The organism is Marinomonas transparens (assembly GCF_016463975.1).
GTDB lineage: Bacteria > Pseudomonadota > Gammaproteobacteria > Pseudomonadales > Marinomonadaceae > Marinomonas > Marinomonas transparens.
In genome coordinates this window covers 228245-284529 of record NZ_JAEMNX010000002.1, presented here as the reverse complement: position 1 = coordinate 284529, position 56285 = coordinate 228245, and the positions used below count along the sequence as shown (strand labels likewise).

At 44.0% G+C, this 56285-nt stretch carries 64 protein-coding genes (2 of these 64 running past the window's edge); 53 read left to right on the top strand and 11 right to left on the bottom strand.

Annotated elements, in window-relative coordinates; all coding sequences use genetic code 11:
- From fliO to I8J31_RS03695, 18 genes are all read left to right on the top strand, one after another.
- Window positions 1-274, top strand: the 3' portion of a protein-coding gene (gene fliO / locus I8J31_RS03780; protein WP_199466958.1) for a flagellar biosynthetic protein FliO. 98 nt of this gene lie to the left of the window's left edge; the window shows 274 of its 372 coding nt (coding positions 99-372); its start codon lies off the left edge, out of view; its stop codon occupies window positions 272-274.
- Window positions 271-1008 carry a flagellar type III secretion system pore protein FliP gene (gene fliP, locus I8J31_RS03775; protein WP_325101165.1) on the top strand — a complete coding sequence of 246 codons (738 nt, stop codon included), beginning with the start codon at window positions 271-273 and terminating at the stop codon, window positions 1006-1008. The genes fliO and fliP overlap by 4 nt, the downstream gene beginning before the upstream one ends.
- Before the next feature lie 2 nt (window positions 1009-1010).
- Window positions 1011-1280: a flagellar biosynthesis protein FliQ gene (gene fliQ / locus I8J31_RS03770; protein WP_199466957.1), complete on the top strand. Its 270-nt coding sequence runs from the start codon at window positions 1011-1013 to the stop codon at window positions 1278-1280.
- A complete protein-coding gene (fliR, locus tag I8J31_RS03765) occupies window positions 1280-2062 on the top strand; it encodes a flagellar biosynthetic protein FliR (protein ID WP_199466956.1) in 783 nt (260 codons plus the stop codon). Before fliQ ends, fliR begins: the two co-directional genes overlap by 1 nt.
- The gene (gene flhB, locus I8J31_RS03760; protein WP_199466955.1) at window positions 2055-3191 is read left to right on the top strand and encodes a flagellar biosynthesis protein FlhB; all 1137 of its coding nucleotides are present in this window, start codon (window positions 2055-2057) and stop codon (window positions 3189-3191) included. The genes fliR and flhB overlap by 8 nt, the downstream gene beginning before the upstream one ends.
- A 39-nt stretch (window positions 3192-3230) precedes the next feature.
- Window positions 3231-5348: a flagellar biosynthesis protein FlhA gene (gene flhA, locus I8J31_RS03755; protein ID WP_199466954.1), complete on the top strand. Its 2118-nt coding sequence runs from the start codon at window positions 3231-3233 to the stop codon at window positions 5346-5348.
- Between the two features lie 129 nt (window positions 5349-5477).
- A complete protein-coding gene (gene flhF / locus I8J31_RS03750) occupies window positions 5478-6758 on the top strand; it encodes a flagellar biosynthesis GTPase FlhF (protein WP_233402568.1) in 1281 nt (426 codons plus the stop codon).
- Window positions 6759-6865: 107 nt separating this feature from the next.
- The gene (locus I8J31_RS03745; protein WP_199466952.1) at window positions 6866-7603 is read left to right on the top strand and encodes an RNA polymerase sigma factor FliA; all 738 of its coding nucleotides are present in this window, start codon (window positions 6866-6868) and stop codon (window positions 7601-7603) included.
- 55 nt (window positions 7604-7658) lie between these two features.
- A complete protein-coding gene (locus tag I8J31_RS03740; protein ID WP_438941485.1) occupies window positions 7659-8039 on the top strand; it encodes a chemotaxis response regulator CheY in 381 nt (126 codons plus the stop codon).
- 9 nt (window positions 8040-8048) lie between these two features.
- Window positions 8049-8837: a protein phosphatase CheZ gene (locus I8J31_RS03735; protein ID WP_199466950.1), complete on the top strand. Its 789-nt coding sequence runs from the start codon at window positions 8049-8051 to the stop codon at window positions 8835-8837.
- A gap of 12 nt (window positions 8838-8849) precedes the next feature.
- On the top strand, window positions 8850-11126 hold the full coding sequence (locus I8J31_RS03730) for a chemotaxis protein CheA (RefSeq protein WP_199466949.1): 2277 nt from the start codon (window positions 8850-8852) through the stop codon (window positions 11124-11126).
- Between the two features lie 26 nt (window positions 11127-11152).
- Window positions 11153-12217 (top strand): protein-glutamate methylesterase/protein-glutamine glutaminase, encoded by a 1065-nt coding sequence (locus tag I8J31_RS03725; protein ID WP_199466948.1) that lies wholly within the window; start codon window positions 11153-11155, stop codon window positions 12215-12217.
- Window positions 12218-12225: 8 nt separating this feature from the next.
- Window positions 12226-12954: a motility protein A gene (locus I8J31_RS03720; RefSeq protein WP_233402567.1), complete on the top strand. Its 729-nt coding sequence runs from the start codon at window positions 12226-12228 to the stop codon at window positions 12952-12954.
- The gene (locus I8J31_RS03715; protein WP_199466946.1) at window positions 12947-13786 is read left to right on the top strand and encodes an OmpA family protein; all 840 of its coding nucleotides are present in this window, start codon (window positions 12947-12949) and stop codon (window positions 13784-13786) included. The genes I8J31_RS03720 and I8J31_RS03715 overlap by 8 nt, the downstream gene beginning before the upstream one ends.
- A gap of 69 nt (window positions 13787-13855) precedes the next feature.
- On the top strand, window positions 13856-14632 hold the full coding sequence (locus I8J31_RS03710) for a ParA family protein (RefSeq protein ID WP_199466945.1): 777 nt from the start codon (window positions 13856-13858) through the stop codon (window positions 14630-14632).
- A 9-nt stretch (window positions 14633-14641) separates the two neighbouring features.
- Entirely contained in the window at window positions 14642-15478 is an 837-nt protein-coding gene (locus I8J31_RS03705; RefSeq protein WP_199466944.1) for a chemotaxis protein CheW, read from the top strand.
- Between the two features lie 35 nt (window positions 15479-15513).
- Window positions 15514-16005 (top strand): chemotaxis protein CheW, encoded by a 492-nt coding sequence (locus I8J31_RS03700; protein ID WP_199466943.1) that lies wholly within the window; start codon window positions 15514-15516, stop codon window positions 16003-16005.
- A gap of 21 nt (window positions 16006-16026) precedes the next feature.
- Window positions 16027-16431 (top strand): DUF2802 domain-containing protein, encoded by a 405-nt coding sequence (locus tag I8J31_RS03695; RefSeq protein ID WP_199467111.1) that lies wholly within the window; start codon window positions 16027-16029, stop codon window positions 16429-16431.
- Here the strand turns inward: I8J31_RS03695 and I8J31_RS03690 are convergent.
- Both I8J31_RS03690 and fliK read right to left on the bottom strand, forming a co-directional pair.
- Entirely contained in the window at window positions 16422-16670 is a 249-nt protein-coding gene (locus I8J31_RS03690) for an EscU/YscU/HrcU family type III secretion system export apparatus switch protein (protein WP_199466942.1), read from the bottom strand. The genes I8J31_RS03695 and I8J31_RS03690 overlap by 10 nt on opposite strands.
- Entirely contained in the window at window positions 16670-18058 is a 1389-nt protein-coding gene (fliK, locus tag I8J31_RS03685) for a flagellar hook-length control protein FliK (protein ID WP_199466941.1), read from the bottom strand. The genes I8J31_RS03690 and fliK overlap by 1 nt, the downstream gene beginning before the upstream one ends.
- 109 nt (window positions 18059-18167) lie before the next feature.
- On the opposite strand from fliK, the gene ccmA reads away from it, so the two are divergent.
- From ccmA to I8J31_RS03625, 12 genes are all read left to right on the top strand, one after another.
- A complete protein-coding gene (gene ccmA / locus I8J31_RS03680; protein ID WP_199466940.1) occupies window positions 18168-18782 on the top strand; it encodes a cytochrome c biogenesis heme-transporting ATPase CcmA in 615 nt (204 codons plus the stop codon).
- Window positions 18779-19441 (top strand): heme exporter protein CcmB, encoded by a 663-nt coding sequence (gene ccmB / locus I8J31_RS03675; protein ID WP_199466939.1) that lies wholly within the window; start codon window positions 18779-18781, stop codon window positions 19439-19441. Before ccmA ends, ccmB begins: the two co-directional genes overlap by 4 nt.
- A complete protein-coding gene (locus I8J31_RS03670) occupies window positions 19441-20187 on the top strand; it encodes a heme ABC transporter permease (protein WP_199466938.1) in 747 nt (248 codons plus the stop codon). The genes ccmB and I8J31_RS03670 overlap by 1 nt, the downstream gene beginning before the upstream one ends.
- A complete protein-coding gene (gene ccmD, locus I8J31_RS03665; protein WP_199466937.1) occupies window positions 20177-20353 on the top strand; it encodes a heme exporter protein CcmD in 177 nt (58 codons plus the stop codon). The genes I8J31_RS03670 and ccmD overlap by 11 nt, the downstream gene beginning before the upstream one ends.
- Window positions 20353-20820 carry a cytochrome c maturation protein CcmE gene (ccmE, locus tag I8J31_RS03660; RefSeq protein WP_199466936.1) on the top strand — a complete coding sequence of 156 codons (468 nt, stop codon included), beginning with the start codon at window positions 20353-20355 and terminating at the stop codon, window positions 20818-20820. Before ccmD ends, ccmE begins: the two co-directional genes overlap by 1 nt.
- Window positions 20821-20834: 14 nt before the next feature.
- The gene (locus I8J31_RS03655) at window positions 20835-22772 is read left to right on the top strand and encodes a heme lyase CcmF/NrfE family subunit (protein WP_199466935.1); all 1938 of its coding nucleotides are present in this window, start codon (window positions 20835-20837) and stop codon (window positions 22770-22772) included.
- A gap of 2 nt (window positions 22773-22774) precedes the next feature.
- Entirely contained in the window at window positions 22775-23284 is a 510-nt protein-coding gene (locus I8J31_RS03650; protein ID WP_199466934.1) for a DsbE family thiol:disulfide interchange protein, read from the top strand.
- Window positions 23281-23694 (top strand): cytochrome c-type biogenesis protein, encoded by a 414-nt coding sequence (locus tag I8J31_RS03645; protein WP_199466933.1) that lies wholly within the window; start codon window positions 23281-23283, stop codon window positions 23692-23694. The genes I8J31_RS03650 and I8J31_RS03645 overlap by 4 nt, the downstream gene beginning before the upstream one ends.
- Complete coding sequence (locus I8J31_RS03640; RefSeq protein ID WP_233402566.1) at window positions 23691-24866, top strand: tetratricopeptide repeat protein; 1176 nt, start codon at window positions 23691-23693, stop codon at window positions 24864-24866. The genes I8J31_RS03645 and I8J31_RS03640 overlap by 4 nt, the downstream gene beginning before the upstream one ends.
- 65 nt (window positions 24867-24931) lie before the next feature.
- Window positions 24932-25990, top strand: coding sequence for a cell division protein ZipA (gene zipA / locus I8J31_RS03635; protein ID WP_199466932.1), 1059 nt, complete (start codon window positions 24932-24934; stop codon window positions 25988-25990).
- Window positions 25991-26065: 75 nt separating this feature from the next.
- Window positions 26066-28102 (top strand): NAD-dependent DNA ligase LigA, encoded by a 2037-nt coding sequence (gene ligA, locus I8J31_RS03630; protein ID WP_233402565.1) that lies wholly within the window; start codon window positions 26066-26068, stop codon window positions 28100-28102.
- Window positions 28103-28339, top strand: a complete 237-nt coding sequence (locus I8J31_RS03625) for a YheU family protein (protein WP_199466931.1) — start codon at window positions 28103-28105, stop codon at window positions 28337-28339.
- 20 nt (window positions 28340-28359) lie between these two features.
- Here the strand turns inward: I8J31_RS03625 and cysE are convergent, their stop codons facing one another.
- Window positions 28360-29184: a serine O-acetyltransferase gene (cysE, locus tag I8J31_RS03620; RefSeq protein WP_233402587.1), complete on the bottom strand. Its 825-nt coding sequence runs from the start codon at window positions 29182-29184 to the stop codon at window positions 28360-28362.
- A gap of 117 nt (window positions 29185-29301) precedes the next feature.
- Here cysE and I8J31_RS03615 point away from each other — a divergent pair, with 117 nt between their 5' ends.
- On the top strand, window positions 29302-29631 hold the full coding sequence (locus tag I8J31_RS03615; protein WP_199466930.1) for a hypothetical protein: 330 nt from the start codon (window positions 29302-29304) through the stop codon (window positions 29629-29631).
- Between the two features lie 47 nt (window positions 29632-29678).
- Here I8J31_RS03615 and mnmC read toward each other — a convergent pair whose 3' ends face one another.
- On the bottom strand, window positions 29679-31688 hold the full coding sequence (gene mnmC, locus I8J31_RS03610) for a bifunctional tRNA (5-methylaminomethyl-2-thiouridine)(34)-methyltransferase MnmC2/FAD-dependent 5-carboxymethylaminomethyl-2-thiouridine(34) oxidoreductase MnmC1 (protein WP_199466929.1): 2010 nt from the start codon (window positions 31686-31688) through the stop codon (window positions 29679-29681).
- A complete protein-coding gene (locus I8J31_RS03605) occupies window positions 31678-32229 on the bottom strand; it encodes a peptidylprolyl isomerase (RefSeq protein ID WP_199466928.1) in 552 nt (183 codons plus the stop codon). The genes mnmC and I8J31_RS03605 overlap by 11 nt, the downstream gene beginning before the upstream one ends.
- Before the next feature lie 93 nt (window positions 32230-32322).
- Between I8J31_RS03605 and I8J31_RS03600 the strand changes: the two genes are divergently transcribed.
- Window positions 32323-32604 carry an Rdx family protein gene (locus I8J31_RS03600; RefSeq protein WP_199466927.1) on the top strand — a complete coding sequence of 94 codons (282 nt, stop codon included), beginning with the start codon at window positions 32323-32325 and terminating at the stop codon, window positions 32602-32604.
- A 61-nt stretch (window positions 32605-32665) separates the two neighbouring features.
- On the opposite strand, the gene I8J31_RS03595 is transcribed toward I8J31_RS03600, so the two are convergent.
- Window positions 32666-32968, bottom strand: coding sequence for a YciI family protein (locus I8J31_RS03595; protein WP_199466926.1), 303 nt, complete (start codon window positions 32966-32968; stop codon window positions 32666-32668).
- A gap of 3 nt (window positions 32969-32971) precedes the next feature.
- Entirely contained in the window at window positions 32972-33508 is a 537-nt protein-coding gene (locus tag I8J31_RS03590) for a septation protein A (RefSeq protein WP_199466925.1), read from the bottom strand.
- Window positions 33509-33591: 83 nt separating this feature from the next.
- Between I8J31_RS03590 and I8J31_RS03585 the strand changes: the two genes are divergently transcribed.
- The 6 genes from I8J31_RS03585 to I8J31_RS03560 all read left to right on the top strand — a co-directional run bounded on the left by I8J31_RS03585 (window position 33592) and on the right by I8J31_RS03560 (window position 38901).
- A complete protein-coding gene (locus I8J31_RS03585; protein WP_199466924.1) occupies window positions 33592-34443 on the top strand; it encodes a PHP domain-containing protein in 852 nt (283 codons plus the stop codon).
- Window positions 34444-34481: 38 nt separating this feature from the next.
- Complete coding sequence (locus I8J31_RS03580; RefSeq protein WP_199466923.1) at window positions 34482-35102, top strand: L-threonylcarbamoyladenylate synthase; 621 nt, start codon at window positions 34482-34484, stop codon at window positions 35100-35102.
- Between the two features lie 107 nt (window positions 35103-35209).
- Window positions 35210-36112, top strand: coding sequence for a 23S rRNA pseudouridine(2605) synthase RluB (gene rluB / locus I8J31_RS03575; protein WP_199466922.1), 903 nt, complete (start codon window positions 35210-35212; stop codon window positions 36110-36112).
- Between the two features lie 29 nt (window positions 36113-36141).
- On the top strand, window positions 36142-36597 hold the full coding sequence (locus I8J31_RS03570) for a DUF1499 domain-containing protein (RefSeq protein WP_199466921.1): 456 nt from the start codon (window positions 36142-36144) through the stop codon (window positions 36595-36597).
- 61 nt (window positions 36598-36658) lie between these two features.
- Entirely contained in the window at window positions 36659-37381 is a 723-nt protein-coding gene (locus I8J31_RS03565; protein ID WP_199466920.1) for a response regulator, read from the top strand.
- Between the two features lie 8 nt (window positions 37382-37389).
- Complete coding sequence (locus tag I8J31_RS03560) at window positions 37390-38901, top strand: ATP-binding protein (RefSeq protein WP_199466919.1); 1512 nt, start codon at window positions 37390-37392, stop codon at window positions 38899-38901.
- Window positions 38902-38936: 35 nt separating this feature from the next.
- On the opposite strand, the gene I8J31_RS03555 is transcribed toward I8J31_RS03560, so the two are convergent.
- Window positions 38937-39863, bottom strand: a complete 927-nt coding sequence (locus tag I8J31_RS03555; RefSeq protein WP_233402564.1) for a LysR family transcriptional regulator — start codon at window positions 39861-39863, stop codon at window positions 38937-38939.
- A gap of 92 nt (window positions 39864-39955) precedes the next feature.
- A complete protein-coding gene (argF, locus tag I8J31_RS03550) occupies window positions 39956-40861 on the bottom strand; it encodes an ornithine carbamoyltransferase (protein ID WP_199466918.1) in 906 nt (301 codons plus the stop codon).
- Between the two features lie 246 nt (window positions 40862-41107).
- Here argF and grxD point away from each other — a divergent pair, with 246 nt between their 5' ends.
- Together grxD and I8J31_RS03540 are read left to right on the top strand one after the other, a co-directional pair.
- On the top strand, window positions 41108-41437 hold the full coding sequence (gene grxD / locus I8J31_RS03545) for a Grx4 family monothiol glutaredoxin (RefSeq protein WP_199466917.1): 330 nt from the start codon (window positions 41108-41110) through the stop codon (window positions 41435-41437).
- A gap of 93 nt (window positions 41438-41530) precedes the next feature.
- Window positions 41531-42154, top strand: a complete 624-nt coding sequence (locus I8J31_RS03540) for a peroxiredoxin (protein ID WP_199466916.1) — start codon at window positions 41531-41533, stop codon at window positions 42152-42154.
- Window positions 42155-42269: 115 nt separating this feature from the next.
- Here the strand turns inward: I8J31_RS03540 and I8J31_RS03535 are convergent, their stop codons facing one another.
- Window positions 42270-43220 (bottom strand): LysR family transcriptional regulator, encoded by a 951-nt coding sequence (locus I8J31_RS03535; RefSeq protein ID WP_199466915.1) that lies wholly within the window; start codon window positions 43218-43220, stop codon window positions 42270-42272.
- Between the two features lie 60 nt (window positions 43221-43280).
- On the bottom strand, window positions 43281-44162 hold the full coding sequence (locus I8J31_RS03530) for a LysR substrate-binding domain-containing protein (protein WP_199466914.1): 882 nt from the start codon (window positions 44160-44162) through the stop codon (window positions 43281-43283).
- Window positions 44163-44401: 239 nt separating this feature from the next.
- Between I8J31_RS03530 and I8J31_RS03525 the strand changes: the two genes are divergently transcribed.
- From I8J31_RS03525 to I8J31_RS03470, 13 genes are all read left to right on the top strand, one after another.
- On the top strand, window positions 44402-45004 hold the full coding sequence (locus tag I8J31_RS03525; RefSeq protein ID WP_199466913.1) for a YitT family protein: 603 nt from the start codon (window positions 44402-44404) through the stop codon (window positions 45002-45004).
- A 142-nt stretch (window positions 45005-45146) separates the two neighbouring features.
- Window positions 45147-46886: an ATP-binding protein gene (locus tag I8J31_RS03520; protein ID WP_199466912.1), complete on the top strand. Its 1740-nt coding sequence runs from the start codon at window positions 45147-45149 to the stop codon at window positions 46884-46886.
- A complete protein-coding gene (locus tag I8J31_RS03515) occupies window positions 46883-48235 on the top strand; it encodes a cobyrinic acid a,c-diamide synthase CobB (protein ID WP_199466911.1) in 1353 nt (450 codons plus the stop codon). Before I8J31_RS03520 ends, I8J31_RS03515 begins: the two co-directional genes overlap by 4 nt.
- 4 nt (window positions 48236-48239) lie before the next feature.
- On the top strand, window positions 48240-49367 hold the full coding sequence (locus I8J31_RS03510; protein WP_199466910.1) for a cobalt-precorrin-5B (C(1))-methyltransferase: 1128 nt from the start codon (window positions 48240-48242) through the stop codon (window positions 49365-49367).
- Window positions 49364-50146: a precorrin-6A/cobalt-precorrin-6A reductase gene (locus I8J31_RS03505; protein ID WP_199466909.1), complete on the top strand. Its 783-nt coding sequence runs from the start codon at window positions 49364-49366 to the stop codon at window positions 50144-50146. The genes I8J31_RS03510 and I8J31_RS03505 overlap by 4 nt, the downstream gene beginning before the upstream one ends.
- Window positions 50146-50796 carry a precorrin-8X methylmutase gene (locus tag I8J31_RS03500; protein WP_199467106.1) on the top strand — a complete coding sequence of 217 codons (651 nt, stop codon included), beginning with the start codon at window positions 50146-50148 and terminating at the stop codon, window positions 50794-50796. The genes I8J31_RS03505 and I8J31_RS03500 overlap by 1 nt, the downstream gene beginning before the upstream one ends.
- Window positions 50796-52127: a precorrin-6y C5,15-methyltransferase (decarboxylating) subunit CbiE gene (gene cbiE / locus I8J31_RS03495; RefSeq protein ID WP_233402563.1), complete on the top strand. Its 1332-nt coding sequence runs from the start codon at window positions 50796-50798 to the stop codon at window positions 52125-52127. The genes I8J31_RS03500 and cbiE overlap by 1 nt, the downstream gene beginning before the upstream one ends.
- A complete protein-coding gene (gene cobI / locus I8J31_RS03490; RefSeq protein ID WP_199466908.1) occupies window positions 52124-52864 on the top strand; it encodes a precorrin-2 C(20)-methyltransferase in 741 nt (246 codons plus the stop codon). The genes cbiE and cobI overlap by 4 nt, the downstream gene beginning before the upstream one ends.
- Window positions 52861-53637, top strand: a complete 777-nt coding sequence (locus tag I8J31_RS03485) for a cobalt-precorrin 5A hydrolase (RefSeq protein ID WP_199466907.1) — start codon at window positions 52861-52863, stop codon at window positions 53635-53637. Before cobI ends, I8J31_RS03485 begins: the two co-directional genes overlap by 4 nt.
- Window positions 53638-53718: 81 nt before the next feature.
- The gene (locus tag I8J31_RS03480) at window positions 53719-54210 is read left to right on the top strand and encodes a GNAT family N-acetyltransferase (RefSeq protein WP_325101164.1); all 492 of its coding nucleotides are present in this window, start codon (window positions 53719-53721) and stop codon (window positions 54208-54210) included.
- A 176-nt stretch (window positions 54211-54386) separates the two neighbouring features.
- Window positions 54387-55334 (top strand): IS30 family transposase, encoded by a 948-nt coding sequence (locus I8J31_RS03475; RefSeq protein WP_199467103.1) that lies wholly within the window; start codon window positions 54387-54389, stop codon window positions 55332-55334.
- A gap of 8 nt (window positions 55335-55342) precedes the next feature.
- Complete coding sequence (locus I8J31_RS21255) at window positions 55343-55717, top strand: hypothetical protein (protein ID WP_438941484.1); 375 nt, start codon at window positions 55343-55345, stop codon at window positions 55715-55717.
- Window positions 55707-56285: the 5' portion of an IS982 family transposase gene (locus I8J31_RS03470; protein ID WP_438941483.1), read on the top strand. The gene runs 18 nt beyond the window's last position; 579 of the gene's 597 nt are visible here — the first part of the coding sequence; the start codon lies at window positions 55707-55709; the stop codon falls past the right edge of the window. Before I8J31_RS21255 ends, I8J31_RS03470 begins: the two co-directional genes overlap by 11 nt.

Genomic DNA, 56285 nt, shown 5'->3' with positions numbered 1-56285 from the left:
GATACCTGCTTGTCTTTGGTTAATGAAGAGGTTTCAACTGGCACAAATGAAATTAGGCCGCCAATCTGACATTAAAGTGATTAGTATTCAGACCTTAGGTGCAAAAGAAAAGCTCATGCTGATTGAGGTTGAGGGAGAGCGAGTTTTGATTGGTGTAACAGGGCAGTCTATTAATCACATTAAGAGCTTTTCACCCGGCGGAAAATCTTTTGCGAAAATAATGAGTGAGACTGAGGTTGGTGATGATGCAAATAATGGCGGGGATGTAGCGTGATTCGTTTCATTTTGCTTTTATTGCTAATGCTTCCGGTTGCCTCTTGGGCTGAGGTTGGTCTTCCAGCGGTGACCATGGTTACGACTGCGGACGGTAGCGAAGAGTATAGTGTTTCGCTGCAAATTCTTTTTATTATGACTGCGCTGACCTTGTTGCCAGCGGCCCTCATGATGATGACCTCTTTCACTCGTATTATTGTTGTTTTGGCTATTTTGCGGCAAGCCATTGGTTTGCAGCAGACGCCTTCTAATCAAATTATGATTGGGATGGCGTTGTTTTTAACTTTATTTATCATGACACCTACTTTGGATAAGGTGAATGAGGTCGCTTTACAGCCCTATTTGAATGAAGAGATGACTTCTGTTCAGGCGGTTGAAGCGGCATCGGTTCCGGTGCGAAATTTCATGTTGGCCCAGACTCGGGAAGATGATATTGCTCTTTTTGTTAAGTTAGCAGGGAAAACAGGTACGATAGAGTCAATGGATGCATTGCCTTTTACGATTTTGATGCCAGCTTTTGTAACGAGTGAGTTAAAGACCGCGTTTCAGATTGGTTTTATGATTTTTATTCCTTTTCTGATTGTTGATATGGTAGTCGCTAGTGTTCTGATGGCAATGGGTATGATGATGCTGTCTCCAGTAATTATTTCTCTGCCTTTTAAAATCATGCTGTTTGTTATGGTAGATGGTTGGTCTATGATTATGGGGACATTAGCCGCGAGTTTTGGGGTTTAGTTATGGATCCTCAGGTTGTTTTATCACTATACGGTCAGGGCTTTTATTTGATTGTTTTGATCGTTGGCACTGTTATGATGCCAAGTCTGCTTGTGGGGTTGATGGTGAGCGTCTTTCAAGCTGCGACGCAAATTAATGAGCAAACACTTTCTTTTCTTCCTCGATTGATTGTCACTATTCTGGTTATTATGCAATTGGGGCCGTGGATTCTAACTAAGTTGGTGGATTTCACGACCAATCTATTTATTAATATTCCAATGATAATAGGCTAATGCTAGAGCTTAATCCTGATCAGTTGTTGAATCTTGTGATCAGTTTTCTTTTGCCTTTTTTTCGGATTGGCGCATTCTTTATGACATTGCCTTTGTTTGGTAGTCGACTTGTTAACGCCCGGCTGCGCATTGTTTTTTCTTTTACTGTTGCTGTTCTCATTACCCCTTTGGTCAATGTGCCTAGTTATGACCCTATTTCTCCTGCTTTTATTGTTCTCATTGCCGAACAGCTTGTGATTGGCTTTGTATTGGGTTTTGTGGTGACTATACTGTTTCAGATGTTTGCTTTGGCGGGTCAGCTTGCCGCAATGAAGGCTGGGTTAGGTTTTGCTATGTCGAATGACCCAGCGAACGGTATTTCGGTACCTACTATGGGGCAGTATTATTTGTCTATGGTCGCGTTGGCGTTTCTGGGTACCAATGGGCATTTGGTGATGATTGAATATCTTGCCGAAAGTTTTACTTATTGGCCCATTGGCGGTGGCTTTGATAGTCGGCGTTATTGGCAGTTAGTTCTGTTGGGCAGCTGGATGTTTGAAAAGGCGTTGTTGGTGGTGTTACCTCTCGCTATTGCGGTATTGATTATGAACTTAGCTTTTGGGGTGGTGGCGAAAGCGTCTCCACAGCTAAACGTATTTGCTCTTGGCTTTCCTATTATTATGCTGTTTTCACTGTTTTTTTTCTGGGTGATGTTAGAACAGTTTTTGGATATGTATTTATTATTTTTTGGCGAAATAACAAACTGGATGCAGACTACATGGGGGATTCGTTTGAATGGCTGAAAACGAAGATGGTAGTGAAAAAACCGAAGACGCCAGTAGTAAAAAACTTCAGGATGCCCGTAATAAAGGTAACTTAGCTCGATCAAAGGATCTAAGTTCTGCTTTGTTGTTGGTTGTTGCTGCAGTGACTATGTATGGTACAGGTACCCTTTTGGCTAGGGATTTGGCTGTTATTTTTGATTTCAATCTGACGATTGAAAGAGCAGATCTATTTGATTTGAGCCGTATGATCTTCCATCTTTATGAATCTGTTGTGGCCATGCTGGATTCTATTATTTTGCTGATGTTGGTTTTAGCGGCAGCGGGTATTGTTGGTAGTATTGCCCTAGGCGGCCTTAACTTTTCTTGGGAGCCTTTGTTGCCCAAATTAAGTAAAATGGACCCAGTCGCAGGGTTAAAGCGAATGTTCTCAGTGCAGTCTTTAGTAGAGTTGCTGAAATCCATTGCTAAGGTGACTTTGGTGGCTATTGTTGCCACCTTGGTGCTGAATTATTTTTTGGCTGAAGCGCTGGGGCTAACATTTCAAACCATTCAGTTGGCGCTCGCTCATGGCGTTGAAATTATAATTTGGGCCTTTATTTTTATTTCTCTTGCGTTGGTTTTGATTGCGGCAATTGATGTGCCTTTTCAAGTTTGGTCTCATAAAAAGAAGCTAAAGATGACTAAGCAGGAAGTGAAAGATGAATTTAAACAGCAAGAAGGTGACCCTCAGGTAAGGTCCAGAATTCGTCAACTTCAACGTCAAGCCGCCATGAATAGGATGATGTCTGATGTGCCGGAGGCGGATGTTATTATCACTAACCCAACACATTTCTCTGTTGCTCTTAAGTATGACCAGTCTGCGGGCGCAGCACCTGTTATGTTAGCAAAAGGTAGTGACTTTATTGCTTTGAAAATACGTGAAGTGGGCAATCACTATGATATCCCTGTGATACAATCTCCTCAGTTGGCTCGTGCCATTTACCACCATGCTGAAATTGGTGAAGAGATTCCTCAAGGCTTATTTCAAGTGGTTGCACAGCTTTTAGCTTATGTTTATCAATTGCGTAATGCTAGAAATGGTGCTCCTAGACCTGAGATGATGCCAAATTTGGATGTGCCTGATGAGTTTCAGTGGGATGGCAATTAATTATTTGTTAGGCGATTTTATTTCTTATAGGGCTTTTGTGTGAATTTTGACCGGAATAGAGTTGCTGGACAGGTTCAAAATATTTTTAGTGGCAATCTAGGTATTCCCATTCTGTTGTTATCGCTTTTGGCGATGATGATCTTGCCCATCCCTGCGTTCCTGTTAGATGTGCTTTTTACCTTTAATATTGCATTGGCTATCGTGGTCTTGTTGGTTGCAGTCTATTCCATGCGGCCTTTAGACTTTGCTGTTTTTCCGACGGTTTTGCTGGTTTCAACCTTGATGAGATTAGCGCTAAATGTTGCTTCTACCCGGGTGGTGTTACTTCATGGTCATGAAGGGGGGGATTCTGCTGGTAAGGTAATTGAAGCGTTCGGTGAAGTGGTGATTGGTGGTAACTACGTTGTTGGCTTTGTCGTATTTGCTATCTTGATGATTATTAACTTCGCAGTGGTAACAAAAGGTGCGGGCCGTATCTCTGAAGTTAGTGCTCGTTTTACCTTGGATGCTATGCCGGGTAAGCAAATGGCGATTGATGCAGATTTAAATGCAGGCATGATTGATGCTGACCAAGCTAAATTACGCCGTACAGAAATCGCTTCTGAAGCCGAATTTTATGGTTCTATGGATGGTGCTTCAAAGTTTGTAAAAGGGGACGCGATTGCTGGTTTGTTGATATTGGGTATCAATATAATTGGTGGTCTTGCGATAGGCATGGCGCAACATGATTTGTCTTTTAATGAGGCAATAGAACGTTATTCCCTATTAACTATTGGTGATGGTCTGGTGGCTCAATTGCCATCTCTCATGCTGTCTACTGCAGCGGCGATTATGGTAACCCGAGTTAATGAGTCCGGTGATATGGGGTCTCAAATAGTCACCCAAATGTTTGGTTCGCCAAAAGCCTTATATATTGCGGCTGGTGTGATGACTATTATGGGTATCGTGCCAGGGATGCCACACTTTTCCTTTCTTTCCTTAGCTGCCTGTATTGGTGGTTTAGCTTATTTCCTTGAATACCGTAAAAAGCAAAAGTCTCAGAAAGGGCTGAAAAGTTCCAGTAAAAGTGCTGCGGAGAGTACGACTCCAGCTGAGGTGAAGGATCTTAGCTGGGATGATGTCGCACCGGTTGATATGCTTGGTTTAGAGGTGGGATATCGCTTGATTCCTTTAGTGGACAAAACTCAAGGTGGTGAGTTGTTGGCACGTATTAAAGGGGTCCGGCGTAAGCTGTCTCAAGATTTGGGCTTTTTAGTGCCTAGTGTGCATATTCGAGATAATTTGGATTTGATGCCTAATGCTTATCGAGTCACCTTGATGGGAGTGAGTTTGGCGGAGGCTGAAGTTCATCCAGATAAGGATTTAGCGATTGATCCGGGGCAAGTGTTTGGCGTGATTGATGGTATTGCAGGTAAAGATCCATCATTTGGTCTTGATGCGGTTTGGATAGACCCAAAGAAAAGAGATCAGGCGCAGACCTATGGTTATACCGTGGTGGATGTTAGTACTGTAGTCGCGACTCATATTAATCAGATTATGCATAAGCATGCTTATGAGTTGATCGGTCACGACGAAGTTCAGCAGCTGCTGAGTTTGTTGAAACAATATAATCCTAAATTGGCAGAGGAGTTGGTGCCTAACACAGTGCCACTTAGCGTGCTTTTGAAAGTGTTGCAAAACCTGCTTGTGGAAGGTGTTCCTCTTAGAGATATGCGTACTATTGCTGAGGCTATTATGGGGGTTCAACCGAAGAGTCAGGACCCTATGGTATTGACGGCGGCCGTTCGTACTGCTTTGTCACGTTTGATTATTCAGACGCTTTCTGACGGCGTGGAAGAGATTCCAGTGCTGACTCTAGAGCCGCAGTTAGAGAAGATGTTGATGCAAACGGTACAGCAAAGTCAGCAGTCGGGTATTAAGAATGAGGAGGCGTTGATTCTTGAACCGCAAATGGCGGAGCAGTTGCAAGTTTCTCTGAGGCAGTCAGCAGAGCAGCAGGAGGTAATGGGCAATACACCTATTTTAATTGTCTCCGCTCCAATACGTCCAATGCTGGCGCGTTTTATGCGTTATGGCATGGTGAATATGTCTGTTCTTTCTTATCAGGAAGTGCCTGACCATAAACGTATTACTGTGGTGGGCGTTATTGGGCAATAGTTGCAGTTAAATGTGGTGATTTAGTCTCTATATTTGTTAAGATCTTTCGGGTAAGCTATGGATTTGTAAGCAAAATAAACAGAAAGGATTAAGTTATCCATGCAAATTAGGCGGTTTCGAGCACCTGACATGCGGCAAGCGATACGGAAAGTTCGCGATGCGGTAGGCCCTGATGCGGTCATTTTGTCAAATCAACGCCTCTCCACTGGAGAAATAGAGATAGTTGCGGCCTTAGATTACGATGGTTCGCTGCCTTCCAGCATGTCCGGTCCCAAGAAACAATCTTCATCCTATAGCGTCCAAGAAAATACTCGTAAGCCTGATCAATATATAGCCCCCAGCGCGGATTATTTGGAGCGTATAGAAAAAGCCAAGCAACAAGCGCCTAGTCAACCTAATGCTGAACATTCTTCTCTTCAAAATCAATCTGCGTCACAGTTTCAAATGCCACCATTGCCCGCAGATCAAAAAGAGCCGATTTTGGAAGAGGCATTGTCAGTACGTAGTAATGATAATGCTAAGCAGTTACGAGATATGGAGCAGGAGTTACATCGCGTACGAGAGATGTTAGAACAGCGTCAACAAAATACATCTAATAAGTCTAAAGCGGATCCGCTTGAAGAGCAGGTGCTTGAAAAGCTTAAGCATTTAGGTTTGTCTACTTCTGTTATTTCTAGATTGCTTGACGATATCGATTTGAAAGGACGAGAAGATGACTGGAATCGTTTACTTGCACACCTAGCAGATTATATACCGGTACGCTCCGGTACGACTGAATTACGTGGCTGCATTGCTTTTATGGGGCCGACAGGAGTAGGTAAAACTACTTCTATAGGTAAAATTGCAGCACAACATGTATTGAAACATGGGCCTGATGGTGTTGTGCTTATCACGACTGATACTTATCGAATTGCTGCCCATGAACAGTTACGTACCTTTGGTCGCATCCTAAATGTACCTGTTGAAGTGGTCAATGAATACACAGATTTGAATGAGGTATTGGCGAAGTATGAGCATTACTCATTAGTATTGGTTGATACGGCAGGTATGAATCCCAGAGACTCTAATCTTGAACGACAACTTTTAATGATGAAGCGTGCTCGGGCAAATTTAAAGAAATTATTAGTTTTACCCTGCACTAGTCAACGACAGGTATTAAAGGCTGTTGTTGATGTTTATTCCCAAGTTCAATTAGACGGTTGTGTGTTAAGTAAGCTTGATGAATCCGCTTCACTTGGTGAGGCGATTAGTGTGGTTATTGAAGAAGGGCTACCTGTTGTTTATATTGCAGATGGCCAACGAATTCCTGATGATATTGAACCAGCTAGGGCACATAACCTAATTAGCCGGGCTGTTTATACTGCGGAGCACTATAGTCAGCTTTATAGTGCTCTAAAGTATGGTAGTTAGTTGGTAGTTAGTAAAATTATGTTATTACTGAAAGCGCTAAGCTGAACTATGTAGTACAGTTAATTGGCGCAACAAACTTTAATAGTGAAGGTTGCTTAGACTGTTTTATGCAAACCAAAAATATATACGACACTTACTCTAAAAAAGCGACACTGTCGATTGATGCGATTGTGGAGCAGTATGGATACCTGGTTAAGAAGATTGCTTACCATTTACTGGCGCGTTTACCAGACAGTGTTGACATAGATGACTTAACTCAAGCTGGCATGATGGGGTTGATCGAAGCTTATAAACGCTTTGAATCCACCAAGGGAGCAAGTTTTGAAACGTATGCGGGGATTCGTATTCGTGGTTCCATTATGGACGAGGTGCGAAAAACCGATTGGGCACCTCGCTCGGTAAGGCGTAATGGTCGAGCTGTTACTAATGCCATAAAAGAATTAGAAGCTAAAGCTGGTAGAGAAGTATCCGATATGGAAGTGGCTGCCCATATGGGTATTAGTATGGAGGAATATCATGAAATGATTCAGTCCTCTATGTCGACACAGTTATTTAGTTATGAAGAAATACTGGACTCAGATACTAATCATTTAGATAGTTTTGCATCTAGTGTAGAGAATACTCCTTATTCATTAACTGAAGAAGGGGGGTTCCAGAAACAATTAGCAAAAGAAATAGATGAGCTACCAGAAAGAGAAAAATTAGTGTTATCTCTTTATTATAATGAAGAATTAAATTTAAAAGAAATTGGTGCTGTATTAGGCGTTAGTGAATCAAGAGTGAGTCAAATACATAGCCAAGCGGCTATGCGATTACGAGCTCGACTAAGTAATTGGCGAGATTAAATTATGAGTTGTGAAATATTACCTTTGGGGTGTGGAGGTTGCATTGGATAAAAACATGAAAATCCTGATTGTTGATGACTTCTCGACAATGAGACGAATCATCAAAAACTTATTACGGGATTTGGGATTTACCAATACAGTTGAAGCGGATGATGGAACTACTGCATTGCCTATCCTTCAAGCTGGATCAATTGATTTTCTCGTAACTGACTGGAATATGCCAGGTATGACAGGTATTGAATTACTTCGTGCTGTCCGTGCCGACGAAAAACTAAAAAGTATCCCGGTTCTTATGGTAACCGCGGAAGCGAAGCGTGATCAGATTATCTCTGCAGCTCAGGCTGGTGTTAATGGATATGTGGTTAAGCCGTTTACTGCCGTCGCTCTTAAGGAAAAAATTGAGAAAATATTCGAACGAATAGATTCCGTCAAATAGGGACTTTAAATGTCAAATACATTGAGACCTGACCTAGGGGAATTTGAACACCTAGTTAAAGATGGCGCAGTAGATCTTTTGGCTCATATTGAATCAGGAGACTTTAGTGGCGCTATAAAAATCATTCAAGAATTGAGTGAGGCACGCCATACAAGTTTTTATAATGAGGTTGGCACGTTAACTCGTAGTTTGCATGATGCTATTCGTGACTTCCAAGTAGATTCCCTGAATCTAGTCGAAGATGATGGCACTTCTGATGATGCAAGTAGAATGACAGATGCCTCTGATCGTTTGACTTATGTCATTGAAATGACCAATTCTGCTGCTAATAAAACTATGGATATGGTTGATAGTAGCGTACCTGTCGCTTCGGAATTGAAAGCTCAGGCGAAAAGTTTGCGAAAAGATTGGGGGCGCTTGATTCAACGAGATTTAACTCCTCAAGAATTTCGTAACTTATATAAACGAATCGATACTTTTTTAGAGTATGCAGACGATAGTGCGACTACCTTGCACTCAAACCTCAACACAATTCTTCTAGAGCAGGGTTACCAAGACCTTACTGGTCAGGTGATTACTAGAGTGAATGATTTAATTCGAGATGTGGAAGAAAAACTTGTGCATCTTGTTGCTGTTGCTGGACGCGTTGATAGCATCTCGGGAATTGAACACAAAGAGAGTGAGTCAGAACACGATGATACTCGTGGATATGGCCCAGCTATTAATAAACAAGACAGTCCTGAAGTGCTGAATAATCAAGACGAAGTGGACGACTTGTTATCAAGTCTTGGTTTCTAAAAGGAGCAGGGGATGAGTTTCGAGCTCGATGAAGAAATACTACAAGATTTTTTGGTAGAAGCTGGTGAAATTCTAGAACAGCTTTCCGAACAACTCGTAGATTTGGAGCAAAACCCAGAAGATAAACCGTTGTTGAATGCTATATTTCGTGGCTTCCATACGGTTAAGGGTGGCGCTGGATTCTTACAATTAACAGCTTTGGTTGATTGTTGTCACTATGCTGAAAACGTTTTTGACATTTTAAGGAATGGTCAACGTCATATTGATTCCGATTTAATGGATATCGTTTTACAAGCATTGGATGCAGTTAATGAAATGTTTGACTCCGTTCGTGCAGGTGTAGAGCCTGAACGAGCCTCTCCCGAGCTTATTGATGCGCTTAAGGCTTATTCTGTGGCGCCAACAGAGGAAGAATTAGCGGGTGGCGGTGAAGAAGAAGCCGTTACGGCGGATGAGCCAGAAGATGTTGCCGAAGATGCTGAACCAGCAAGTGAAGGCGAAGAAGGTTCCGTTGATATTTCTGATGACGAATTCGAATCTTTACTTGATGCATTGGGTGATGAGCCTAGTGCTGATACACCTCCTACTCCAGCAGAAGCATCTTCTAGTGATGAAATTACAGAAGGTGAATTTGATGCCTTGTTGGACCAGCTTCATGGTGGTGCGCCAGGTGTTGCAGGAAATGATGCGAAAAAAGCGCCTGAACCGGAAGCTTCAAGTTCGAGTGATGAAATTACTGAGGACGAATTTGAGCAATTACTAGATAAACTTCATGGTGAGGATGCTCCGAGCCCAGCGGATAAAGCGGATAGCTCGGCTGAAAAACCTAAGAAACCAGAGGCTCCTAAAGCGCCAGAAACGCCCCCACCAGCAGGTGGTGATTCTGACCTCATTACAGATGATGAGTTTGAGTCACTTTTAGATACTCTACAGGAACAGGGTAAGGCGCCGGGGGCTGATGCAGCCGCTAAAAAGGATGAGCCTAAAGCTCAGCCTAAACCTGCTCCCAAGCCAAAGGCTGCGGCACCTAAACCAGCAGCTGCGCCAGCACCTAAACCAGCCACCGCTGCAAAAGATGCTGCACCAGCTAAAGAAAAAGCAGCGAATGCTCCTGTTACTCAAGAGGCAACAGTTCGAGTTGATACTAAGCGTTTAGATGACATTATGAACATGGTTGGTGAACTTGTATTGGTTCGAAATCGACTGGTTCGTTTAGGTCTTCAAAGTGAAGACGAGTCAATGGGTAAGGCGGTAGCCAACCTAGATGTTGTGACGGGGGATTTACAAAATGCTGTAATGAAAACTCGTATGCAACCTATCAAAAAGGTATTTGGTCGTTTCCCTCGAGTGGTTCGAGACTTGGCTCGTAATATGAAGAAAGAGGTTAACCTCATTCTTCGTGGTGAAGAAACAGACTTAGATAAAAACCTTGTTGAGGCGTTAGCGGATCCACTTGTTCACTTGGTGAGAAACTCAGTGGATCACGGTGTAGAAGGGCCTGATGCACGTGAAGCGAGCGGTAAGTCTAGAGTGGGTACTGTTGTGCTTTCGGCTCAGCAGGAAGGTGATCATATATTGTTATCCATTGAGGATGACGGCGCTGGTATGGACCCAGACTTCCTCCGTGGAAAAGCGGTTGAAAAAGGTCTAATGGATGCCGATGCTGCGGATCGTTTGTCTGATAATGAAGCCTTTAACCTTATCTTTGCTCCAGGTTTTTCTACCAAGGTAGAAATCACTGATGTATCTGGTCGTGGTGTTGGGATGGATGTGGTGAAAACCAAGATATCTCAGCTAAACGGTACATTGGATATTAAATCTGTGCTTGGTCAAGGCTCACAATTTATTATCAAGGTGCCATTGACACTTGCGATAATGCCGACATTGATGGTGACATTAGCGGATCAGGCTTTTGCCTTCCCATTAGTGAGTGTTAATGAAATTTTCCATCTGAACCTGAAGAAAACGAACATCGTTGATGGCCAACAGGTGGTCGTTATTCGAGGCAAAACGTTGCCTATTTTCCATCTGAAGAGTTGGTTAATTAAAGGCGCGCATGCAGATGAGCATACTTCAGAAGCTCATGTTGTAGTTGTCCAAGTTGGAATTAGTGAAGTTGGCTTTGTGGTTGATCAATTAGTTGGTCAGGAAGAGGTCGTTATAAAACCATTAGGTAAGATGTTGCAGGGTACTGCTGGTATGGCTGGTGCAACTATTACTGGTGATGGCCGTATTGCAATCATTCTAGATGTTCCCAGTATGTTGAAAAGCTATGCATCAACAAGGTAACAGATTTTTCATTTAGGGGATGTTGTATGCCTGTAAAGGTGTTGGTTGTTGATGATTCTGGCTTTTTCAGACGCCGTCTTGTTGAAATATTTGAAGCTGACCCTAGGTTGACTGTTATTGGAACAGCAAACAATGGGCAAGAAGCAATAGATAAGGTTCAGTCTTTATCTCCTGATGTGGTTACCATGGATTATGAAATGCCGGTTTTGGATGGTATTTCAGCGGTAGTTAACATTATGGAGCTTAAGCCTACCCCGGTACTTATGTTCTCCTCTTTGACTCATGAGGGCGCACAGGTCACTTTGGATGCTTTGGAAGCTGGTGCTGTTGATTTTATGCCAAAGAATTTCGAGGATATCTCTCGAGATTCTGCGGTTGTTAAGCACACCTTGGTTGAACGTGTTCTGACGGTGGCGAGAACTCGTCTACCTGGTGCACGTGGGCCGGTTGCAGCACTAGCACCGCGTGCTGCTCCTAAGCCAATCGTTACTGAACGAGGTGTCATTATTCCTCGTGCAAGGAAGCGTGTTAGTTTGGTCGCAATCGGGACTTCTACCGGTGGTCCAATGGCGCTGCAGGCAGTTTTGAGTAAATTACCTAAAGATTTTTCTGCTCCCTTAGTATTGGTTCAGCATATGCCTGCGGCCTTTACGGGGGCTTTTGCTGAACGCTTGAATAATATCTGCCAGATATCAGTGAGAGAAGCGCAAGATGGTGATCGTTTAGAGGCTGGTTTGGCTTTATTGGCGCCGGGCGGTAAACAGATGATGGTAGATTCTCGGAATGGCGGTTGTGTTCGTATTCTTGATGGTGATGAAAGGCTGAATTATAAACCGTCAGTTGATGTTACTTTTGGTTCTGCATCTAAGTGTTACCCAGGAAAAGTACTATCTGTTGTCATGACTGGGATGGGAGTTGATGGTCGTGAAGGCTCCCGAATGCTAAAAAGCTCTGGCTCCAAAGTTTGGATTCAGAATGAAGAGTCCTGTGTTATTTATGGTATGCCAATGGCGGTAGAAAAAGCGGGCTTGGCTGACGAAATTCTCGACCTTGATCATATTGGTGAGCGCATCGCGCGCGAGGTTAGCTAGTGGACTTAATGACCTTAGCTGGCCTCATTATTGCCTTCAGTTCGGTCCTTCTGGCTAATTGGCTTGGTGGTGGGGAAGTCATACTTCTCCTCAATCTTCCTTCCGCTATTATTGTTGTTGTCGGTAGTATTGGTGCGACGCTAATCCAAAGTAATGTGAGAGAAGCCATTCGCGCTATTGCGCTGATTAAGTGGAGTCTTTTTCCTCCTGTTTACGACTTCAATTCTGCCCGTACGGCATTAAATAATCTTGCACATAAAGCACGACGTCTTTCTTTATTATCTTTAGAAGAAGATGTTGCTTTACTTGCTAATCCATTCGCATCACGAGCTTTGCAGATGGCGATTGATGGCGCTGATCCAGAATTATTAGCGGATCGATTACATGATGAAGCTGCTCGTATTCGTGATAAGCGAATGAGCAGTATTGGCTTTTTAGAGTCTATTGGTGGTTACGCCCCGACATTGGGTATCATGGGCTCGGTACTTGGTTTGATCCAAGCCATGGCTAATCTGGATAGCCCAGAAGCCCTTGGGCATGGTATCGCGGTGGCATTTGTTTCGACACTTTACGGACAAGGTTTTGCTAATCTGGTTGTTTTTCCCATTGTGAAAAAGTTAACAGGTTATGCTGATCAGGAATTGCTTTATCATCAGCTTTTGATCGATGGCGTGCATGGTATTGCAGTCGGAAAGCATCCCCATCGCTTAGAGCTTGAGTTAAATACTTATGAGTGAAACATCATCACCTCGTAGGTCGTCAAGACGGCGACAAGCGGTAATTAAGTCGGCGAATACTAGCAGCTCCTTGGGGCGGGACCGCTGGTTATTATCCTATGCTGATTTTATTACCTTACTGTTTGCTTTCTTTGTCGCCTTGTACTCTATTGCCATACAGCATAAGGGGGACGAGGTAAGGTTGACCGAAACGCTTTATGGTGTGTTTGATGCCGTTCAAAAATCGATTAAGCCTATTAATATAGGTGAGCCGATTATTGGCGATCCAAAAGATATTAAGTTTGAGGACGCAGCGCCAGTACCCGCAGCAACTCCTGTCGCAGATAAAAAGCCCCAAGATACTTCACCTTCTGTCGTCTTCTCTTTATTAAAGCAAGTCGTAGAAGAGCAATTTCAAGGCTTGCAGCAATCTGGACAAATAAATATTTCTGAATCCGCGGATTGGGTGAGTTTGGAATTGAAGTCTGGTTTATTGTTTGGTGAGAGTGAGTATGAATTATCCAATGAAGCGGTTGCCTTATTGATGTTGGTTTCCAATGTAATGATAAGTTATCCGTCTGTCATCATGGTTGAAGGTAACACAGATAATTTACCAACTAACTCAAGTAGGCTGGCTTCGAATTGGCATTTATCAAGCTTACGCGCCGCTTCTGTAGTTGATGAATTAGTTTATCAAGGCGTGAATCCTAAAATGATAGCGCCAATTGGTTTTTCCAGTGAGCGACCTAAAGTACGAAATACCAATACTTATGCTCGTCAACAGAATCGTCGAGTGACTTTACGAATCAGTAAACGCAACGCTAGTAATCTGTATGATTACTTGTTTAAGTAGTCTATTACTGTATATGATTGCAAAGAATTCATAAGTAAAATAATGGCATAGTGTATCAGGGGAGTTGGAGTGCACATTTGGGCAGTGGCGAATCAGAAAGGTGGAGTAGGTAAAACAACGACGGTTGTTTCCTTGGCAGGGTTATTGGCTGACGCTGGTAATCGGGTGTTGATGGTCGATCTTGATCCACATGGTTCATTGACTAGCTATTTTCGTTTTGATCCTGATTCTATAGAACACAGTGCTTATGATCTTTTTCAAGCTGCGGGAAAAATACCTGAAACTTTGCCTGCGACATTAATGCTTGAAACGGGCCATCCAAACTTATCGTTATTGCCTGCCTCGACAGCTCTAGCGACGTTAGAACGTCATGCTCAAGCACAAGGGGGCATGGGGTTAGTTATTTCTAAAACCCTAGCTATCTTATGGGATGACTATGATTATGTGTTAATAGATAGCCCACCAGTATTGGGGGTATTGATGATTAATGCATTAGCGGCTTGTCAGCAATTAGTGATTCCTGTGCAAACGGAGTTTCTTGCAATAAAAGGTCTTGAACGTATGGTCCGGACTTTAACTATGATTAATAGAGCGAGAAAGCGTCCCGTTCCTTATCTGATAGTGCCGACGCTTTTTGATCGTCGTACTCAAGCTTCCAATAAAAGCTTACGAAGTTTAAAAGACACCTATGAAGAGCTGGTTTGGCATTCTGTCATTCCGGTTGATACAAAATTAAGAGATGCAAGCACCGCAGGTATCGCACCTTCAGCATTAGATCCTAATGCTAGGGGGGTGAAAGCTTACATGAGTCTTATGGACTCTTTGCTGAACCCAGCGACGGTATAGTAGCAATATATGAAAGATACAAAGATTAAAGACCAAACCTTAGTCGGACCGCAAATGGCGGTACAGCGTTATCTTGATGATTTATTGCAAGAGGCGACGTCAGGTCTTGTTGTAGAAGAAAGTGTTGCGCTAGAAGTGGAATCAGAAGAGCCTCTTGAAAGTGCACAAGAGGTTGTTGAGGAAGGTGGGCTGAGTGAAGAAGAGTTATCTTCTCTTGATGCTTCCTTTGAAGATTTTGAAAATGCCATAGCACAAGCCTTACCTGAAGAGTTGCTTGAGGAAGGTGAAGAAACCACTATTATAGAGCCAGAGCCAGAGCCAGAGCCAGAGCCAGAGCCAGAGCCAGAACTAAATAAGCGAGTTGCAAAAACAGACCCTTTACCCTGGGCAACAAGTCGATTTGAGTGCCTGTTGTTTTATGTTGGGGGGCTGAAAATGGCAGTTCCCTTGGTTGAATTAGGTGGTATTCATCAGGGTAACCAAGAAAAGTTGACGTCTATATTTGGCCAACCGGATTGGTTTATGGGGGTCTCAAATGTTGGTGATTACAATATTCGTACAGTAGATACCGCCCGTTGGGTGATGCCCGACCATTATCAGGGTGAGTTAAAAGAGCACTTTAAGTTTGTGATACAGCTTGATCGAACCGATTGGGGCGTGGCCTGCGAAGAGGTTGCGGAAGCTATTTCACTGGAGCCATCTCAAGTTAAATGGCGCAGTGATAGAAGTAAAAGGCCATGGTTAGCAGGCACGGTAATTGACCATATGTGTGCCATACTAGATGTACAAGGTTTTATTGAACTGTTAGATGATCCTGCTAATGGATTTAGAGAATTACACAAATAATCGCAATGGTCATTAGATGATCTCGGAGGCTAATTATGACGACTAGCGTAGCATTGAAAGACACTAACGGATCTGAAGATCCGATGTTGCAATGGGTAACATTTAGACTAGAAAATGAAATCTACGGCGTTAACGTAATGCAGGTAAAAGAAGTGTTGCGCTATACCGAGATTGCCCCAGTACCAGGGGCACCAAAATTTGTATTAGGTATTATTCACCTTCGTGGTACTGTTGTGACAGTTATTGATACCTGTCAACGTTTTGGTTTGCCATCAGGTGAAATCACTGACTCTACACGTATTATGATCTTAGAAGTAGAAGGTCATGTTATCGGTATTTTAGTGGATGCAGTTTCTGAAGTGGTGTATTTACGCCAATCTGAGATCGAAGTCTCTCCAAGTGTGGGCAATGATGAATCGTCGAAATTTATTCAGGGCGTTTGTCATAAAAATGATACCCTATTGATTCTTGTGGATCTTGATAAGCTTCTGTCTGAAGATGAATGGTCTGAAATAGGCTCAATGTAAGCACTAAGGTAGTTGTACTTGATGGAATCTCAATGGTTATTTAACCTTTTGCTCATTCTTCAGTTTGTAATTTTGATCGCGGTTACCTTGTGGGCTTTTCGCTTGTCTGGTCGATTGAAAGATCTAACAAAGCGACATATAGAAACGGATTTAAACCAAAAGAAGCAAGTGCAGGTACTTGCTTCTGGTTCGATAGGGATGGGGCGACGTTTAGTCGCCATTGAGAAAAAGCTTAATATTGCAGTAGAAAGGCAGTCAGAAATTTTAGCGAAAGAAGGTAATGTTTCTTACAATCGTGCCATGGAGCTACTTGGCATGGGAGCGACCATTGATGATCTTGTCTCTAAATGTGGTCTGATTCGTGCTGAAGCTGAGTTGATTAGTTTATTGAAAAAAGAGTCCAGTCGAAACTCCGACTACCATTGAGTCTCTTTAAGTTTGTGGGCAAAAGCGATAATTTCGGCCACAGCTAAATACAGAGACTCTGGTATTTCCTCTCCTAGCTCTAACGTACCAAGCATTTCTACCAGTTCTGGGCTCTGGTGTAGCGTGATATCATTTGCCTGGGCGACCTCCATTATTTTTTCCGCCACTAGGCCTGTCCCTTTTGCCGTGACGACTGGGGCGGCGCTATAATCATATTTCAGTGCAACGGCTTTTTTCATCAGGTTCTCACATCGATAAGCGACTGATTGTGGTTGGTAGTTGGTTTATCTTCCTGTAATTTGGCTTGGAATACATCGAGCCGTTCTACTTCTATATCCTTTTCAGCTAATTGCTTCTTTAACTGTGCCATATTTTGACGTAATTTTTGGACGGTTTCAGGGTTTTCAGCAGCGAATATAACGCCTACTTTGTCTCCTTGGATGCTGGTACGAGCTTCAAAAGGGCCTGTTTCTTCAAAATCAAACTTTAGTTTGACCAACCAGCGTCTTTCATGGTCTGGTTTTTCATTGTCTTTCGCTTCTTGGTCGATTTGTATGCCGATTAGGTTACTGGTCAGACCATCCTTTATAGGTAACTCAATGTTTAAAGGGTAGGTCTGTGCACCCATTTGATTTGGGTCGGAAAAATGACGTAGCTGGTTGGTAGTAATGCGCTCTATAGCATTGGCGATTTGTTCCGTTGGAAAACTTACTGGACGGGCTATGTTGCTTTCTTGAGTATTGTTCAGCCGAGTTAAATTCAGCTTTAAATCCGCGGGTAATTGAGGGTTATTATTTTTTAGCAAGGATTCAGAAAATAGCCCACTGCTTTGAATGGCTTGCTTCATGGCGGCAGGAGAATCCATGAGACTGGTTAAATTGGGGATGTTTTGTATTAATTGTGAAAGTGCTTGTTGTATCCGTGGTGGTAAGTTTGCTGATGTAGAGGCATTTAAGCTTTGTAATTGTTTAATAAGTAGTGACATATCGTTAGAGGACAGTTGCTTTGGTAGACTCTGTTTGAGTGCTTCCATCGCTAAAGGAAGGGAAGTATTGGTTTTATTTGGTAGTACTTGAACATTATTATTTGCATCAACCAGTACCCTGACCACATCGCCTTTTTTTAACATTGTTTGACTAAGGATTGGAAACTCATCTTGCCCATCTGTGACCATGGCTAACTGAGTATTGGGTGTGGCATTTGGGTTAGCTGGAATAGAGGTGACGGTCAAGTTGATCACTCTTGATGCCATGGTAAGGTTTTGAACTTGATTTTGTATTGGGTTCTGGGTCGCTGTATTTTGTGTTCCTGTAGGGAAGGTTAAACTTGCTTGAGTATGATTACTGGTGCTGAGTTGTGCGCTTTTATCTCCTAGTGTTGGGATAGGTGTTCCAGTGTTGATAAGCGAGAAGGCTTGTTGTTGGGATGTGGTTGCCTGTAACAACTGAGCGGGTTTGCCTTGGATATTAATTGCTTCACTACTGATTAGTTTGATTGGACTGAGGCTTTCAATGAGTTTAATTTCGCTGCTGAGTTTGGCGAGAGGCCCAGTGTTTGTTAAAACCGTATGGTTGCTACTAGAGCGATTCTGCGATGAATTTAGCATTGAATTAATGTTAGATATCATACTCGCCTGCCTAGTAGTTCGTTATTTTGTGAGGTTTCTCATATACTGGAAGAGTTTTCACGCTTAGTTCTTTTACTAAGTATCATATCGGCTTAAGTGGATAAACCTTTTGCAATCTATCGTTTCTTTAACAATATCAGATCTTTGGATTGAGCGTGGAGATAGAGACCTGTGCAAAGGACTTTTTTTTGAGCTCAAATCAGGGCAAGTGATGCGTGTTTTGGGTGAGAATGGCGCAGGGAAAAGTTCTTTGTTGAAGGTGATTGCCGGTGTTATAGCGCCATTAGAAGGGCAGATCCAATATGCTGGGCAAGATGTAACCCATGATAGAAAAATTTTACAGCAAGATGCTATCTATATTGGCCACTCAGCTGGAATTAAAAGTGTTTTGACGGTTGAAGAAAATTTACGCCGTTATTATCCAAGTGCTTCGGCAGACGAATTGGAAGCGGTTTTAGATAATCTGAGTATCCTTGATTTGGCCGATACACCGGCTAAAAAATTGTCAGCGGGTCAGACGCGTCGAGTTGCGCTTGCTCGCCTCTGGTTGAGTAAAAAAAACGTATGGTTATTGGATGAGCCTTTTGCTGCTCTGGATATAAAAGGTATTGCTTTATTAGAAAGTCATATTGAGCAACATGTCCTCGCTGGTGGTTTAGTTATGCTCACCACGCATCAAGATCTGCACTCCATTCAATCTTATGATTTGGTGTTGTCTCCATGACGTATTTTTCTTATTTCAAAGCGGAATTTCTCGTTTTGTTAAGGCGTAAACAGGACGTTATTAATGCTCTGCTATTTTTTATTACAGTGATTGTGTTGTTTCCATTAGGCGTCAGCCCTTCGCCAATTTTTTTGGCGCCTGCTGCGGGTGGTATTATTTGGTGTGCCTTGGTTTTAGCCATCTTGATGGCCATCGAAAGTATGTTTAAAGAAGATTATAACGATGGTTCTTTGGAACAGTTGGTGGTGAGTGGCTTATCCCTACCTTTGTTAGTATTGCTTAAAATTTTAGTACTATGGAGTGTAATCGTCATCCCTCTATTACTGATGCTACCCTTATTAAGTGCAATGCTATATTTGCCTGAGGGCAGTTTTTGGGTGTTGGTGGCGACTTTATTAGTTGGGTCACCTAGTTTGTTTTTGATCGGTGCGATTGGTTCTGCACTGACTGTGTCTTTGAAGCAGGGAGCTATGTTGATGCTGTTAGTTATTTTACCTTTTTATTTGCCAGTGGTGGTTTTTGCTACGGGAGCGATTAAAGCGGCTCAAGAAGGGCTGCCGTATTCGGGGCTACTGGCTATGTTATTAGCGATCTCTTTATTGTCTTTGGTGTTATCTCCGGTGATGACAGCGATTTCTGTTAAAGCGAGTGTGAACTGATGAGCTGGGCATGGTTTCATAAGTTGGGTTCACCAAGGTGGTTCTTCCTGTGGACAAAGTCTTGGGCGCTGCCTTTGTTCTGTTTAGGTATGGTTTGCTTACTGCTTGGTTTAGTCTGGGGGTTGGCTTTTGCTCCTACTGATTATCAGCAGGGTAACAGCTATCGTATTATTTATATTCATGTTCCCGCCGCTTTGTTGGCACAGTCCTGTTATTTATCATTAGGCATTGCTGGTTTCGTGTTTCTTGTTTGGCGAATGAAAATGGCCCCTATCTTTATTAATGCTGTGGCCCCGATTGGTGCTGTGATGGCACTTATGGCTTTAGTGTCCGGGGCTATTTGGGGTAAGCCTACTTGGGGTACTTGGTGGGTATGGGATGCACGTTTAACTTCTGTATTGGTTTTGTTCTTACTCTATATGGGGATCATTGCCATTCAAAATACCTTAGAAGATATAGTGCTTGCCGATAAAGCTGCTGCGCTTATTAGTGTGCTGGGTTTGATTAATTTGCCTATCATTAAATATTCGGTGGAATGGTGGAATACGCTACATCAAGCAGCGACTTTTACCTTGACCGAGAAGCCTGCAATGCCCGTGGAAATGTGGATGCCTTTGCTTATTTCAGTGATCGGCTTGTACCTCGTCGTAGCAGGTTTAGCGTTATGGCGTATGCAGTCATATATTCTTGAACGAGAGCACAGGGCAAGTTGGGTAAAACAGGAGGTAGTTGGAGATGGCCTTTGATAGTTTAGCGGACTTTTTTACCATGGGAACTCATGGCCTTTATGTGTGGTCTACGTATGGTTTTAGTTTATCTGCCTTGCTTATTCTCATCTTGAATACACTAGGGAAGCGTCGCAAGATACGCGACCAATTATGTAAACGTTTTTTGCGGGATCAAAACGCCTAATGCACCCAGTAAGAAAGAAGCGCATGCTGACGATTATTATCATTGTCACTATTTTAGGAATGGCAGTTGGTTTGATTATGTATGCGCTGCAACAAAATATTAACCTGTTTTATTCACCTTCCCAGATTGCACAAGGCGACGTCCCCATTAATACCAATATTCGTGCCGGTGGTATGGTGGTGGCGGGCAGTGTTGCTCGCGATCTTGCAACTTTATCTGTTTCTTTCCTGGTGACCGATTTTCAACATCAGGTTCGTATCCAATACAAAGGCATATTGCCGGATTTATTTCGTGAAGGGCAGGGTATTGTGGCGCAAGGAAAGCTTAATAGGAATGGTGTTTTTGAGGCTTTCCAAGTACTTGCCAAACACGATGAAAAATATATGCCGCCTGAGGTGACGGAGGCGTTAAAAAACGCGAAAGTCGGCGCTTCGCAAGGTGATGTGTCAGTTCAATCTACTTATTAGCTTTTAGGCTGTTTATGTTTCCGGAAATTGGTCATTTTTCATTGATATTGTCGCTCTTCTTTGCTTTTTTCTTGGCGGTAGTGCCGTTGATTGGTTATTGGGCTGGCAATCGTTTTTTATTGGAAGCGGCACGGCCGCTCACTTTTCTCATGTCATTTTGGGTTTTTCTCGGTTTCATGATTCTCAGCTTTGCCTTTTTGAGCGATGACTTTTCCGTGTTGTACGTTAGCCAGAATTCAAACAGCCAATTACCAATTTGGTATAAATTCAGTGCTGTGTGGGGCGGACATGAGGGCTCTTTATTACTCTGGGCATTGATTTTGTCTGCTTGGAGTTCTGCGGTTGCTTTTAAAGTACGGACCTTGCCTGAAGACACTGGACCTGTTGTATTGGCTATATTAGGTGTCGTGAGTACTGGCTTTCTGTCATTTTTAATTTTTACCTCTTCTCCTTTTGTGCGCTTATTACCTGACACGCCAGTGGATGGTGGGGATTTAAATCCTTTGTTACAGGATTTCGGATTGATTGTTCACCCTCCCATGCTGTATATGGGCTATGTGGGCTTTTCTGTTGCTTTTGCTTTTGCTATTGCCGCGTTAATTACAGGCAATCTAAATGCTTCTTGGGCGCGTTGGGCTAGGCCTTGGACGGCTTTTTCTTGGGCGTTTCTTACTCTAGGTATTACTCTTGGCAGTTGGTGGGCTTATTACGAGTTAGGTTGGGGTGGCTGGTGGTTTTGGGATCCTGTTGAGAATGCCTCTTTTATGCCTTGGCTCGCGGGAACCGCTTTACTTCATTCCTTGGCAGTGACCGAAAAGCGAGGTGTGTTTAAAAGCTGGACAGTGCTATTGGCGATTTTTACCTTTAGTCTTTCTTTGCTAGGGACTTTTCTAGTTCGCTCTGGTGTGCTCACCTCGGTACATGCTTTTGCCTCTGACCCTACGCGGGGCATTTTCATCTTGGCATTGTTGATTCTTCTGGTGGGAGGGAGCTTATTGCTTTACGCCGTTCGAGCAGGCCAAGTTCGGTCTAATGTATCCTTTGGTGCGACAGGGCGAGAAGCTTGGCTGCTGTTGAATAATATTTTGTTAACAGTATTAACTCTGACGGTGTTGCTCGGGACTTTATACCCATTGATTTTTGATGCTTTAGGACTGGGGAAAATATCAGTAGGGGCGCCTTATTTTAATAGTGTGTTCACGCCGATTGCTTTATTGCTGATGGTTTTTATGGCAGTCGGTCCTTTGTCTAAATGGCACAATACAAAGTTAAAGGTATTACTGGTTTCGTGTTTAGTATCTTTATTCCTAGCTGTTTTTGTTTCTGGTGTCTTGGTTTATTTATATGAGTTTACTGTTCTTGCTTGGTTAAGTTTGGCGGTTGTTTTTTGGGTTGTGTGCCTGTCGTTTACGGATTGGTTTAATAAAGTATCGGCAGGGACAAAAGGTATTATTCCCCGTGCTCGACAGTTACCACGAAACTACTACGGTATGTTGCTTGCCCATCTTGGCATGGCTGTTACCTTAGTCGGGATTTTATTGGTGAGTGTGAACAGCAAGGAATCTATGTTGCGAATGTCACCGGGGGATAAGGCAAATATTGCAGGTTATGAGTTTCAGTTTGACGGTTTGAGTCATGTAAAAGGGCCAAATTATATTGCGGATAAAGGTCAATTTATTGCTTATAAAAACGGTCATCAGGTAGCCGTCTTGCACCCAGAAAAGCGTTTATTTAACGCTCGTCAGCAGGTGATGACCGAAGCGGCATTGGATGCTGGCTTTACTCGTGATTTGTATGTCTCCCTTGGTGAGAAGTTGGAGGGCGATGCTTGGGGAGTGCGCATTTATGTGAAGTCATTTGTACGTTGGATATGGTTAGGCGGATTAATGATGATGGCTGGTGGCTTATTGGCAGCATTAGATAAGCGCTATCGTAGAAAAGCGGGAGTTTAATTATGCGAAAATTGTTATTTTTTATACCGCTTGCTGCCTTTTCAATTTTAGGCGTACTCTTTTTTCTTCAGCTGGGCAAGGATAGTCAATATATGCCTTCAGCCTTGATTGGAAAAACAGTACCAGATTTCAATTTGGTTTCCTTATTAAGCGATGAGATTTTAACTCAGGAAGATTTACCTAATGGGCCTTTTTTGATCAACTTCTGGGGGACTTGGTGTCCAGCTTGTCATATCGAACATCCTTATCTTATGGCGCTGGCCCAGTCTGGTATTACTCTAGTTGGTATTGACTACAAAGATGAAAAAGCCCCTGCACAACGCTGGTTAGTGGAAAAAGGTAATCCGTATCAAATGGTATTAATGGATGAAATGGGGCGTTTTGGCATCGATATGGGAGTAACAGGAGCGCCCGAAACCTTTGTGGTAAATCGCTCAGGCATCATTGTTTACCGTCATCAGGGGGAGATTAATGAGCAGAGCTGGCAGCAACTAAAAGGTTATTTAAAATGATCTCTTTCAGATTGCTCGTGTTGTGTTTGTTATTGAATTTGTCTTCTTTCGCGTGGGCGGAAGAAGTGATGAGTTTTAGCTCCGACCTGAATCAAATTCGCTACCAAAGCTTGGTGAATGAGTTACGTTGCCCTAAATGTCAAAATCAAAATCTTGCGGATTCCGGCTCAGGGATCGCAGTTGACCTGCGTGAGCAGGTTCATCAGATGATTGAAGATGGCAAATCCGACCAAGAGATTGTGGATTACATGGTGGCCCGATATGGTGAGTTTGTTTTATATCGTCCACAACATTCCTCCGCGACTTTTTTGCTTTGGTATGGTCCCTTCATATTATTGGCAATCGGATTCACTATTTTTGTTAGCGTAATCGTACGGAATAGAAAGCGTCGAAATGGAGCGAGGTTATGATTATCGCCTACCTGGTTATGGCGGCTATGCTGATAGGAAGCATTTTCTATCTGTATCGTTCTGTTGCAGGTCATAGCCATAGTAAAAATGACGCTGTGGCTTTTTCTAGAGTGCGTCGCGCAGAAATAGCGGAAGAAGTAGAGGAAGGTCGTCTTACTGCAATAGAGTCTTCACAACTATTATTAGATGTTGATGCTGAAGTGAGCTCGCAGGGTATTGTTAAAAAACGTTTTCTTCAATCTAATATTAGGTTGGCTAGATGGCTTTTACTTAGCCTAGTTAGTGTCGTGACGTTAGGTAGCGTGAGTCTCTATGAACGGCTGGGTTATGCTAAAGAGGTCGCTTTTACACAAGATTTACAAGCAAAAGCTCTTACGCCTGCGCGAATCAGTGATTTCCTGCAATATCGTAGTCGTCGTTATGACAGAGTTGAAGATTGGTATTATGAAGCAACCGATTTTATGAGTGCGGGTCGATATAAGGAAGCCGTGTCAGCCTTTGCTAAGGCGCTCAAAAAGTTGCCCCTTGATGCGAATAATAGGGCAAGTCTACAAGCTGAATACGCGCAAGCGATTTTTTACGCTAATGACAATAAAAGTTCTGCTGAAATGCGTACCGTGGTGGACGAAATATTAGCAAAGGTACCAAATCAGGCGACCGCCTTGGGGTTAAAGGGCGTGGATGAGTTTAGCCAGAAAAACTATCTAGCGGCTCTATTGGCTTGGCAAGAAGCGATACGTTACAACGCTGATTCGACGGAGCGTATTGCTCTATTGTCTGGAATTGAACGAGCTCGCGAGGCAGGGAATATTGATTATCAGCAAGTCCCTGCGGTTATTACTAATCAGTTGTTGGTGAGAATCGTCTGGGATCCTAAAAATATTCAATGGCAATCTAATGATGTATTGCTCGTGTATGCTGTGGAGCAAGGAAAAAAAATGCCAGTAGCCATTCAGCGGATTTTTCCTACAGATCTTAAGCAACCTATTTTGCTGACAAACTTGGATGCTTTGATGCCGACAAAAACGTTGGGAGAAACTGAAAGAGTGGATCTTATTGTTAGACTGGCAAATATTAATGACCAAGATTTGACAAAAGGTCGAATTATAGGGGCAAAGCGTGGTTTACTTACAAATCGTAAAGAGATTTTAATAATCAAAGTGGCCTTATAATTGAAACCTATGCTGCTTCGTTTAATAATAGCCTCTAATTTATTGATGCAACTCGGAAATATTTAATGGAATTTAGCTTGCGTGAGTGGCTAATCTTGATTGGTGTCGTGATTATTGTCGTGATCCTGATTGATGGCTTTCGTCGATATAAAAAAACACAGCTGCTTGCTCAAGCAGATGATGACTTCGTTGATCCTGATGAACTTGTTAACGAGACGGTTCTGTCTAGTAGTGACCCTAGTCCTGTCGTTAAGGACAAATCAGCTGAGTCGATTGACCCGATTTCGGATGCTTTTGAAAATGCGCGTAAAACGGCGAAAGGGCCGCTTGCCGATTTACCTCATAAGGTGGATTCAGGCCCAGCTCTGGATCGGGGCGAAGAAATGCACCTTGATGAGTTAGCATCTTTGGTGCCTGGAAGAGATTTTGGCGATTCTGCTGTGTCTGATCAAAACTATTCTGATCATGGTTTTTATGAATATGAAGAGTTGGATTTAGGTGTTGAAGCTTCTGTTGATGAAGAAGATGACAATGATGATGAGGCAGACCTTAATGTTCATCACGATGATACAGATTATGAACGTAGCTATTCAAGTGTCGATATAGATCAAGTCACCCCGCAAGGCATTCTGTTAGAAGATTCTGATGAGGATGAAGAGGAGGAGGAACTGTCAGAAATAGAAGAAGTGATTGTTATCAATATTTTTGCTCCAGAAGGCCAGTCTTTTCCGGGAATGGAGTTACTTCAGCTAATTTTGAATTGCGGTATGCGCTACGGGGATATGGATATTTTCCATCGCCATGAAGATGGCTTTGATCGCGGTCGTGTACAATTTAGCATGGCGAATGCTATTGAGCCGGGTACCTTTGATTTAGATACCATGGGCGAGCAGGACTGCCCTGGGGTGAGCTTTTTTATGGGCTTGCCGGGACCGAAAAATAGCATGAAAGCGTTCGACTTTATGCTAGAAACCTCACAAACCTTAGTGCGTAACCTAGGTGGAGAATTACGTGATGAGCGCCGTAGTCCTATGAGTGATCAGACCATAGCCCATTGTCGTCAACGCATACGAGATTTTGAACGCCGTCGTTTAACGAAACGTAAACCTCCCAATGACGAATGATCAAACTATGATTGATTAAAAACAGGGCCCTTAGGGGCCTTGATTGTTTTAGGCAAAAAATTCCGAGTTTTATATATGAGCCAAGATACAAACATGACGCATCAGCAAATGCTGGACTTGATTCAGCAACTTAATGATTACAGCTATGCCTATCATGTAAAAGATGACCCAATAGTGCCAGATGCTGAATACGATCGTAGCTATCGGGCTTTACAAGCCGTCGAAGCAGAGCACCCAGATTGGATTCAATCCGATTCACCGACTCAACGCGTTGGTGAAAAGCCAGATAATGGCTTTGCTAATGTCGCTCATACTGTTCCTATGTTGTCACTGGATAACGCATTTGATGATGACTCCTTATCTGATTTTGATCAGCGTATTCGCAAACTGCTGAATGCAGAAATTATCACCTATTGCTGCGAACCTAAACTAGATGGCTTGGCGATTAGCCTGCGCTATGAAGAGGGGCGTTTAGTCAGAGGTGTGACGCGTGGTGATGGCTTATCTGGCGAAGACATTACCTCGAACATCAAAACGCTTTATTCAGTTCCTTTGAGGCTTCGTACTGACAATCCGCCTGCAGTGGTGGAGGTGCGTGGTGAAATTTATATGCCAAAAGACGGTTTTGAAAAGTTGAATGCTTTGGCGGTAGAGCGCGGCGAAAAAGTTTTTGTGAATCCACGTAATGCGGCGGCAGGTAGCTTGCGTCAACTGGACCCCAAAATTACTGCTTCGCGCCCATTGGTCATGTGTGCTTACTCGATTGGCTATGTAGAAGATTGGCGTCAACCTGCAAGCCATTATGATGGCCTGATGCAACTGAGCGAATGGGGTTTTCGTGTTAACGACCTTATGACAAGAGTGGAGGGGGCGAGTGGCTGTATTGAATATTATGAAATGCTTAATGAAAAGCGGTCAGGTTTGTCCTATGACATTGATGGCATCGTTTATAAAGTAGATCAAATTGCTTTACAAAATCAGCTCGGATTTATCGCTCGAGCGCCCCGTTGGGCGATTGCTAGGAAATTCCCTGCCCAAGAAGAAATGACTCGTGTTCTAGGTATTGATTTTCAAGTGGGACGAACCGGAGCCATCACCCCTGTTGCTCGTTTAGAGCCTGTTTTTGTGGGAGGTGCTACGGTATCCAATGCCACCTTGCATAACAAAGATGAAATTGCTCGCTTGGGGGTTCAGGTGAATGACTATGTGGTGATACGTCGTGCAGGCGATGTGATTCCAAAAGTGGTTCAGGTATTGCTAGAAAAACGTCCTGATAATGCCTCTGAGGTGGCTTTTCCTGAAGCTTGCCCTGTGTGTGGTTCTGATGTCGAACAGGTTGAAGGCGAAGCCATAATACGTTGTACTGGCGGCCTAGTATGCGGTGCCCAGTTAAAAGAGTCCTTGAAGCATTTTGTTTCTCGTAAAGCTTTGGATATTGATGGTTTAGGGGACAAACTCATTGAGCAGTTAGTAGACCAAGAAATTGTTAAAACGCCAGTTGATATCTTTACCTTATCTGAGAAGAAAGACACCTTGTTAGCCATGGAACGCATGGGGCAGAAATCTGTCGATAATTTGCTCGCTTCCATTGAAACGGCAAAAGCGACGCAATTTAATCGTTTTATTTATTCCCTCGGCATTCGTGAAGTCGGTGAAGCCACAGCTCGAGCGCTAACCAATTACTTTACTGAGCTTGATGAGCTGCTGGTTGCTGATCAAGAGTCCTTGGTTGAAGTTGATGATGTGGGCCCTATTGTTGCTCAGCACGTCAGATTATTCTTTGATCAACAGGCCAATATCGACACGATTCGAGGGTTATTAGCGGCCGGTGTTGCTTGGGAGAAAAAACAACAGGCCTCGTCTGATGAGCTGCCTTTATCTGGCAAAACCTATGTGGTGACAGGGTCTTTGAATCAATTTAGTCGAGATCAAGTCAAAGATAAGCTACAAGCGCTAGGGGCCAAGGTGAGTGGCTCGGTTTCAGCCAAGACAGATTGTCTGGTTGCAGGTGAAAAAGCCGGTTCTAAGCTAACAAAAGCACAATCACTTAATATCCCAATCATTGATGAGGCTGGCGTGATCGCTTTGCTTCACCAACATGGAGCGCTCTAGTTGGATACATTAATTCCTTATGAGTCATTGGCCCCTGAGACCTTAGCAAGCATTTTGGATGACATTGTTTCGCGTGATGGCACGGACTATGGTGAGTATGATTTGTCGGCGCAGCAAAAGCGTGATCAGGCGTTAGAGGCATTAAAACGACAGGAAGCGGTGCTATTATTTGATACAGAAAGCGAAACTGTCAAGATGGTACCAAAAGAGACACTACAAAATTATGACCTCATTTGAGGTCATAATTTTTAGCGTTTTTATTTCGATTCGTCAGTACAGTCACGTACACAATGATTGATATTGTGGTCCATAACCAAGGCGGGTTCTTGCTCGGTATTGTGCCCGACGACTTTAGCAGGTACTCCGGCTACCGTGGTGTGGTGCTCAACAGCCTCTAGCACGACACTCCCCGCCCCAATTTTTGCCCCTTCTCCAACTTCTATATTGCCTAAGATTTTTGCTCCTGCACCGATGAGTACCCCAGAACGGATTTTGGGATGACGGTCGCCATGCTCTTTTCCTGTACCGCCTAGGGTGACAGATTGCAAAATAGAGACATTATCTTCGATCACACAGGTTTCACCGACGACAAGCCCTGTAGCATGATCTAACATGACCCCACAGCCTATTGTTGCGGCAGGGTGAATGTCGACACTGAATACCATCGACATTTGCCCCTGTAGATAAAGCGCTAAACTTTTTCTATTGTTTTTCCACAGCCAGTTTGCCACGCGATAGGTTTGCAGGGCGTGGAAACCTTTGAAGAATAGCAAAGGGGTCGTTAGGGTATCGCAAGCCGCATCCCTTTCCTTGATCGCCAAAATATCGTTTTCGATGCATCTGACAATGCCGGAGTGTGTGTCTGCCATGGCTTCTTCAAATACTTCTCTTAACACCATGGCTGGAATGGAAATGCTATCTAATTTACTGGCAAGCAGAAAACTTAAGGCCGAACACAAAGAGTCATGACGTAAAATTGTTGTATTAAAGTAACTAGCTAGAATAGGTTCATCCAGCGCTAGCTTGGTCGCTTCAGCCTGTAAAGAGGGCCATAAGTTGCCAGAAGTCATGACTTTGTACATTGTGTTACTCAAGAGTTATTTACCTATGTTGATTCACGTCTAGAATGTAGGTTATAGGGTTAGCACTAAACAATACAAGGGGGAAGGGACATATTCCCCAATAAAGATGGAGACAGTATGAGTAAAAAGAATGTTGCCGATGCGTTAAATGTTTTTTATGAATTAAAAGCAGCTTTTTCGAATGCTTATTGGGAAACCAATGACATTAATCAGAAAGACCGTTTTTTTGCAATGAAAGCTATGTTGCAAGATGAGTTAGACGAGTTACATAAACTGAGCGTTCAAGATCATAACTATCCTTATGAGCCAATTAACCCAATCGTACAGCAATTAAACGATAAGCTTAGGGAGTTGTTGCCTACCTTGAATCAAGTTGTCTATCGCCCACAGACGTTGAATCACCTTACTGAGCTGATTCCTGACGCCTGCGAGTTATTTGCTTCTTAGTACCGTGTCGAGCTAATTAATCTGATAAAAATGAAAATTGTAGACAATCAATTTGTCTGACTGCGCTTCAGGTCGCGAATAATAAAGCGGCTAGGGTGCAGTTTATTACTGATTTCTTGCTCTAAAGGCGACGGTGTATTGGTGATTAAGCTGGCAATATGGCAGCCGCTTAAGGGGGTTGAAATTAGCCCTCTTGAACCATGACCAATATTGATATAAAGGTTGTTTATAGACTCTGCAATAGAGCTTGATTGCCATTTTGCATTCTTGCTGAGGGCTGAATAGCTTTGCTTATACAGTTTTTCAGACTGAACTGGCCCAACAATGGGGGTATAGTCTGGAACCGCACAGCGAAAAGAAACACGACCACCGCATTCTTCACTGTTGAAACTGTCTTTGGGTAGTTCTAATAGTCGCTCTAAAATAGCCAAATTTCTTTTTTGGCCTTCGCCGCGTATGTTTGTATCTTTATCCTTTAAATCATAAGTGGCACCAAAGTGCAGCAGGCCATCTATCGCTGGGGATACATACCCTACTTCACACAATACCTTGTTTATATGAAGCTTTTCTAAAGGTTCTGCATTTTTTTCGCAAGCTTTAGCGGCTTTGTTGATATCAAGAAAAGACACTTGTCCGCGAATAGGGTAAGCGGGAGTGTTGGGGGCTGAATCAAGCTCTTTCGTATCGTTAGCGGTGCAAAGTACTACATGAGAGAAGTTGTGTTCTTGCTCACCTGTTTTCGCTTTCCAGCCTATAACTCTTGTTGAGTCACCGATGTGGATAGGTGATAGTGAATCAAGGCGTGTGTTCAGTTGAAGTTGAATTAGCTCATGAGATAATAAGGTGCCGCATAGTTTACCGGGTATCACCCAGCCAGAGAGAGGCAGTAATAGGCTGTTTTGTTTTTCTTCACAGGCTTGCAATATAGCTTCTGGATAGAGTCCAGTGTTCAAGAGTTTTTGAAAACGTTCGGCTTCTTTTGGGTTTTTAGGGATTTGTATGAGTCCGCATTGATCCCAGAAATTCTTATCTTGGTCTAGCTTGCAGTAGAGACGAGTGGCGTAGAGATAAGCTGATAAGTAAAATCGATTGACTGGTGTGTCTTGAGCGGCCAGTTTGGGATACAGCATACCTTGCGGGTTGCCTGATGCCGCGCAAGCAATATGATTGCCTTGCTCCCACACTGTCACCTTAATACCTTGCTTGGCGAGAGAATAAGCTGTGTTTGCTCCTGCTAATCCAGAGCCTACGACTAATACGTTTTTAGCTTCTAGGGGCTGTTCAGGTCTAAGGTTAAACCAAGCTTGTCCTTGGGACATGCGCTCAGCTAGTGGTGCTGCCTGTTGGCTTAATTGTCCCACCACCATTTCTCTTTTTTGTCCAAAGCCTTTCACTTTGTGAGCATCGAAGCCGACATTTTTTAACCCTCTACGGACGATGCCTGCGGCGGTGAAGGTCGAAAAAGTAGTACCTGTGTGACTGAGTCGATGGATATGTTGGAATAGGGTGTCAGTCCACATTTCAGGGTTTTTACTGGGCGCAAAGCCATCAAGAAACCAAGCATCAATATCTGCATTTAAGGCGCTGAACCCGTCTTCTGCTTCACCAAACCACAAGGTGAGCTGAATTCGACCTTGTTCGAGCTCAATGCGATGAAAACCATGGCAAACTTCTGGATAAGCTTCGATCAGTGCTTGACTAAAGTGGCTCAGAGAAGGCCACATCCGCAGGGCTGTTGTTAGCATTTCTTTTGTAAGAGGGTATTTTTCCACGGAAATGAAATGCAGCTGTTGGTCAGCTGTTGCCGTGGCGATAAAGGCCTGCCATGCACACAGAAAGTTTAATCCTGTTCCAAAGCCTGTTTCAGCAATCACAAAAGCTTTTTGATCGAGGGAGGCCCAGCGTTCAAAGAGGTTATTGTGCTGTAGAAAAACATAACGCGTTTCTTCTAATCCAGACTCTTTATCAAAATAGACATCATCGAACTGTTTGGAGTGGGGAGCGCCGTCGTCCCCCCAATCAAGTTTAGGGGGAGTCAGTTGGTAACTAGTTAACACGTGTGATGCTCTTAATAACGATGGGCGTTGTTGGTACATTTTGATAAGGGCCAACGCTAGAAGTATCAACCGCAGAGATATCGTCAACTATGTCCATGCTGGAAATGACTTTGCCAAAAACCGTATAACCAGCGCCACCGCGAGCACCGTGGTTCAAAAAGTTATTATCGACTTGGTTTATAAAGAATTGTGACGTGGCACTGTTGGGATCTTGGGTACGAGCCATGGCAAGGGTGCCGCGATTATTGTGTAAGCCATTGTTGCCTTCGTAGGCGACTGCTTTGTGAGTTGTTTTGCGCTCTAGGTCTTTGGTGAAACCGCCGCCTTGGACCATGAAGCCACGAATAACACGGTGGAAGATGGTGTTGTCATAAAAACCTTCGTCGGCATACCGTAGGAAGTTCGCGACTGTGTTAGGCGCGGCTTTCTCATCTAAGTCGACTCGTATTTTGCCTTGGCTAGTTAAAATATCTACTTCAATGGCGTTTACTGATGAACAAAAAGCCAGAAGGGCAAGGCTGCTAATAATATATTTACGCATTGTGCTACTTTCCTTATTGAATGAATGCCCCAATAGTATGAGGTGTGTCATAAGCTGCCAAGACGTTTTGTTAATTTACTGGAGAAAAAACGGATGCGAACTGCTGTTGTAGAGATTGAATATTGTACTTTATGTCGTTGGATGTTGCGCGCCGCTTGGTTGTCTCAAGAGTTACTGACTACCTTTGATGACGACATAAAAAGTGTGACCCTGATACCTACTCAAGGAGGTATTTTCAAGGTTAGGGTCAATAGTGAAGAAATTTGGTGCCGTAAAAAAGAAGAGGGCTTCCCAGAAGCTAAGGTGCTGAAGCAGCGTATGAGAGACGTCATAGACCCTGAAAGAGATTTGGGTCACTCCGATGTGAAGCTTTAATAAAAAAGCGCGATTTACAAAAGGGTAAAGCGCACTTTCTAGAAAGCTGCGTTTAAAAAGCTTATTTCGGAAAAACTTGTTTGAAAGGGTTTACCGAGACTTTCTGGTAAACACCGGCTTCTACATAAGGATCGGCATCGGCCCAGGCTTGTGCTTCCTCAAGGGATGGAAATTCAGCTACGACAACACTGCCAGTAAAGCCTGCGTCACCTGGATTATCTGAATCAATGGCTGGGTTTGGGCCAGCTAATACCAATCGCCCAGCATCTTGTAATGCTTGCAGACGTGCTAAATGAGCGGGGCGGGCTTGTTGACGAGCAGTCAGGCTGTTTTCAACGTCTTTGCCTATGATGGAATAGAGCATGAGTTACCCCTTATTTTGCAAATGCGAGGAAAGGTAAATTCCCTGTAATAGAATAAAGACCACTGTCATGCCGAGCAAACCGAAAAGCTTAAAGTCTACCCAGATTTCTTCACTGTAAGTGAAAGCAACGTACAAGTTAGTAAGGCCTGAAACAATAAAGAAGCCAACCCAAGCTAGGTTGAGGGTTCGCCAAACTTTGAAAGGTAATTCGAGTTTGTCGCCCATCATGCGTTGAATGATGTTTCTCTCACCAATAAATTGGCTACCAAAAAAGACGATAGCAAATAAGCCATTCACAATCGTTGGTTTCCATTTTATAAAATCCCCATCTCCCATCAGAACGGTTGCACCACCCAAGAGAATAATAAGTATCAGAGAAACAAGGTGCATTTTTTCTACTTTTTTATACTTTAGCCAAGTGTAACCGACTTGAAGAATAGCAGCGGGAATTAATACCGCAGTAGCAAGAATGATATCGCCGGTCATTTTGTAGACCACGAAGAAGATAACAATAGGAAGAAAGTCGAACAGTATTTTCATATAAAAACCCAGTGAATGTATACTAAGATGTATGTATGCTGGCCTAATGATAACTACCATTTGTTTTAAAGAACAGCCTATCTATGCCTGAAGCCGCGCAATATCGTAAAGTTGATTTACATACACATTCTACGCGTTCTGATGGCCGTCTTTCGCCGACTGAATTGGTTGACCTTGCGGTTGAACAAGGCGTTTCTCTGTTTGCCCTTACTGATCATGATACGCTAGATGGTATTCCAGAGGCTCGGCAGCGTGCTGAGGGGCATAATTTAAGTTATTTAAACGGTGTTGAATTATCGACCCAATGGCAAGGGATTCCCCTGCATATGGTGGCGTTAGGCTTTGAAGATAATAATCCTGAGTTGTTGTCTGTTGTTGCTTCTAATCAGGCCACCCGTCTTGAACGGGGACGCCGTATTGCTGATTTGTTAGTAAAGCAAGGCTTGCCAGACCTGTTTGATGAGGCGTTGGCTTTAGCTGGAGACAGCCAGCTAGGTCGACCGCATTTTGCTAATTTATTAATAGAAAAAGGCTTGGTAAAAGACGCTAATAAAGCCTTTGATCGTTATTTAGGTAATAAGCGTTTAGGTCAGCTTCGAGATGTATGGCCAGATTTAGAAGACGTTTTAGGAACACTAGCGGGTCAAAATATGGAATTGATTTTGGCTCACCCTAAGCGTTACCCGCTGACCGTAACAAAATTAAAGCGTTTGTTAGGGGATTTTAAAAAGTGGGGCGGAACGGCAATAGAGGTGGTGTCTGGTAATGAGCGTCCAGATCATGTGCGCTTGCTAGAACGTTTGTCACTTGAGTTTGGATTGAAGGCATCGGCGGGCAGTGATTATCACGGTCCTTTTGGTCCTTGGACGCAGGTGGGGAAATTCACACAAATTCATGAGAGTGAAGTGAATTTGGTTTGGTCGTCTTGCCAATAGCACTTTTCTTTTATTATTTATGAATGCTGGAGTAGATATTGAGTCAGTTTTTCCAGATACACACAGAAAACCCACAAGCCCGTTTGGTGAAACAAGCGGCGCAGGTGATTCGTAATGGTGGCGTTATCGCTTATCCGACAGATTGTGGTTACTCACTTGGTTGTCATTTGGGTGATAAAGCGGCACTGGAAAGAATTAGAGCGATTCGTCGTTTAGATGATAAACATAATTTTACCTTGGTATGTCGAGATTTGTCTGAAATCTCTACCTATGCTCGCTTTGATAATGGCCTGTACAGGCTGTTAAAGAATAATACTCCGGGCCCTTACACCTTTATTTTTCATGCAACATCAGAAGTGCCGCGACGTTTATTGCACCCAAAGCGTAAAACCATCGGTATACGCGTGCCAAATAGTCGTATCGTATCTGCGTTGTTAGAAGAGTTGGGAGAGCCCATTATGAGTGTTTCTTTGATTTTGCCAGGAGACACTGACCCAATGACAGATCCTTATGATATTCGCGATACTTTGGAACATGCGCTAGATTTGGTTATTGATGGCGGCTTTTGTGGAATGGAACCCACTACAGTGGTGAAAATGGATTCGGATAAAGTGGAAGTTTTACGTATTGGTGCAGGAGACCCTACACCATTTGAATAATTGTTTGATATTCCGCTGTCAAGGTCCCCTATGTGGGCCTATAATGTTCCAACATATGTATTTTAAACACTGGGTTGCTGAGAAGCATTCCCTCTAAGAGGTTCGTAATGGACGAGAAGTTACAAAAAGTATTAGCGCGAGCTGGGCAGGGTTCACGTCGTGAGATGGAAACTCGTATTCGTGAAGGTCGCGTATTAGTTAATGGTGAAGTTGCAACGTTGGGAGACCGTGTTAGTTTAACCGATACGATTGAAATTGATGGTTATGCCATTACCGTCACGGAAGCTGGCGAAGGCCGCCGAGTGATTATCTACAATAAACCAGAAGGTGAAGTTTGCACTCGTAAAGACCCTGAAGGTCGCCCTACGGTTTTTGATCGATTGCCTAAACTACGCGGCGAGCGTTGGATTGCAGTTGGTCGCTTGGATATCAATACTTCTGGTTTACTGCTTTTTACCACGGATGGCGAATTAGCTAATCGTTTGATGCATCCATCTACTGAAATAGATCGTGAGTATCTTGTGCGAGTGATGGGGGAAGTGACAGAGGAAAATACAGAAGCCCTTAAGAAAGGCGTGGTAATGGATGATGGTATTGCCAAGTTCACCGATATTGTTGATGGTGGTGGTGAAGGCATTAACCGTTGGTTCTATGTATGTCTAATGGAAGGGCGTAATCGTGAGGTTCGTCGTCTTTGGGAATCTCAAGGTGTGAAAGTAAACCGCTTGAAACGTGTTCGTTTTGGCCCTGTTTTCTTGCCTTCTAAAGCGAAAGTGGGCCGTTGGGTTGAAATGGAAGACACTGAGGTGAATTCTCTTTGTGCCATGGTTGACCTTAAAGTTGCTGCCATAAAACCTAGAACCCAGCAGCAAAAATTAGAGGTGAAGCGTCATAAGAATAAAGCCACTGCCGGTGGTGCACGTCGTGGCGCGAATAAAGGCTTTGATTGGCAGAGTAGTGACAAGCAAGAATTTAAACCTAAAAAACCAGGTAAAAGATCATTTCGATAGACCAGAAATCGATTAGGAGTCGTAAACGCATGTTTCGCTGGATAATGCTATTAGTGGTTATTTTAATCGTCGCTTTTTTTGTATATGTAAGTGTTCACAATAAGCAGCCAAATGATCTTGGTTTGACTGACGGTCTTTTTAAGCCTTGTCCAACTTCTCCTAATTGCGTTTCTAGTCAAGCAGAAAAAGATGATCTGGAGCACTATATAGCGCCAATTATCTACCATGGCGCGCGAAAAGAGATTCAATTATCCATTGAGTCTTATATGCTGGGCAAAGGTAACGCTAGGGTTGTGACTAGCTCACTGGGTTATGTTCATTTTGCTGTTAAAAGTAAGATTATTGGCTATATTGATGATGTTGAATTTTATCTTCCTGAAGCCGACAGTGTCGTACATGTTCGATCCGCTTCACGGGTAGGCTATTCTGATATGGGCGTAAACCGTGAACGGGTTAGACAAGTCCGAGATCTTCTAGTAGATTAATTGTTAAGTGTATTGTTTTATAAGTAATTAGGTCTAAAAATAACAAGGGCGAGGATTAGCCATGACTATGGATGACAACCAGACAATTCTAATTGTTGAGGATGATGAGCGTTTAGCTTTGCTAACTCAAGAATATTTACAGAAAAACGGCTTTACCGTAGAAGTAGAACCTGATGGTCGTAAAGCGATTTCTCGTATTGTGGCTGAGCAACCTTCTCTGGTTATTCTTGATCTGATGCTGCCGGGTGCCGATGGTTTTACCGTATGTCGCAGTGTTCGTAACGATTACAAGGGGCCGATCCTTATGTTGACGGCTCGTAGTGATGATGTTGATCAGATTTTAGGTTTGGAAATTGGTGCGGATGATTATGTGTCTAAGCCTGCTAAACCTCGTGTATTGTTAGCGCGTGTCCAATCTCTTCTACGTCGTAGTACGCAAGATGTCGATTTATCTGCAGCGGCTTTGTCAAAAGAAGAGCAAAACTTAACTTTTGGCCCATTAACCATAGATAACTCTCGTCGTGAAGCTTGGTTGTTGGAAGAAGAAGTTGAATTAACCAGTGCAGAATTTGACCTGCTTTGGTTATTGGCGAGTAATGCAGGTCGTATTTTGAGCCGAGAAGAAATTTTTGGTGAGTTACGTGGTATTGAATACGATGGTCAAGATCGCTCTGTCGATGTCAGAATCTCTCGTATCCGTTCCAAAATAGGGGATGACCCAATTCATCCTCGCCGAATTAAAACTATTCGTAGTAAAGGTTATTTGTTCGTTAAAGAGGTTTAGCGGCCTTGATGCGAGCAGATATGTGGCGACTGTATCGGCACCTTGTTTTAGGGGGGCTGATTATAGTCGCATGCTGTTATGGTGTTATGGAGTTTACGCAAGAACGTTTTGGTTCAGTGAGAACTGAGCAGCTCTTGTGTGTTGATGCCGAGGTAAGTGCAGCCCTGTTACTCTCTGGTACGAGCCAGCAATTATCTGACTCTCAATTTGCTTGGTCTTCAGCGAATAACATCTTACCTATTTCCCAAATTCCAGCCATTATTGCTCAAAAACAATGGTTGCGAATGCCTGATGGTAATTATCAACTGACACTAGGCGACTCTCGTCAGCCCCTATTGGTGGGTAAAGCATCACACGTTAGTGTTTTGTTTAGGTTAGAATCCCTGTTAAAAACCCTACTGACGTCTTCTAAGTTGTCTCGTTCAGAAAAAATGCAGTTAATTACTGCCATGCCATGTCTTTCCTCTTCCCATGTGACTACTACGGTTTCAGAAGCCTTAACAGGTGTTACCCTAGTCCATAGTACCTATAGTGAGTATGGTTTTTTATGGCGAGATGAAGTTGAGGGTGGGGCACTTTATTTATCGGTTGCCCATGATGATCATTCTTCTTTAACTTTAATTGTTGTCGCTATTGTTGGCTTAGCTATTGCCATTATGCTGATATTAATTTGGCGTGAATTAGTGTCGTTAGATTTGAAGCGAAAAACCTTTGAGAGTATTACTCGTCAAATAGCTCGAGGCCGAAGTGGCTTACCTAAAGGGATCCCTGATAGTAGTGGTACACTAAAAGAACTTGCTTATTCATTTGATTCTATGTCTTCGCATATTGAGCGCTTATTAAAGGTTCAGCGTGAGATGATTAATGCCATTTCTCATGAGTTAAGAACCCCAATTGCTCGTTTACGTTTTGGCCTAGAAGTGATGAAGGACGAAGTGGATGAAGTAGCAGCTTCAACGATAGAAGCGTTAGAAGGTGATGTTGAAGAGCTGAATACTTTAGTCGATGAAGTGCTTACTTATGGTAAGTTAGAAGAAGGTTCACTAGCGCTTAATTTCAAAAGTATTAGTGTGGCTGAATTGGTCGCGAGTATTCTGCAACACAATAACCCTTTACTTCAGCACCTGACTGTTGAGGTAAATATCAGTGCCGACGAAATGGTATTAGCAGATGAGCATCATTTGAGCCGAGCTCTACAGAATTTGATTTTAAATGCAGCTAAATATGCTGCGAGTAAGATTACCGTTACTTTTTCCCATGACCCTGAACGTTGGCAACTGGACATTGAGGATGATGGTCCGGGTATTGCCTTTGAAGATAGAGACAAAGTTTTTATTCCTTTTCAAAGGCTGGATAATAGCCGCACCCGAGCATCAGGTGGCTATGGTTTAGGGCTAGCGATTGTTCAACGCATTGCTTTTTGGCATGGTGGTGCCGTATTAATTGATGCAAGTGAATCGGGTGGGGCAAAATTTAGCTTGATTTGGTCACGTAACCAGCATCAGAGCTCTTTGTCCTGATGCTGATGTTTAGCTAACAAATCTTTTCTAAAGCTTTATAGTTCTGGCGATAAAATACCTTTTAGGTTTTTAAAGCAGGTTTTTGATGCCGTATTAATCAGGTCTTCCATATAGGCGTTGTCACGTTGATCTTTTCGAATAGCCAAATATAATTTACACCAAACTCCTTCTTCGCCTAATGATTTAGTAATGACATATTGTCGATTTGTGTACTCGGTTAGTGCCCAATTAGGCAAGCAGCACACACCTCGTCCACTGGCGACCAATTGCATCATCATTAGAGTTAATTCGCTATGGCGAATTTTGGCTGGCGTAATACTGGCTGGGTTTAAAAAGTGCTTAAAAATATCCAAACGCTCGGTTTCTACTGGGTAGGTGATAAGCGTTTCTTTTTTGAAATCTTCTGCCGTTAAGAATTCTTTTTTCGCCAGAGGGTGGTGTCGAGACAAGGCGACCTGAGACTCATATTGAAATAGCGGGATATATTCAATATTGGGTAGGTCTTGAGGGTCTGAGGTGACCACTAAATCTAAATCTCCTCGGGCAAGCGCAGGTAACGGCATAAAGCCAAACGCAGTCGATAAATCAAGTTCTACATCTGGCCAATGTTCGCGAAAATGGTCGATGGTTGGCATCAGCCACTCGTAACAACTGTGGCATTCAATAGCAATGTGCAATCGTCCGCTTTCACCTTCAGCAAAGCGTTGTATATCCCTTTGCGCCGAACGGAAGGAAAGCAATACATCGTCCGCTAGTTGTAATAAACGCAGTCCAGCGCTGGTAAAGCGTACAGGCTTTGTTTTACGAATAAAAAGCTGGCAGCCTAGCTTTTCTTCTAAATCTTTTAATTGGTGAGATAGGGCAGACTGAGTCAGATGGACTCGGTCAGCAGCTTCTACTAGGCTGCCAGTTTCTCTCAATGCGGAAAGTGTTTTTAGGTGTCTAACTTCAATAATACTCATAATGATTTACTTTAAGTGAGTTTTTCTCAGTGCTTGGGGTATAAAAAAACTCATTGAACAAACACGATTCAATGAGCTTTTTTTACGTTCTGTTAATTACATAACAAAAATTCAAGTAATGCTTTTTGCGCGTGTAACCGATTTTCTGCTTCGTCCCAAACAACCGCGTTAGGATGGTCAATGACTTCAGCAGACACTTCTTCACCTCGGTGGGCTGGAAGACAATGCATAAAGAGAGCGTCGCTGTTGGCTAAGGCCATAAGTTCAGCATTAACTTGGAAGCCTTCAAAGTCTTTCACACGCTGTTCTTGTTCATCTTCTTGGCCCATTGAAGCAAATACGTCGGTGACGATGAGGTCAGCATTTTTCGCAGCTTCTTGAGCACTGTGAACAATAGTGACACGATCTTGGTGTTCAGCAACCAGTTCCGCATTGGGTTCGTAGCCTTTAGGGCAGGCAACCACCAATTGAAAATTAAGTAATGCGGCAGCGTTGATGTAAGAATTACACATATTGTTGCCATCGCCTACCCAAATAACCTTTTTACCTTCGATGTCACCACGGTGCTCTTGGTAAGTTTGCATATCGGCAAGTAATTGGCATGGGTGGTAGTCATCTGTGAGCGCGTTGATAACAGGCACAGAGGAATATTTTGCGAACGTCTCGACCGTTTCGTGATCAAAGGTACGGATCATGACCGCGTCAACCATGCTTGAAATGACGCGAGCACTATCTTCGACCGGTTCGCCTCGCCCTAGCTGTGTATCGCGAGAAGAAAGAAAAAGCGCATGACCACCAAACTGGGCCATGCCAGCTTCAAAAGAAACACGAGTACGAGTCGATGATTTTTCAAATATCATAGCCAAAACACGGTTTTTTAGCGGTTCAAATAGAGTGCCTTCATGATGAATTTTCTTCAGCTCAGAAGCTCGTGATAGTAACCGTTTTAACTCGTCAGAAGAGAGATCCTTCAGAGTAAGAAAATGCCTTGGCGACACGCTAGGACTCCTTAATTGTCTTTATAAAAGGGAATCGACCAATCTAATACAGTCGCGCAGGTGAGTAAAGAGGGAATTAACTGATAAAGTGCAATAGAAAGCCTATTTATAGGGTTGTAAATTCACCATCAGACCCAATAAACTGGTGCAACTATTAGAGGATTTTATCAATCCTAATCAATTTCACCGTGGCGCTGCTAATTAGGTACGTTGCGACTAAGACAGTGATGAAGTGAGGTTTTCAGTATGAGTAATACAATCGAAACAATTAAAGAGCAAATTAGTAGCAACGATATTTTGTTGTACATGAAAGGTAACCCTCGCGCGCCTCAGTGTGGCTTTTCTTCACAGGCTGTACAGGCACTGATGTCTTGCGGTGAGCGCTTTGCTTTTGTGAATATTTTAGACAACCCAGATATTCGTGCAGAGCTACCAAAATTTGCGAATTGGCCGACTTTTCCGCAGTTATGGATTAAAGGCGAATTGGTTGGTGGTTGTGACATCATTGTTGAAATGGCAGGTAATGGCGAGTTACAAACATTGATCAATGATGCCGTTGGTACAACTGAAGAGTAAGTAAATACGTGGTTTGCGGTTACTTTATTTTAAAGGACAAGCAGACGACCGAGTTTGGTTTAAATATAACGGAATAAAAAGGAGACCTTATACATGTCTATTCTAGTTGGTAAAAAAGCACCAGATTTCACCGTACCCGCCGTACTTGCTGACGGCCAAATTGTTGATTCTTTCAGCTTGTCTGAAACAATTAAAGGCAAGTATGCAATCGTATTCTTCTATCCTTTGGACTTCACTTTTGTATGTCCTTCAGAAATCATTGCTATGTCTCATCGCATGGATAAATTCCGTGAAATGGGCGTAGAAGTCATCGGTGTTTCTATCGATTCCCACTTTACTCACAACGCTTGGCGTAACACGCCAGTTGAAGACGGTGGTATCGGCGCTGTCGAATACACGCTAGCAGCGGATATGGATCATGCTATTGCCAAAGCTTACGGCATCGAATCAGAAGGTGGTGACTCTTACTACCCAGCGGGTGTTGCCATGCGTGCGTCTTTCGTGATCGACCAAAAAGGTATCGTTCGTTCACAAGTGGTAAACGATGAGCCAATTGGCCGTAACATGGACGAACTAGTTCGTGTCGTAGATGCGCTACAATTCTTTGAAGAAAATGGTCAGGTTTGCCCAGCTGGCTGGAACAAAGGTGACAAAGGCATGAATACGTCACCTGAAGGTGTTGCTTCTTACCTAGCTGAAAACTCTAAATCTTTATAAGAGTTTCATTTGGTGGTTTGATAAAACGTGCATTGCTTTACGGCAATGCGCGTTTTTTTATATCAAAACCTATTTGAGACCTTTGCTCGTGACTTCGTGTAAAGGTCTCATGCGATTAATTATTTTTGATTTTATGTTCGTTAGCTACTTCAATGACTTGTTTTCTGAACCAGATATGACTGGCATCGTGATGTAATAAGGGGCTCCAGATCATTTTTAGTTCTATTTCTGGAATATCAAAAGGAGGCTCTAAAATGACCAAGTCAGGATTTTTGCTGTTCACCATGGCAACTTTTTTTGGCAAGGTCGCGATCAAGTCTTGTTCAAGAGCAAGGTGCATGGCAGTGTGATAACTTCGAGTGAAGACTCGAATACTGCGCTTATGATCGAGTTCTTGTAACGCTTCGTCTACCCAACCGAGTTTTTGCACATCTGTTGGGTCCATACCAACCCCTATGCCAAACCCTGTTTTACTCACCCAAATATGTTGAGCTTGAAGATAGGCGTCAATATCAAAGTTATTTTTAATCGGGTTGTTGGAACTCATCATGCAAACAAAGGTGTCGAACCAGACGCTTTTCTGGTGGAAAGATTGGGGCAATTCTTCAAAGCGGTTAATTGCCATATCAATTTTGCCAGCTTCCACATCATGAAAGGTTACATCGCTGGGCGTCATAATATCGAGAGTAATGCCGGGAGCATGTTCTCGTAAGCGGTTAAGAAGTCGAGGTATGACAGTTGAAGTCGCGTAGTCACTGGCCATAATGCGGAATACACGAGTACTGGTTTTTTCGTTAAAATCTGCCTCGGGCTGCAAGGCTTCTTCTAGTTCTAACAACACTTTACGTACAATTGGCTTTAAACGCAGGGCCTTTTCAGTCGGCTTCATGCCTTCACTAGTACGAACCAAAAGTGGGTCGCTTAACAAATCTCTTAACCGTTTTAAGCCATTACTCATTGCAGGCTGAGTAATATTGAGCTTGTTAGCAGCGCGTGTGACATTACATTCCCTCAATAAAACATCGAGGTAAATAAGAAGGTTAAGGTCCATTTTATTAATATTCATAATTTTAAATGCTGTTATTTGGCCAATAGGGGAGGTGAATGAATACAAGCATGAAGCCGTTTAAACGCTTGGGGCTATGGTTCTGCATTGATCAACAAAGCGCTGAGCATTTTGTGTTAATGCGGTATTTTTGGGCATGACAATCAATAGGTTCCGGTTGAGTTCTAAGGGCGTTTTGTGGAGTTGGATTAGTCCAGAATTAAGTTCTTGTGAAATAGCCATACGGGACAAACAGCCTAATCCCATTTGATGGATAACTGCTTGTTTGACGGCTTCCATATGGGCGAGGGACAAGACAATGTTCAAATGAGGAATCTCTGAAGCCGTCGCTTGTTCGAGTATATTTCGGGTGCCCGACCCTGCTTCACGGGTGACCCAATCGGCTTGTCTTAGATCATCCCAAGTTAAAGTGTCTGGCCGACTTTCTTGCGCAGAACCAAATACTACCAGCTCATCTTTTAACCATACTTGTGTCATTAACTCTGCATGTTGGCAATAGCCTTCAATAAAGCCGACTTCCGCTTTACCTGTTAATAGCTGTTGAATCACACTTTGCGTATTGCCGATATCTAAATTAAAACGAATGTTCGGGTGCTGGCGTTTAAATGCCGACATTTGCTCAGGCAGTAAATAATTGCCAACACTGACACTGGCCGCCAAATGCAAAGAACCACTTAGCTCATCTTCATTGCCCATGCTTTCAATTTGTTCTATTTGGCTAAGAACCGCACGAGCTTGAGGCAACAGATGACGAGCCTGAGGCGTAATCTGTAAACGCTTTCCATGACGGCGAAACAAGGGTCGTCCTAATAGGGTTTCTAATTCCCTAAGGGCTTGGCTAGCGGCCGGTTGACTAATAGAAACCATGTCAGCTGCTGCGGTAACAGAGCCTGTGTGAACAACGGCTTCGAATATTTGTAATTGTCTAAGTGTGATTCTCATTCAGTCATTGTAGCGTTGTTTTGGTTTTAATGAGTAGGGCTAATAATGAGTAAGCTTAAAATGACAATGAAGTGGATGCAAAATATTCAAGTGTGGGCGATAATACGCAAAGATTTTTTGATGTAAGGCGTGATCTTGCGTTGAACATTGAGCCTAGGTTACTTGTTTCCAAAAGAAACAACTCTTTTACCCTTTGTGATTAACCAAAAGTTAATGCGACACATATTAAGGACTTAGTTATGCAAATACCCCATCGTTGGCTTTCGATTCTCGAAGGTTGTTTACTTGTGGCTTTAGGCCTACATATTCTTAACTCGGTTGGGTTGCTGATTACAGGTACCGCAGGGGTTGGTATGATTTTGATGCAGCTGACGGATTTCTCTTTCGCTCAGTTATTTTTCGTATTAAATATTCCTTTCTATTTATTGGCTTGGCGAACATTAGGGCCAGTATTTACCTTCCGAACTTTCATTAGTGTAAGCCTGCTCTCCGCGTTATCAGAGTTAATGAGCCACTATGTAGAGATATCTATGAACCCTTTATTATCGGGTATCTTAGGTGGTTTGCTCGTCGGTTTTGGTTTGGTTATCTTGTTTCGCCATAATGCATCGTTAGGTGGTTTAACCATTTTCTCTGTTTACCTAGAACGTCGGTTCAATATTCATGCGAGTAAAACCACATTGGTGGCGGATGTTTGTATATTCATTGCGGCGTTTATGTCTCTTGATATAAGCAGTTTGGGCTATTCATTAGTTGCATTTTTGTTCCTTAGCTCCGTTGTTGGACGCTATCACCGACCACCAAAATGGGCACAAATGCCAGTACCTGATAGCGGTAAATAAACTTTAGGCGCAATGACGGCTAAAAATAAGGTCATGCAAGACAAAACACAGTAAAAATGCCTACAATAGAAGGCTCATATTTATGTGTTTTTTTGTTTTAGATTTTATTTTCAGACGTTCATCAATTGCCGTAGGTAGCTCCATGACTTCTCTAGCCCATAGTAACTTTCCTTTTACCGCGGTGGCTGGGCAAGAGCCGCTAAAACTAGCGTTAATTCTGTGTGCGATTAGTCCAAAAATTGGTGGTGTGTTAATTAGCGGGCCTCGTGGTTCGGCGAAATCTACCTTGGCGCGGGGTCTCTCTGGTGTGATGCCAGCCTTGGACGATGCTGAACAAGTTCCCTTTGCCACCTTACCCCTAGGTACCAGCGAAGACCGCCTACTTGGTGCACTAGATCTAGAACAAGTACTACAAGATAAGCAGGTTGCCTTCAAACCCGGTTTGCTTAGTCGCGCCCACGGTGGCGTGCTGTATGTAGACGAAGTGAACTTGCTTGCAGATCATCTAGTGGATCAATTGTTAGATGTAGCGGCCAGCGGCGTCAACCGAATCGAGCGGGATGGTATCAGTCATGAGCATGCCTCTCGTTTTCTCCTTGTTGGCACCATGAACCCAGATGAGGGTGAGTTGCGTCCACAGTTACAAGATCGCTTTGGTTTGATGGTGGTATTGGGCAACCAATACAGTCTTGAAGAGCGAGTGCAAATTGTGCGACTACGAGACGAGTTTGACCAAGATGCAGAGGCCTTTTGCGATGCTTTTAAATACAAACAGCGAAATCTAAAAAACAGCATTCGATTAGCGCGACAAGCACTGACTAATGTTAGCTGCTCCGAGGCATTACGCCTGGAAGTCGCTAAACGTTGTCAATTGGCGAATATCGACGGTGTGCGCGGTGACATCGTTTGGATTCGTGCCGCTATGGCCCATGCGGCTTGGCGCGGTGCAAAAAAAGTCGTCTTGGAAGATATTCAAGCGGTCGAAGAATTGGTATTGGCCCACCGTCGTCATGCCAAAGCACCGCCTTCAATACCGCCTTCGCGCCGTCCTGATCAAACATTGTCTCAACAGGGGCAAGCTGCAAATTCTAATAAACCAGAAACGAATGAATCAGAAGATGCGAGCGAGGGGGATTGGGGGAGTATGACGCCACAAAAACAGGCGACCAGCAGCCCCATTAAAGTCATCTTAAACGAAGAGCAGAAAGCTAAGCCTGCTATGGATCGATTGAGTGAGGTGGCGCCGGGAAAGCATAAAGGCAAGCAGCAGAGCGGTTATCGTCCTGATGCCGTGCAAACGGGAAATGGCATAGATTGGTTCCGTAGCATCGTCAGTCAACCCAAAGGATGGCCGCCAAAGCAGCTGACCCACAAAGCCGAAAGAACAGGGCAAGCGGTATTGCATCTAGTGTTGCTAGATACCTCGGCATCGACCTTAAACCAAGGTGTATTTAGCAAAGCCAAGGGGGTGATTTTAGACATTGCCAATCGTGCTTATTTGGCCCGTGAACAGATTGCCATTTTAGGTTTTGGGCAGGATAACGTGTCATCGATTTTGCCAAGGGTGCGAGCGCCGAAAGAAATTTCCAAATTACTTGAAGACCTTGGTGCCGGTGGCGGTACGCCGTTTCGCATCGCCATCGAAAATGCCAGCCAATACTTGGCGCAACAGCATCATTCCAACTCGGGCTTACGCAGCCAGACTTATATATTGACCGATGGCCGTACCCAAGCCGATGTATCAGACCTTGCTCTACAGGGTTACACCGTTTTGATCGACATCGAAAGTGCGCCGATCAAACGTGGCCGAGGTCAAGACATTGCACAGCACCTAGGTGCCCAATACGTTTTATTGAGCTCACTTTTAGAGACTGCTTTATGACCGCTTCTGTTGCTCATTGTCCTGCGTTGTTTTTGACGGCACCCGCGTCGAATCAGGGTAAAACCACCATTACTGCTGCTTTGGCGCGCTATTTTACCAACCAAGGTAAAGTGGTTCGGGTGTTTAAAACCGGGCCGGATTACCTTGACCCGCAAATTTTGGCGCAAGCGTCCAAGCAACCTGTGGAACAGCTCGACATCTGGATGGCGGGAGATGATTACTGCCAAGACAAACTCTATCAAGCGGCACAAGTGGCGGATTTGATTCTGGTAGAAGGCGCTATGGGCATGTTTGATGGCGACCCATCCAGCGCAGACCTTGCTGCTCGTTTTGGTATTCCCATGGCAATCGTCATGGACGTAAAAGGCATGGCGCAAACCGCTGCGGCTGTCGCCACTGGGTTGGCGAATTTTCGCGATGATGTTGAAGTGGCTGGGCTCATTGCCAATCGCTGCGGCAGTGAACGACATGCCGAATTGATCCGTGATGCCTTGCCAGAAAGCTTGCCATTATTAGCAACCCTAAAACGTGATGAAGAAGTCACCTTACCAGAGCGGCATTTGGGTTTAGTGCAAGCGGATGAAGTAAAAGAGGAGCTTGAAATCCGCTTTGAAGCGGCGGTTGAATGGCTAAAAGCAACCAAAGACACTGGCTTATTAGCACTGCCAAAAGCCGTTGCTTTTTTACCCATAAAAACGAGTTCAGAAAATCAAGCCACTGAGCAACGTTTGGCTGGCAAAACTATTGCTGTGGCGAAAGACGCGGCGTTTAGTTTTATTTACGATGCCAACCTAATCGCATTGCAAAGCATGGGCGCAGAAGTGGTATTTTTCTCGCCATTAAAAGACCAAGCGCTACCCGAAGCCGATGCGCTTTGGTTGCCGGGCGGTTACCCAGAGCTGCACGCCAAAGCCTTGTCGGAAAACATCGCCATGCGCCAAGCCATTCAGGCATTTTATCAAGCGGGCAAAGGCATTTTGGCCGAATGTGGCGGCATGTTATATAGCTTGGGTGAGTTAACCGACTTGAACGAGGTCTGTTACCCCATGCTTGGTATTTTAGAAGGGCAGGGTTCTATGCGTGGAAAGCGTGGTTGCCAAGGCATGCAAACGGCGGTGATTCCTCAAGGGGAGATTCGTGGTCATGCTCATCACAGATCACGCAGTGCTAATACACCAGAACCAGTTGGTCATGGGCGTCGTCAACGTCACCCTGCACCGGGCGAAGCGATTTATCAGCAGCAAGGTTTAACGGCGAGCTATTTGCATCTGTTTTTTCCTTCTAATCTAGACGTCACCGCCAAAATTTTTTTAGGCAAAGGCCATTCTTCTTTGGATAAGAGGCACTAGCGCCATGTGGCCTGAAAGTGCTGAATCACCCGCGCCACTGCGTACCGGTTTAACCACTGGAACCTGCGCGACGGCCTGTTGTGTGGCGGCGGCACAGGCACTTTTTGCTCAACAACAAGATCCAAGCGTGAGCGTCACCTTGCCCAAAGGCAAGGTAGTAGATCAGCCAATCATCGAATACCAAATGATAGAAAACGGCATAAAAACCGCCACCATCAAAGACGCAGGGGACGACCCAGACGCCACCCACGGCGCGACTTTATTTGTGGAGCTTCGCCTAGTGCCAGACAAAGGTATACGTTTCCACGCCGCCCAAGGGGTTGGCACCGTCACCCGTACAGGCCTCTTGCTTGATGTGGGAGAACCCGCGATCAACCCAGTACCGCGTAAAATGATGACAGAACACCTCGAAGGCTTCGCACAGACTTACCAATACCAAGGCGGCTTCGAGGTGTCGGTTGGTGTGATCAACGGCGAAAAAATCGCGCTAAAAACCATGAACCCACGCCTTGGTATTTTAGGTGGTTTATCCATTTTAGGTACCACGGGAATTGTCAGACCATTTTCCTGCGCCGCCTATATCGCCTCGATTCATCAAGGCATCGATGTTGCACGGGCGAACGCCATCACTCATATTGCCGCCACCACAGGCAACGCCAGTGAAGAGGCTATAAAAAACCATTACCAACTAGACGACATGGCCCTCATCGAAATGGGAGACTTTGTTGGCGCTGTGTTAAAGCACATCAAAAAAGTCGAACAATCAGGCATGACCCAGTTAAGAAAGCTCAGCTTCTGTGGTGGCTTCGGCAAAATCAGCAAACTGGCCCAAGGTAACATGGACCTAAACAGCCGAGCCTCTAGCATCAACCTAGACGTACTGGCCGAATTGGCCGCCACCTTAGGAGCAAGCACTAACTTACAAACGCAAATGACCCAAGCCAACACCAGTGTCGAAGCCCTGTCATTCGCCACCGCCGCAGGGCTACCGCTCGCCGACGCTGTGTGTCAGCAAGCCCTCACTTTCGCCAGACAATACATTCCTGAGCATATGGCACTAGAAGTCTGGGCGATTGATCGTAAAGGGCAATTTGTCGGTAAAGCCATAGAAGACAAAGGGGAAACGCCATGAAGGTTTTATTGCTAGGCGGCACAGCCGATGCAAGGCGTTTGGCTGACTCTTTACATAAAGCAGGTTTGAACGTCGTCTATAGTTTGGCGGGTTTGGTGCGTGTCCCTAAAGTAGACTGCCAGCTGGTGGTGGGCGGCTTTACCCAGTTTGGCGGTTTGGCAAATTACTTGCGAGCAAACCAGATTGGCGCGGTTCTCGATGTGACCCACCCTTACGCGCAAATCATGAGTAGCACAGCGGTCGATGCGGCGCGCGAAGTCGGTATTCCTTGCTGGCGTTTTCATCGTCCCGCTTGGCAACAGCAAAACGGTGACCTGTGGTGTTATTATCAAGAAGACGCGGATTTATTGGCGCAATTAGAGGGCTATCGTGTGCCATTATTAAGCGCAGGGCAGATGAGCGAAGCCTTACTCAACAACATTTTACAATTGCCAAGTATTGAACGAATCGTATGGCGAACGGCTGTCGAACCTAAATTTGCTATGCCAGTCGGCATTGAATGGATAAAAGCCATCGGGCCGTTTGCCTTAGAAGACGAACGCCAGTTATTAATGGAACAAGGCATTGATGTGATCGTCAGCAAAAACAGTGGCGGTTCTGCGACTTACTCTAAGCTGGAAGCAGCACGAGACATGTCGATGCCTGTTCTGCTGCACAGCCGCCCAGCATTACCAATGGCCGATAGAGAATTCAGCGATACACAAGATTGCCTACAAGCCTGCTTAGCGGCGTGGGGCAAGACTCATTCAAAGAACCAACAACAAGACAGCCAACAGTGATGCCATCAGAACCTTACCAATATGAGAACAACCCTCAAGCCATCGAACAGGATAGTTTTAGACAAATCCGCGCGCTCACCGATTTGTCGGCTTTTACTAAAGACCAACAGCAGGTTGTCATGCGTATCGTACACAGCCTAGGTTTGCCAGACGTGGCCAAGCAGGTACGCTTTAGTGCCAACGCGACCCAAGCCGGGCGCGAGGCATTAGCGAACCAGCGTGCCATATTGTGTGATGTGGAAATGGTCAAACAAGGTGTGACCAAACGCATGATAAGCTGTGAACCACTGTGTTTTCTAAACGACCCTCGCACTGCAGAACTGGCAAAAAGCAAAGGCGAAACCCGTTCTATGGCGGCGCTGGGCTTATGGCAAGATGATTTAGCCGGCAGCATAGTACTCATCGGCAATGCACCAACCGCCTTATTTCGTCTATTAGAAATGATCGAGCAGGGCGCACCAAAACCTGCGTTAATTGTCGGTATGCCAGTGGGTTTTGTCGGTGCCGCAGAATCGAAAGACGCCCTTTGGCAAGCTCACAAAAAACTGGGTATTGAATGCATTACCCTATTGGGTCGCATGGGCGGCAGTGCCGTCACCTCGGCCAGCTGTAATGCCCTGTTGAGGTGTAATTTGGGTGAGTATTATTAATGAATAAACCAAGTATGCGAATACATGTGATCGGCTTGGGTGTCAGCGAACAAGCTAACCTTGATGCTTCTGCTCAGGCGGCATTGGCAAGCTTGTCGGAGCAAGACATCGTACTGGGTTCACCTCGCCAGCATGACACCATCGCCTTGTATTCCCATAACGCACAAGGTCACGATCTGCCTAAGTTAAAACAGCTCGCCAGTGACTTTGATACGTGGCAAGCCCAAGGCGCAAAGCAAGTGGTGGTATTGGCTTCCGGCGACCCTTTGTATTACGGCATTGGTGCTTGGTTAATGCGTACTTTTTCACTCGATAATCTTTGTTTTTATCCCAATGTTTCCAGCATTCAAGTGGCGTGTCATCGTCTCGGTTTGTCCTTGCAAGATGTGAACGTGGTCAGCCTTCATGGTCGCCCTTTAGCGAGTTTACGTCGTCATTTACAGTCAAATAAAACCCTGGTCTTGTTAACCGATCAATACAGTCAGCCACAACATATTGCCAAAGAATGCGTACAAGCAGGATTGGACCAAAGCGAAATCATCGTTTGTGAAGCCTTGGGATACGCACAAGAAAAAATCCGTGTTTTTGCTGCTGAGGTACTTTTTGTCGGGGAAATGGTTGAAACAGAAATAGAGTTTGATCCGCTCAATGTCATTGTGGTGAAAACCAGTCAACAAACCTCCCTTTACCCCAGTGCCGTGGGCATTCCCGATGCGTCTTTTGTCACCGATAAGGGCGACGGTAAAGGCATGATCACCAAGCGTGAAGTACGTTTGGCCATCTTGTCCTACATGAACATAGAGCAAGGCGATACCATATGGGACATTGGCGCAGGCTGCGGTGGCGTCAGTGTCGAACTGGCCTATTGGCACCCACACAGCCAGATTATCGCCATAGAACACCACCCCGAACGGCTCGCCTGTTTGGCCGCCAACCAAGATCGTTTTGGTGTCGTGCAGAACCTGTCTATCGTCGCGGGTCGAGCGCCTGACGTGCTGGTGGATCTATGGTCGCAACATACAGCGCCCAACAAAGTATTTATTGGCGGCAGCGATGGCGAACTAAACGCCTTAATGACACAGGTGTGGGATAGGTTACCTAACGGCGGCAGCCTAATGGTCAGCGCTGTGACGGAAGACACCAAGCTTCAAGTGATGCAATTTGCTCAAGCTCGGCAAAGTGCTGACGACGCCACTGAGCAAAGCTTGCAAGTGTCCATTGCCAAAGGCGAACGCCTTGCAGGGCAACGCCTGTATCGACCCAGTTTGCCTGTGACACTTTTTCATTTTAAAAAAACAGAAAACCCAATACATAAAGGCACCGCGGAATGAGCGTGATAGAAGAGAAACCAAGCAGTGGGCGATTCATTGGGGTGGGTGTTGGCCCCGGTGACCCAGAGCTGATTACCTTAAAAGCATTACGCCTTATTCAATCGGCCAGCGTGGTGAGTTACCTTGCCAACGACGAAGGCGGTTCCCAAGCGAAAACCATTGCCAGCGAAGCCTTTGCGGGGGTGACCCATGCGCAAAACGAAATTGCCATTGTCATGCCCATGTCCACGGATCGTTCCCTTGCCAACCAAGCCTACGACAACGGCGCAAAAACCATTGCCGACGAATTAAAACAAGGCAAAGACGTGGTGTTCTTATGCGAAGGCGACCCATTGTTTTTTGGTTCGTTCGCCTATTTATTAGAACGCTTAGAAGGCGACTTCCCATGCCAAGTAGTTCCAGGAGTGTCGTCTATCAACGCCGCCTCGTCTGCTTTGAACCATCCATTAACCGTATTAAAAGAATCCTTCGCCGTAGTCAGTGGCCGCCATTCGGCATTGCAAATAGACACCGCATTAGAACAGCATGACAGCGTGGTGATTATGAAGGCAGGACGTGCTCGCCCTCGTATCCTCATGGCGCTGCGCAAAACCAACCGCATGCAAGACGCAAAATACCTAGAATACATAGGTCGAGACAACGAACGCATAGTGCAAGACGTGTCCACCTTGGAAGACAAAGCGGGCCCGTATTTTTCTTTGTTTGTGGTGACCAAAAGCGAGCGAGGCACACGGTGATACGTATTGTCGCGTTAACCCCCGCAGGCAAACAACTTGCTGAACGCTTACAAGCCGAATGGCCAGAGGCGAATAAGTTTGAAGTGAGAGTGGATTACAAGCCAAAGCCCTTTGCTGAATCCGTACAAAGCGCTTTTCAGAATGGCGATTGGTTAATGTTTATCTGCGCCACGGGCATCGTCATGCGGACTCTAGCGCCAGTTATACAAGACAAATACCAAGACCCGCCAGTACTGGTGCTAGACGAAGAAGGCAAGTTCGTCATCCCGTTGTTATCGGGTCACGAAGGCGGCGCGAACGAGTGGGGCGCACAAGTGGCCAACCGCCTTGGCGCACAACTGGTGATGACCACCGCAAAACCTTATTTAAATCCCATCTACACCTTGGGGATGGGCTGCGAACGCCACTGTCCGTTAGCATTCCTTGAAAGCCTCATGCTAGAAGCCCTTGCTCAAAAAGGCTTAACCCCCAGTGACATCCATTCTCTAAACAGCATCGACATCAAAGCTGACGAGACCCACCTTATCGCTCTCGCGGAAAAATATAACTGGAACTTCAATACTTATAGCGCCCAAGAACTTGTCCCAATGGAAGCGCTACTCAGTACCAAATCCGACTACATCTACAACACGGTTGGCGTCTATGGCGTTGCTGAATCCGCCGCACTCTTAGCCGCTCAGAATGAAACGGGAATAGACCCAGAACTGGTCTTAAACAAAATCAAAAATGCTAAAGCGACAGTAGCGGTAGCGCGAGGATTTGTGGAAACATAGTTATTTTTATTAGTGAGAAAGAAACGCTATGTTTAGTACAGTTGTTGTGCGAGTAGTGCTTTGTGAGTCTTGGAGGTTACGGTGCCAGAGTTAACTATAAGAAATGCAAATATATCAGAGGTATCTCTTCTGCTTACTTTCATTAAAGAGCTTGCGGTTGAAGAGGGCTTTCCTTTCGATGTTGTGGTTACTGAGGAAAGTCTCAAGGAAAACTTGTTCGGTGAGCAGCCTATAGCGGAAGCAATTTTCTTTTTTGTGGATGGTGCACCAGCGGGCTTTGCCGTTTATTACCATACTTTTTCGACCACCACAGGAAAAAAAGGCCTGCATCTAGATGACTTGTATGTGCGCCCTCAATTTCAAGGTGGGGGAATTGGTAAGAAAGCCCTTGGCTATTTAGCGAGTCTTGCTAAAGGTCGTAATTGTGGTCGATTTGAGTGGTGGGCACTCAAGTGGAATGAAAACGCGATAGGTTTTTACGAAAGCATTGGGGCTCGTCATATGGAAGAACTTAGCATCTTTCGCCTTGAAGAAGGTGATATTCAAAACCTTGCAGAGTATTCACCTTTATAACGTCAGTTTCGTCGAGTTATTGTGTTTACTTGATACTAAACCCCGTGGTGCATTTAGGAAAAAGATAAAAAGGCCTAAATTCAGGTAATAAGTGCGACACTGCAAAGAAGGTGTAGAAGAAGCCAACTGCTGAGGTTGGTATGATTCTTCTTACCACAGAAAAAAGCAGTACCAACATGAGTTATCAGCAGTTGACCGAAGGCAAAAGATACCAGATTTCTGCTCTTTTAGAACAGAAAGTGTCAGTTTCTAATATTGCCCATACGATTAAGTACCATCGAGCTACGATCTATCGTGAATTGAAGCGCAATAAAAAGACAAAAACATACTGTCCTAAAAAAGCACAAGATGCCTGCTTAACAAGACGGAAAACATCGGCCAAGTACCGTATATCGTCAAAGACAATTGATTTTATTCATATTCTTATTGAGTTTGATTGGAGTCCAGAGCAAGTCTCTAATGTATTAAAAATGTGTGGAGTGCTTGTCAGTCATGAATGTATTTTTCAATTCATCCATGACGATAAAAGACTCAAAGGGACGCTTTACCGTCATTTAAGACAAGGGCATAAGCGCTATCGAAAAGGCAAACGAACAAGGTCTGAAGCCATAAAGAATGCCGTATCCATAGAGGAACGACCAGATGTTGTCGATACGCGAGAACGCTTTGGGGATTGGGAAATAGACACAGTTTTAGGCAAAAATGGCACAGGCTCTATTGTCACACTGCTTGAGCGGAAGACGCGTTGTTACTTGATCAAGAAAGTTAACTCAAAGTCCGCAGTTGATGTTACTCGAGCGACGATAGAGTTATTAATGCCCTTTAAGGCTCATGTGCATACGATTACAGCAGATAATGGTAGAGAATTTGCTCATCACAAAGAGATTGCAGAAGCCCTGAGTACAAAAGTGTATTTTGCCCACCCTTATAGCTCTTGGGAGCGCGGTGCTAACGAAAATAGTAATGGTCTTTTAAGGCAATATGTGAAGAAAGGAACAGATCTAAGAGAGATTGAAGATGACATGATTCACTGGGCAATGACACGCATCAATTATCGCCCAAGGAAATGTTTAGGGTTCAAGCAGCCAGCTATCGTATTTAAAGAGATGTGCTTAGCTGCTTGAAATAAAAAGTGTCGCACTTCGAACTTGAATTCAGGGGTAAGTTACCCATCTTCATAAAGATGTTATCATTAGTATTCGAAGAAAATGGCAATAAGATTAGTAATTTACAAACTGTTTATAGAAAAATATTAAAGCTTTTACATTCTATAGAGCCTTGCGACAATTTCTTAAACCAAATTCGTTTGCCAAAATTAACAGATAAAGAGCTGTTGTCTTTAAGTCTTGCAGTTGAAACCTTGGGTATTGATTCTGAGCATTTTCTTTTTAAACGACCACCACCACAGGTGCATGGTCGTATTGAACGCTCAGTTTACAATCGTAGAGTAAGGAAGCTAAGCTTTAAACTCGAAGATATTAGGCAAAAAATGGTCAATGAAATGTAGCCTAAGTGATCTTTATATTGTGGATAGTATGCCTCTTAAAGTGTGTCGATTAAGCAGAGCGAATCGTAGCAAGGTCTGTCAGGAACACATTGAAAGCGCCCCTAATTTTGGTTTCTGCGTTGCACAAGATATGAAATATTTTGGGTACAAACTTCATGCGGCTTGCACACCTGAGGGTGTTATAAAAATGTTCGATATATCAAAGGCTTCATTGCATGATATACAGTATTTAAATGACATTCAGGGTGCCGTTGATCATTGTGTTCTCGTAGGAGGTAAAGGGTATTTAAGTCAGCAATGGCAGAGTGATTTGTTTCAAACGTCTTCGATTAACTTACAAACACCTATGCGTAAGAACCAACTCAACTTTAAGGGATTGTTGCCAAGTTATCGAAAAGTGAGAAAGCGGATAGAAACGCTTTTCTCTCAGCTATGCGATCAATTTATGATTCGTCGTAATTATGCTAAATCCTTTAAAGGAATTAGCCGAAGAGTCGTCACTAAAATAGCGGCGTTAACTCTTATCCAATGGGTGAATTTTTCAGCTGGAAATAAATTAAACAATTTG

Coding starts and splice junctions, on each gene's coding strand:
- I8J31_RS03725 (WP_199466948.1), top strand. CDS start 11,153: ATGCCTGTAAAGGTGTTGGTTGTTGATGATTCTGGCTTTTTCAGACGC.
- I8J31_RS03475 (WP_199467103.1), top strand. CDS start 54,387: ATGAGTTATCAGCAGTTGACCGAAGGCAAAAGATACCAGATTTCTGCT.
- cobI (WP_199466908.1), top strand. CDS start 52,124: ATGAGCGTGATAGAAGAGAAACCAAGCAGTGGGCGATTCATTGGGGTG.
- I8J31_RS03615 (WP_199466930.1), top strand. CDS start 29,302: ATGAGTAAAAAGAATGTTGCCGATGCGTTAAATGTTTTTTATGAATTA.
- I8J31_RS03570 (WP_199466921.1), top strand. CDS start 36,142: ATGTTTCGCTGGATAATGCTATTAGTGGTTATTTTAATCGTCGCTTTT.
- I8J31_RS03670 (WP_199466938.1), top strand. CDS start 19,441: ATGAGCTGGGCATGGTTTCATAAGTTGGGTTCACCAAGGTGGTTCTTC.
- I8J31_RS03530 (WP_199466914.1), bottom strand. CDS start 44,162: ATGAGAATCACACTTAGACAATTACAAATATTCGAAGCCGTTGTTCAC.
- rluB (WP_199466922.1), top strand. CDS start 35,210: ATGGACGAGAAGTTACAAAAAGTATTAGCGCGAGCTGGGCAGGGTTCA.
- I8J31_RS03640 (WP_233402566.1), top strand. CDS start 23,691: ATGATTATCGCCTACCTGGTTATGGCGGCTATGCTGATAGGAAGCATT.
- I8J31_RS03690 (WP_199466942.1), bottom strand. CDS start 16,670: ATGAAAAAAGCCGTTGCACTGAAATATGATTATAGCGCCGCCCCAGTC.
- I8J31_RS03555 (WP_233402564.1), bottom strand. CDS start 39,863: ATGAGTATTATTGAAGTTAGACACCTAAAAACACTTTCCGCATTGAGA.
- cysE (WP_233402587.1), bottom strand. CDS start 29,184: ATGTACAAAGTCATGACTTCTGGCAACTTATGGCCCTCTTTACAGGCT.
- I8J31_RS03720 (WP_233402567.1), top strand. CDS start 12,226: ATGACCTTAGCTGGCCTCATTATTGCCTTCAGTTCGGTCCTTCTGGCT.
- I8J31_RS03600 (WP_199466927.1), top strand. CDS start 32,323: ATGCGAACTGCTGTTGTAGAGATTGAATATTGTACTTTATGTCGTTGG.
- I8J31_RS03525 (WP_199466913.1), top strand. CDS start 44,402: ATGCAAATACCCCATCGTTGGCTTTCGATTCTCGAAGGTTGTTTACTT.
- I8J31_RS03515 (WP_199466911.1), top strand. CDS start 46,883: ATGACCGCTTCTGTTGCTCATTGTCCTGCGTTGTTTTTGACGGCACCC.
- I8J31_RS03535 (WP_199466915.1), bottom strand. CDS start 43,220: ATGAATATTAATAAAATGGACCTTAACCTTCTTATTTACCTCGATGTT.
- I8J31_RS03715 (WP_199466946.1), top strand. CDS start 12,947: ATGAGTGAAACATCATCACCTCGTAGGTCGTCAAGACGGCGACAAGCG.
- I8J31_RS03650 (WP_199466934.1), top strand. CDS start 22,775: ATGCGAAAATTGTTATTTTTTATACCGCTTGCTGCCTTTTCAATTTTA.
- I8J31_RS03605 (WP_199466928.1), bottom strand. CDS start 32,229: ATGCGTAAATATATTATTAGCAGCCTTGCCCTTCTGGCTTTTTGTTCA.
- I8J31_RS03505 (WP_199466909.1), top strand. CDS start 49,364: ATGAAGGTTTTATTGCTAGGCGGCACAGCCGATGCAAGGCGTTTGGCT.
- fliK (WP_199466941.1), bottom strand. CDS start 18,058: ATGATATCTAACATTAATTCAATGCTAAATTCATCGCAGAATCGCTCT.
- I8J31_RS03500 (WP_199467106.1), top strand. CDS start 50,146: ATGCCATCAGAACCTTACCAATATGAGAACAACCCTCAAGCCATCGAA.
- cbiE (WP_233402563.1), top strand. CDS start 50,796: ATGAATAAACCAAGTATGCGAATACATGTGATCGGCTTGGGTGTCAGC.
- zipA (WP_199466932.1), top strand. CDS start 24,932: ATGGAATTTAGCTTGCGTGAGTGGCTAATCTTGATTGGTGTCGTGATT.
- I8J31_RS03520 (WP_199466912.1), top strand. CDS start 45,147: ATGACTTCTCTAGCCCATAGTAACTTTCCTTTTACCGCGGTGGCTGGG.
- ligA (WP_233402565.1), top strand. CDS start 26,066: ATGAGCCAAGATACAAACATGACGCATCAGCAAATGCTGGACTTGATT.
- I8J31_RS03585 (WP_199466924.1), top strand. CDS start 33,592: ATGCCTGAAGCCGCGCAATATCGTAAAGTTGATTTACATACACATTCT.
- fliQ (WP_199466957.1), top strand. CDS start 1,011: ATGGATCCTCAGGTTGTTTTATCACTATACGGTCAGGGCTTTTATTTG.
- I8J31_RS03565 (WP_199466920.1), top strand. CDS start 36,659: ATGACTATGGATGACAACCAGACAATTCTAATTGTTGAGGATGATGAG.
- I8J31_RS03730 (WP_199466949.1), top strand. CDS start 8,850: ATGAGTTTCGAGCTCGATGAAGAAATACTACAAGATTTTTTGGTAGAA.
- ccmE (WP_199466936.1), top strand. CDS start 20,353: ATGCACCCAGTAAGAAAGAAGCGCATGCTGACGATTATTATCATTGTC.
- grxD (WP_199466917.1), top strand. CDS start 41,108: ATGAGTAATACAATCGAAACAATTAAAGAGCAAATTAGTAGCAACGAT.
- I8J31_RS03590 (WP_199466925.1), bottom strand. CDS start 33,508: ATGAAAATACTGTTCGACTTTCTTCCTATTGTTATCTTCTTCGTGGTC.
- I8J31_RS03510 (WP_199466910.1), top strand. CDS start 48,240: ATGTGGCCTGAAAGTGCTGAATCACCCGCGCCACTGCGTACCGGTTTA.
- I8J31_RS03595 (WP_199466926.1), bottom strand. CDS start 32,968: ATGCTCTATTCCATCATAGGCAAAGACGTTGAAAACAGCCTGACTGCT.
- ccmB (WP_199466939.1), top strand. CDS start 18,779: ATGACGTATTTTTCTTATTTCAAAGCGGAATTTCTCGTTTTGTTAAGG.
- ccmD (WP_199466937.1), top strand. CDS start 20,177: ATGGCCTTTGATAGTTTAGCGGACTTTTTTACCATGGGAACTCATGGC.
- flhF (WP_233402568.1), top strand. CDS start 5,478: ATGCGGCAAGCGATACGGAAAGTTCGCGATGCGGTAGGCCCTGATGCG.
- I8J31_RS03655 (WP_199466935.1), top strand. CDS start 20,835: ATGTTTCCGGAAATTGGTCATTTTTCATTGATATTGTCGCTCTTCTTT.
- I8J31_RS03705 (WP_199466944.1), top strand. CDS start 14,642: ATGAAAGATACAAAGATTAAAGACCAAACCTTAGTCGGACCGCAAATG.
- I8J31_RS03745 (WP_199466952.1), top strand. CDS start 6,866: ATGCAAACCAAAAATATATACGACACTTACTCTAAAAAAGCGACACTG.
- I8J31_RS03740 (WP_438941485.1), top strand. CDS start 7,659: ATGAAAATCCTGATTGTTGATGACTTCTCGACAATGAGACGAATCATC.
- flhB (WP_199466955.1), top strand. CDS start 2,055: ATGGCTGAAAACGAAGATGGTAGTGAAAAAACCGAAGACGCCAGTAGT.
- I8J31_RS03540 (WP_199466916.1), top strand. CDS start 41,531: ATGTCTATTCTAGTTGGTAAAAAAGCACCAGATTTCACCGTACCCGCC.
- fliR (WP_199466956.1), top strand. CDS start 1,280: ATGCTAGAGCTTAATCCTGATCAGTTGTTGAATCTTGTGATCAGTTTT.
- I8J31_RS03560 (WP_199466919.1), top strand. CDS start 37,390: ATGCGAGCAGATATGTGGCGACTGTATCGGCACCTTGTTTTAGGGGGG.
- I8J31_RS03735 (WP_199466950.1), top strand. CDS start 8,049: ATGTCAAATACATTGAGACCTGACCTAGGGGAATTTGAACACCTAGTT.
- I8J31_RS03645 (WP_199466933.1), top strand. CDS start 23,281: ATGATCTCTTTCAGATTGCTCGTGTTGTGTTTGTTATTGAATTTGTCT.
- I8J31_RS03695 (WP_199467111.1), top strand. CDS start 16,027: ATGGAATCTCAATGGTTATTTAACCTTTTGCTCATTCTTCAGTTTGTA.
- I8J31_RS03700 (WP_199466943.1), top strand. CDS start 15,514: ATGACGACTAGCGTAGCATTGAAAGACACTAACGGATCTGAAGATCCG.